We start from the raw sequence: 56,923 nt of genomic DNA on the forward strand, positions 1-56,923 counted from the left end.
GGGCATGTTCCCATCCTCTCGATAAAGGAACGGAACGAAACCCAGGGCGGTTCAGTGGGCGCACCAGTCTTCGATGAGACCACGGGGGTGCATCCAGTACTCACCGGCGACGCGGTTGAGGAACGCGAAGGTGGATTCCTCGTTCCGCGAGGGCGTCGGGTCGGTGCGCTCGTGGGCGTCGAAGACGGGCAGGCGCGTCGCGGTCATCTGTCCACTGTGTCATGGAGCGTCTCCGGTTACACACCCTCCACCGCTACTCGTTGCTCATCTGCCCGAGCCGAATGAGGTTCAGAGCTGCTTTCCGCCGCAAGTCCCGCGTTGCCGGCAGGTCGTAGAACGGTGTCATGCTCCCGATGACCGGGAGTTCCTCGTCAACGTGCGCTTGGAGGAAGGTCATGTCGAAAGCATCGGTGATGTAGCTCAGGTCGCCGAAGTTGCTGAGCCGATCCTCGCCGGTCGTCGTGGTCGTCACGGGCAGCAACCACCCAACCAAGTCGAGGGTGTCCACACCGTTGGTCATCATCTCCTGCAGAGTGCCGCGTACCGCGGCCGGGGAGTGCAGTCGCCAGTAGAGGACGACTGATCTGAGATTGTCGTCGATGTCATACGGCGACTTGGCGGTTGCGGCAGCGCTCAGAAGCAGCTGCCGGAACACCGAGTCGAGCGTCCGTAGGAGGGCCGCCTTCGTGGCTTCTCGACGTTGCGGATCATCGCGAGGGTTGTACTGCCATCCGTCGACGGCATGGACGAGTGCGGCCATGAAACGCGCGTTCGCAGCGGTGGACGCGAGCTGTCGTGCGAGAGCCTGAATGCGCAGCTCCGGCATTCGCAGCACGAGGGACGCGGCGAGTCCTTCGATTCGGGAGGAGACCATGGTCTCGCGTTCCACGGTGTGCCAGTGTTCCTGGATCCACGCGACGAGCTGTTCGCTGGCCACCTCGGCGGCATCCGTGTATTGCCAGATCTTGCGTACGGCGAGTTCGGGCTGGGAGGCCATGACCATCGCGAGTGCGGTCGCCGCTTCGGTGTCGTTGTGTGACCCGGCGATGTCCACGACGCCGTCGCGCACAGCCTGGTCGGCGATGTCGTCCGCGGGCACACCGAACGCAAAGTACCGGTCGAAGTAGTCCCGGTGGTGGATACGCCCCGGTTCCGGTTCCGGCGAGCGATATGGCTCGTGCCGGGACAGGTCTGCTCGTCGGTAGACGGGTTCAAGCGCCGGGAACAGGAGTTGCAACAGATAGAAAACATCTTCCACGTCGGTGTCTGCGACGTGGGCACGCTGCAGGCGCTGTACCCACTCGGTCCTGATCTGTTCGCTCGTCGGTTTGGGTTCGTGAACATCTCGCAGCGAGAAGATGCTCGTCCCGAGAAGCTCTTTCTGGTGTCGTTGGATCAGGGCGTAGACGCCTGGCTCCATGGTCCGGAGCCAGGTGAGGAGGAAGAAGTCATCGAACGCGACTTCCTCGCCGAGGGCGCCGAGGAATGCGTCGACCTGCCCGAACACGCGTTTGAGCGCTCGGGGACTGCGTAGTCGCTCGGTGAGGACCTCGTCGAATGCGTTGGTGAGGCGTTGGCGCTGCTGCGGGGTGATGGTGACGTGGTGCTGCGCGGCGACATGACTGATGGCGCGGTCGACAACCTGGTCGATGTCTGGATGGCGCAATAGGGGCATGTCCAGTCGCACCTGCACGATCTTCTCGAGGTAGTCCAGTGCGCGTCTGTCATTGTCCGCCGCGACAAGGTCGGTCTTCGCGAGGAGATCGACGATGGTGTGCTCGTCGTAACTGAGTAGGTAGTAGACGTGAGGGAGACGTCCTACGAGCCGGACGAGCTTGAATACGTGAAGCAGCTCGTCGGCGGTCAATCTGTCGAGGTCGTCGATGAGGACGAGCACCGGTTGCTTCGCCTCTCGCAGGGCGCTCTCGATTTTGTCTCGCTGCTGGATGAGACTGTCGGATGCCGCATCGAGAAGCTGGCGGAAGACGCGTTCACCGTCCACGCCCACGAGGCCAGCGAGCCCCGCGAGTGGGGCGGCGCCATGTCCGAACTTCAAGAGCCGGTCCTTGCGGTCGTTCCACTGGGCATCGCGGGGGAGCGCGTCGCGGAGAGCTTGAAAGAACCCGACGTGCAGGTCGAGTGCCCCGGAGTACATCCAGGGGTTGAACTCTGCAACGCACCATTGCTCACCATCGAGAGCGCGTCGTGTGCTGTCCTCGGGCTCGCTCAACCGACGGCTGAGCCCGTTCAGCACGGTCGTTTTTCCGGAGCCCCAGGCGCCGACAAGCGCCACAGTGCTGGACGTGCTCTGTCCGCGCACGCGGCCGAGCACCTCGATGATCCGCTCGATGAGGTGCGCGCGTCCGAACAGTTCTTCGTCGTCGAGCTCATCGAGGGGGTCGTCGCTGAGCCAGGCCTCTTCGAACGTGCGCGTCATGGTGTCGATCCTGGCATGGGTCCGTGCGCGCAGATCACCGCGGTCGTGGGCGACGCGCATCTGAGTAGTCGGGGCCATGCGAGACAGCGTTGTCCGGTTACAGCCGTCACCCGACGGGGCTGTGGAGTCGGTGTCAGAGCAGTCTTTCCCAACGGCGACGAACGGTCCGGCGCACGTAGAGCAGGGTGATCTGCGCCCGGGTTTCACGGCAGAGGATGCGGTATCCGCCCGCGTAAATGCGGAGGATCCTCCGCCCCGTGAGGCGTTCTGCGCAGGCGTCGTATTCGAATCGGGCCGAGGCGTGCTCAACGGCGAGGCGCCAAGTCGCGGCGACCGTGTACTCCGGTACGGGCATGCAGTCACCGTAGCGCCGCGCGCCATTCAAGGCGATATGTCAGTACTGTCCATGCCTTGACGCCAGAATGAGTACATGGCCGCCGACGTCAACTGGCTCCTCAGCTCTATCGCCCAAGGTTCCGCCGCCATGATTGCCGTCGTCGGCGGTCTGCTCGTTTCCCGGTATGTGGGGCTACACGCGGAGCAGGAGGCCGCTCGCCGACGTGTCAGCGACGTTGACGCGCGTCACACCGGGGCGACACAACGCGCGAAGGCCGCGCAGACGGATCTCCGCGATATCGAGATCAGCTCGCTCATCAACTCGGGCGATGTCTACGACGCGCTTCTCGCCGACGGCCTCACACGCGAACACCTCTTCGTCATCACAGGAGGGGGCCGGTCTGGGTTCGACGACGACGAAGTCACGCGCCACCTTCGCGAGCTGAAAGCCGAACTCCTGAACGCGTACGCCCACTTGGACCGAACTGTGCCGGGCGCCGCCAAGCACCCCATCTGGATTGAGTTCCGGAGCGCCCATCTGGACCTCCCCGTCACGAACAACGAGGCTTGGCGATGGTCGTACGACCAGACGGTTCGCAAACGGCGAACCGCGGCGTTGGCGAGCACGGACGTCTGGCAGAGCTGACCGCCCCGAGGCTCGTGTCTGACGTCCCGTCGGCGCGGAAGAGGCTGATGGACCGAATCGAGCGGGCAGAGGCCGAAGCTCTCGCCGCCGCCCATGAGGCGCAACTCGCGCGCGAAGCGCTCGAAGCAAGCCGGCAACCTGCAGGGTTCTCACTCGCCATCCAGGTTCTCACCGCCCTCACGCTCCCGGGGATCGTCGTCCCCGTTGTCGTGATGGGCTTTGCCGTCGCGGGACTCCCCGTGGAGTGGAGGGTCACAGTCATCGGAATCTTCTTCGTCGGGTTGACAGTTCTGGTCCGCTACCTCTTCGTGTACGCCAGTTTCCTCAGGGACGGTGGGCGTCAGACGTTGCCGAAGACGGTGTTCGGCCTGTTCTGGAGGGAGCGCCGTGCGAAGGCGTCACGTCGCGTTGCCTAATGCACGGGTGACGGAGCGACTGTGCGCGATGACGATATGTTGTCGGCATGAGCGATGACCCGACCGGCGATGTGACTGAACCGGACGAGGGTGTGGGGGAGGCGGGCGTGGCTGACGACACGGGCGCGCCCGCGGACGACGAGACCGTCGTGCCCGAAGAGCCCGATTCCGCGCGTAGGTATGACCTCGGCAACAGCGTCTCCCAAGATCTCGCCCGCTCCTATGCTCGGTTCGGCGCGAACGAAGCCATCGTCAACAACGCCAACCTGTCTCGCATCATCGCCTCACTGAGCGAGAACATCCAGGCGAACTTCATGAAGCAGGCCAACATCGGCGCACTCATCGAGTCGGTGGTCAAGGCGAACAACATCCAGCTGGAGCAGATCGCGCGCACGGCTGCACTGTTCACCAGTCAGGCGATGGGCGATTCCCTGTCCGTCGCCTCTCTATACCCGGCGCTGCAACTTCATCGCGGTTCCCGATCCGCCACGGCCCCACGCGCATCACGATCCGCGTTCGCGTTCTTCGACACCCACGCGGTGGTCATCGACAGTGTCAGCACACTGCTCAAGGCCCTCTACAAGGTGCAGCAGAAGCAGCACGAGCACCGGCTGGTATGGCGGGGGCAGCAGGACGCGACGTGGGAGGTGCACTCCTCCTTGTACCGTCAGCTCGCGGAGAACGGGGCCGTCGACGAGGACCGCATCGTGGCAGCCGAGATCGAAGAACTCCGGCAGGCCGAACGGTGGGGCAGAGACCTCACCCGCCCACTGAACTTCTTCGCCGAACTGCAACATCATGGCGCTCCCACCCGTCTCATCGACGTGTCGACGGATCCAGAGATGGCGTGCTGGTTCGCGGTGGAGGAGCACCCGGGCCACGAAAGCGCGGACGGACTTGTTCTCGCGTGGGGACGCTCGCCTCGGGTCGGGAAGCGCGTTGCCGCCCCGAACGAGAACCTCCCTGCCCTCTTGGGCGACACACCGTTCTGGCATGCCTGGGAGGACGATGAGCATCGTCGTCCTGCGGACTGGGGGACGGGCACGCGGACGTGGACGTGGTTCCCGCCGGCGCTGAGCGACCGGATGCGCGCTCAGAGAGCAGGCTTCCTCCTGGAAGCCGGTCCCATCCTCACCAGCGATGTGGTGAGCGTGTTCACTGACGCGTTGGAGAAGGATTGGCGGGCGTCGGAGATTGCACGGGCGACCTCCATCGTCGGCCTCCCGTCCCGTCATGATGTGCTGACCAAACCGAACGCCGCGAACCTCGTCCCGGTGTTCGCGTTCCGGATCCTTGCGGAGGCGAAGGAGCCGATCCGCGCCTACCTGGAAGGCAAGGGCCTTCATTACTCGAGCGTCTACCCTGACCTCGGTGGGCTCGTCCAACATCTGCGGGGTCCTTTCGGTCCGCACTGAGTCCCGCTACCGGATGGTGATCCCGATGTCCTGCAGGTAGGGAAGGGCCACGAACGCGTAAAGGTCGCGCACAATGTCCGCAGCAGCGGAGCCCCACACGCGTATTTGTGCACTGATGTATCAGTGACGAGACTCCGTAACCACTTGAATTGAACGACCGGCACGCCCGCCTGGGGTGCCGCAAGGGGAGAGAAATGCCCGACGAACGTCATATCGCAGTCCTGGTCGGCAACGGCCTCTCCATCGCCTTCAACCCTGCCCTGAACCTGCGAGCCATCACGACTGAGATGGTGGAACGCATGAGGGCCGCCTCTGACGATGGCAGCGACGTCGTCACCGCGATGAAAGAGATCGCCGAGCGCGCCCTCCCCGCCGGGGTGACAAGCGAGGATGACTTCGAGATCCTCGTTGGCGCGTTCGGGGCGGAAAGCCGCACGATGGGCTACCTGGAACGGTTGGCAGCACTGACCCAACCTCAGGATCAGGAACTACAGGCTGCGATTCAACGTGTTGCCACGTTCGCGGCGCGTGTCCGGGACACCGGCCTGTCACACGTGCTCCAGGTCATCTTTGAGAACTCCCACGCCTACTCCGATGACGCCGAGCACCTTCACGCCTTCGTCTCTGCCATCGAGGGCGCTTTCGACGGGCGAGTGACGTTCGCGAACCTCAACTACGACACACTCTTGCTGTCTGCGGTGCTCGCCGGCTGTGACCTCTCGCAGGTTGTCGATCTGGCCCACGGGGCTCGCCGGGTGACTGTCGTCGACACCGACGGGAACACCGTCGCGCACGTTCCTGCGCTGCGCACGTCGGCGTCGGAGTTCCCGTCCTCTCGACGGATTCGATTGCTGCATCTGCACGGCTCAATCACTTACTGGGCGCGCAAAGACGGGGCCATGTACGCGAAGCTCAGCCGCGAACACCTCGAGGACCTGGAACAGTGGCAGGCCGTCCGTGATGACACGACAAGCCTTCGACCTGTTGTCGTGCTCGCGAACCAGCGCGACAAGTCCGCTCACGTGCAGGAGTACCCGTTCAACCTCGCATACGAGATGTTCGTGGACGCCCTCAGCGGTGCAGATCACTGGCTGATTGTCGGGTACTCATTCCGAGACGATCCCGTGAACGCGAAACTGCGGGCGGAGTTCAACGACCGTGTCCGCGAGGAGAAGCCCCGCGTGCTTGTCGTCACGCACGGCGATGACCTAGCCGCTCACGACGTCGAACGTGCTTTCGGCTGGGGACAAGAGGACGGGTCTTCCGTCGACTGGCTGACCATCGTGCGCACCGGCGCGGACGGTGTAGAGCGCACCGCGGAGTGGGACGACTTCATCGCCTGACTTTTACCCGTCCGCATCATGGTCCAGTTCGATGGCGTTGCCCCACACCCAGCATCGGAATGTCTGTCTATCGGCGGTGAAAGTGATGCCCGCGGCTTTTGGCTTTGACCGAAGGAGCACCGCATCTACGCGGATGGGCTCTGGACCGAACCGTACCCACGCTTAACTGCCCGCGCTGATACGCGTGACGTTCTTGATCGAGATGGCGAGAGAGCCAGTTCCATGCCACCCAGTGGGTGCACCGTTCCATGCGCACGCATCATCCGTCGCGCACCCCGGGCCCGTCTGTCCGATAGGCGCCCGACTGTACGGCGCGAGCTAACCCTCCGTAGGCAGCCGAGCGTCGTGAATTACCGCTGAGATGTCCAGCGCGGGATACAGGGCTTCGGCCTGGGCGTCGAGATATGCCTGCAGGCCGTTTGCCTTCGAGCCCACTGCCGCAGCCTTCGAACGGTCCGTGATCTGACTCTTGGGGAAGGTGACGACCAAATAGATGCCGTGTGTGAGCCCAGCTCCGGTGAGGTAGTCGCGCGCGAGCTGCTCGGGGAGACTTGTCTTGACCTCGCGATTCCAGATGCCCTTCACCTCCACCACGACGACGTAGAGCTCTCCGCTCTGGGGGTCCCGAACCTCGACTCGGATGTCGTTGCGTCGCCCCACACCCTGGCCCGTCGGACTCACAACCTCGACTTCACGATTGATGACCAGTCCACTTTGGGCAAGAAGCAGGCGCAACCCATGTGAGTACCAGTCGGATATCCGGTTCTCGTCCTTGGGGCTGGCATGCGGGGCGTGGTTGTTCCAGAGTGCGAACGCTTGAGGTGTCTCGCCGCGCAGCCACTCCGCCATCTTGCCTAGTGCGTCTAGTGTCGCGATCTTCACGTCCCGTGCGCTTCGGATCAAACGCGCGTTTTCCCGCTCCAGCACAGCATGGAGCTCTGAAACGGTGAGGGGGGACCAGCCGGTGATGCGGTACGCCTCGCGAGCACGCGTGACAGCGTGAGCGGTCACTTCCCCGGAGACTTGCTCTGCGACTGCAACGACGGCGGTAAAGCTCTCCCGTGTTCCTTCATTCACAACGCTTGCGAGTAGTTGGTCCCGCCATTCGGCGAGCTCCTCCTGCGGCGACACCGAGTGCACCCCGCTCGGGAACGACTCGCCAGGCGGGAACAGTGAAGCGACAGCCTCATACACACGGACACGGATGCTGATACCCACATCAGCGAGCGACACAGGTTCGAAACGCTCCCGACCTGCGAAGCGTGGAAGAACGCTCGGAGCTAGCGATGGGCGGTTGATCAGTAGCAGCTCCAGGAGCTCCAGGCCGGCTGATGGGCTGTGGCGCAGCGCCCTCTCGAGAATTGCCGCCAGCTCGTCCTCAGAATTGGACCTCTCGATGCGCCGGCGCATCCATCGCAACGCTCTCTGCGCATCGACGTTCAGATAGAGCGTCGCCAAGTCCGCCCTGCTGGATGCCTGGGCGCGGATCCCGTTCTGGAGTTCGACTGACATCGAAGGCTCCATGAAGTCTTCAAGTCCGGTGAGATGGTTGCTCGCGCTGGCTCCGCGGCTTACACGGCCAAGATGCGCACGGATCGCCTGGGTGAGTGCTACGGCGTTGACCGAGAAAGAAAGACGCAGCAGTTCCTCGCGGACCGGCGCCACATTGTTGACAGCAGGGAACTCGAGGATCGCGGCGTTCACATGAGACCAATCCTCAGCGGTGAGGCGGTCCAGCGTGGACCGCGCGTGGATGAACACCGTGTGCAGCGCTTGATAGGCCGCCACCGACCCGTATCCGACTCGCCGCGGGATCGGCTTGAAGAACTCGCGCGCACCGGCGTCAGTGAGGTAGTTGATTGCCAACTCGCAGACCTCCGCGCGCACCCGGTGGTCGAGTTCGCGTGAAGCGTCGGATGAAAGGAGGTCGGATACGATGTCATACCCGAACTGTCGATGCTCAAGGTTCACATTCAGCCATCGCGCGAGATCCCAGAACCGTCCCGCATCGTCACGAGAGTCCTGGACCCGGCGCCGAACGCCGCTGGTGTACTCGTCCGAGCTCATCGGCCCGGCCTCGAGTGGATCGGTAGCGTCCATCTCTTCGCGGTCGGCACGAAGCTGTGCGCTAGCACGACGGGCGAGCTCCGAGTCCAAATCGATGGCGTCGAACCGGTAGCGGAAGAACTCCCACAGGGGAGTGTCGCGAGCGTCCCACATGAGCTCCGTGTCGTCTGCGCGTGCCGAATCAAGGTAGCGGTCTATCAATTCTCCCCAGAGGGCGAGTTCGGCTGTCGGAGCCAGCTGCGCGGTCTCGGTCATCCAAGAAAGGTCTTCTCGGCCGAGCAGCGGCTTTCCGCCGACATCGCGGAGGCCGTGGAGTCGGAACCAGCCGATCTTGTCCGGCGCCATTGCTGTTGCTAGCGAACGAATGAGGTTGCGGCGGAGGTCCTCGCTCATTGACACACGGGATACGGGGATGCGACGGTCGGCGGCTGATATCTGAGCATGTAGTGCGGCGACTACGTCGGCGGGGATCGGGTCGTTCTCGGGGATCGCACCGATCCGGATTGACATCGCCTGCTCCACCAGAGCCCTGAGGGCACCCCGGCCGTTCCACGTCCGCCTATCCAGAACGTCGCTCGATGCGGCCCACAACAAGATGTGGGTGGCGTGCTCGACGGTGAGAATCTCGGTCAAGTGGCGGAGGAACATCGAGTAGCTCCCCACGTAGTGCTCCGGTGGTGGAACCAGCAGCTGAATCAAGAGTTCGGGGCTCAGGGCTTCGGGCCAAAGCGCTCTCAGGACGAGGCCGCGCAGTTCAGCGGTGCCATCCTCTGCGAAATAGTCCGGTTCGAGAACGCCTGTGGCGAGTATCTGGTCGGATAGCCGTTGCCGCATCAGTATTCTGGCGGACCGCTCTCGGATGGCAGGGCTCGCAGTGCGGTCGGCAAGTAGTGCAGTGACGTCATCCTCAGCGCCCTGAACGTAGGAGTCGCTCAGGATTCGAAGCGCCACACGACGCTCGACATCCGTGCCCTCACGCAGAGCTCGCCCAAGTCGCGAGCCCAGCACGCCGTGTTCAAGTCCAGACAGCTCATCTCTCCAGGAGATGGCGCGCTCGACTGCGGGTGCTCTCTGCAAAAGAAGGTCGACGAGCTCCTCCGCGAGCTCAGGAACGTCCAGAGCGATCTTGTTCCGCGCGAGACTGATGGGATCGAGCTCGACCAACCAGTGGAACGCTTCGCGGTCGAGCGCAACCAACCAGGTCGCGACGTCGGCCATCTGTGGCGGGATCACATCGCCATCGGGCACTACCAAGATCGACTCAAGCTGTGAGCGCGGGATCTGGTGCCGGATCAAGAACTTCGCGGCCAGGAAGTCTTGTAGACGCCGGTGTGCGAATCGTCGTTCGTGTGGCCCACTCGACGCAAATAGTGGAGTCTTCAACACGGCCTGGAAATCACCATAGTCGATGGCGGCGGGCCGGTCAGCTACTGGGCTCACACCAATGAGCTGCTCGGTCTGTGTCGCCTGCGCAGTATGGCCTTCTGCGTACTGCGCGTAGTCGGTTGTTGCGGAGAAGGTAGCGAAGGCGGCGAGGCGCTCCGCCGTGGCAAGCTGACGCATCGGGGTAGCCGACTCGGCGGTGGTCGGACTGTAGTCATCGACGGAGGTCCGGCCGAGTGATAGGTCGATTGCACGGTCGAACAGATCCGGCCTGGACGCGGGGAACGAGCCGTCTACAGCGTAGATATCGCACAAAAGTTTCAGTGTGTACGGGATCGCGGCCAGGGAGTCGAGCCTGCGGCGTGAGAGCTCACTCTGGAAGACCGCAGCATTGATGGTCCGACTGGCCGCGTACTCGGCGACATCGCTTCTCCTCAGCGGGAGCAGTACGTGGGCGGCCCCTGCATCGAGGTCTTCGAACAAGCGTTCGAGCGCGAATACAGACTCGGCGGTGCGGCAGGCGGCGATGACCGTCCATCCTTTGTTTGTCAGGCGGGTAAGTTCGCCACGCAAGAACCGGACGAAGTTCCCGATGAGTGCCGGTGCCTCGTCGACACTGTCGAGCAACAGGATGGGGTTCGAACCGTTAGAGGCGAGTCGTTCGAAGGTGAGCTCCATGCTGCGAGAGGACGAGCACTCGCGTAGGTCTACGAGCTCAACCGATTCACCAGCTGTGAGCCACTTCTCCTTGAGGTGACGGAGCGCGGTCGACTTACCGATCCCGGGCTCGCCCAACACCAAACTCGCGACCCGGTGCCGCAGCTCCACAAGATCCATGAGGGACCCGTCATCGCGTTCTGCGAGCTCTGGTGTGTACTCGCCGGTGAAGCCGACGGACTGGGGGGATACGAGGCGATCTACAACGGTCACTTGACCACGCTAGCGGCGTGACCCTTCAGCGCGGGCAAACGACCGGCGCCGGAGGGCGAGTGGGGTCGTAGCTGCAGCCTCACTCGTCGGGGCTGTCGTGAGCGCGGGTGAGAGCGGACTCGGCTTCGCGTTGTCTGAGTCCGAGTCTTTGGTGCGAAATCCCGAGGTCGGCGGATCAAGTAGGGAGCGGGCTACCGGCCAAGAGGAATAGCGCTCGCGCAGCGGAGGATTTGGCCGCGTACATGGTGTTCATGACCCCTGAAGGCTCAAGGCATCTGAGAGAACCGAGAACACCCCACCACACCAAGAAGGCCTCCGCGCAGCGGGGGCCTTCAGTCGTAGGCCGGACAGAGCGGGATTCAGGGAGGCGCGAGCGCCGGCATCCCGCATCCGTCACCGGGTGAACTCGCACGCAACCTGCGCACTCTACGATGTCGAGCACATCGAGGGTGGAGGAGGCGGATCGTGGAACTCGAAGCACCGGTCGGACATGTCGTGCATCTCGTCCGCTCGTTCGACGACGCCGGAGTGCCGGAGAGGATCGGCTTCGGCAGGCCCATGCCCACCGCCGGCAAGTGGACGGTCTGGGCTCTCCTCGCACTCGCCTCGATCGGCGCGGCGATCCTGCTGTTCAACCTCTGGACGAGCAACCCGCAGTGGTGGTTCAACGTGATCTTCACGATCATGCCGGTTCTCTTCCTCGGCGGCTGCGCGATGGCCGTCGTGGGCTCCGGTCGGCAGGCACGTGCGGAAGCGCTGCTGGCCGAGCGCTGGGCGCAGATCAGGCACCGTGCCACCCCGACAGAAGGGCGCGTCACGGATCGTGCCGTCGCTCTCCTCGACAAAGGCGGCGCGTCATCGTTCGCGCTCATGGTCACCGACCCGTCGGGAGCACAGGTCCACGCGCGCTGGCACCGCAGCAATCCGGACAATCAGAGCGACACCCTTCTGCAGACGCAGATTCCGGCCATCGGCTCCACGGCGCGCATCTGGTCTGTCGGGATGCCGGATGCTGACGCCCTCGTCATCGTGGAAGCGCTCGACCCGAGCGTGGTGCAGTAGGACATCCGCCGATATCGGTGACACCGGAGGCCTCCAGCCGCCATACTGAGTCCCATGGGATCAGCGTTGACCACCATCGGGCTCCCGGTCGCCCTCGGCATCATCATGCTGGGTCTGGGCCTGAGCCTCACCATCGCCGACTTCGCTCGCGTTCTGAAGCAGCCGAAGGCGGTTCTCACAGCGCTGGCGTGCCAGTTGCTCATCCTGCCCGCGATCTGCTTCGGGCTCGTGCTGCTGTTCCAGCTGCCGCCGGTGCTCGCGGTCGGCATGATGATGCTCGCGGCGTCGCCGGGCGGCACCACGGCGAATCTCTACAGCCACCTGTTCCGAGGCGACATCGCGCTGAACATCTCGCTGACCGCGGTGAACTCGGTGATCGCCGTGATCACGCTCCCGCTGATCACGAACTTCGCGATCATGTACTTCCAGCCGTTCGACGATCAGCTGGGACTGCAGTGGGCGAAGGCGCTCGAGGTGTTCGCGATCGTGCTGCTCCCTGTCGCCCTCGGGATGCTCGTTCGCAGGTACTGGCCGAAGTTCGCCGACGGGATGGATCGCCCGGTGCGGATCGCGAGCGTCATCATCCTGATCGTCGTGATCGCGGGAGCCGTCGCGTCCAATTGGGAGCTGCTGGTGAACAACTTCACCGGTCTCGCCCTGATCACGATCCTGTTCTGCCTGATCAGTCTCGCGGTCGGGTACGTGGTTCCGCGTCTGTTGAAGATCGGGCGACGCCAGGCGATCGCGGTATCGTTCGAGATCGGCATCCACAACGCGACGCTGGCGATCGTGATCGCTCAGACCGTCCTCGGATCGGTCGAGCTGAGCCTGCCGGCCGCGGTCTACGGCGTGCTGATGTTCTTCGTCGCTTTCGGCTTCGGATTCCTCATCCGGGAGCGCGAACCGCAGACTGCGATGGCCTCTTAGGTCCGAGGCCTTCCTAGACTGGAGCGATGCGAGCGCTCACCGAATCCGACGTCCGCGCGTCGTTCGTCAACGCCACCGAGGAGGAGCTGCGGCTGATCGAGATGCCGCACGATTTCCTTCTCGTCGACTGGGACTTCCACGATTTCCTCGCCTGGCGCGATCCGGCATCGAGCAAGCGTGGATGCGTGGTGGTCGAGATCGACGGACGGCTCACCGGTGTCGTGCTGCGCTCGACCGACCCCGGCCGTGCGCGCACGGGGATGTGCAACATCTGCCACACGATGCAGCCGGGCGGGCAGGTCGCCCTGTTCTCCGCGCGTCGAGCGGGGGATGCCGGACGCCGAGGCGACTCCGTCGGAACCTACATCTGCGCCGACCTCTCGTGCCATGACAACGTGCGGCTCGCGCATCCGCTGGCTCCGAACGAGATCCGCGTTCCCGGTCAGATCGACATGCGCCTCGACGGCACACGGCGCCGTATGGAGGGTTTCGCCAAACGAGTTCTGGAGCCGCTGGACTGACGAATACGCTGGGCGCGACGAACTCACCCTGCGCTTCGAAGGAGATGCCATGAGCGAACCCATCCTGTTCTCGGTCGACGGAGGGCTGGCGCGGCTGACGCTGAACCGCCCGACGCGCCTCAACGCCTTCAACGCCGATCTCGCCCGTGCCTGGCGCGATGTGACGACCGAGGCGACATCCAGGGACGACGTCAAAGCGATCCTGCTGGATGCCGCTGGGCCCGCGTTCTGCGCGGGCGGCGACGTGCTCGACATGGCGACGACGATGGGTGCGGGAACCGACATCGCGGATCTCGCCGGTGTGATCAACGCCGGCATCCGCGCACTCACGGAATCGAGCGTCCCCGTCGTGGCTGCGGCCCATGGCACCACCGCGGGCGGCGGTCTCGGCATCCTGCTCTGCTCGGATTACGCGGTCGTCGGCGGGCGCTCGAAGATCGGCAGCCTCTACGCGAACATCGGGCTCACGCCCGACCTGTCGGTCTCGGCGCAGCTCGCCGCAGCGGTGGGCCAGCGCCGTGCCCTGCAGCTCGTGCTGCAGGACCGACTGCTCACCGCCGACGAAGCCATGGAATGGGGGCTGGTCGCCGAGGTCGTGAGCGGTGCGGATGCCGCGGACGAGGCCGACCGCGTGCGTGGACGAGCGGAGGAGGTCGCGCGTTTCTGGCTCGCCGGGGCGGCCGATGCGTACGGCCAGGCGAAGCGATTGGTGCGCTCACGCCCAGAACGGTCGTTCACCGAGCAGCTCGATGAGGAGGCGCGCTCCATCGGAGCGGCCTTCGACACCGCGGATGCGAAGGCGCGCGTCGCCGCGTTCGCCGCAGCATCCGCGAAGAAGGCACGCTGACTCGTCGCGAAACTTGCCCACAGGCAGCGACGAGCTCTGCACGCGCAGGTCGCGGCGTGGCAGGATGAGAGCAATCGGCTGAAGAGGGGAACTCCATGTCAGAGGTCAGCACGCAATCCAAGGGGAAGACGAACGCCTCTCTGATGATCAGGGGCGCGATCTGGATCGCCATCGGCGCATTGATCGCGGCTGCGCTCGTGTGCGTCGTGTGGGTGCTGATCGGCGATCAGGACGGCATCATCGGTCGCGCGTTCCTCACGATCCTGCTGCTCGCGGCGTTCGCCGGCATCGCGATCCTCGAAGCCGGGCTCGCACCCAAGAGGCCGGACTGGCTGGCGTTGGCGAGCATGATCACCTGGATCGTCGCGCTGCTGGTCGGTGCCGTCAAGATCTGGCTGCCCGAGGAGCCGGGGGAGTACGCCGGCGGTATCACGCGCTTCTTCCAGCTGGTGCTCGTCGTCGGCATCCTGCAGCTCGCGCTGCTGCACGTGCGGCTGTTCACACCCGCGGCGAAGCGCTACGTCACGACCTTCACCACGATCATCTACTACGCGACGATCGGCGTGCTCGTGCTGCTGGTCGCGATGCTCGTCATCTACCTCACGCTTCCCGACACCTTCCACTACGCCGATCTGTACTGGCGCATCGTGGTCGCTCTGGCGATCTTGGCCGCGGTGGGGACGACGCTCATCCCGCTGCTCAATGCGCTCTTCGCGCCGAAGCGGCCGAATGCGGCGCCCGCCGCCTACGCGCCGCCCTCGTACGCCGCCGCTCCCGCGCTCGCGGCAGGGGGTCAGCAGCAGCCCGTGCAGCAGCAGTGGCCGACGTACGCCGACGGCGTGACGCCGTTGCCTGTGCTGCAGGACGGCTCGCCCGACTGGAACGCCTATTACACCGGGTACCCGACGCAGCAGCAGTACTCGTACTCGGGTCAGCAGTTCCCGGAAGTCAACCAGTACCCGGCGCAGACTGACTACCAGGCGCAGACGGAGTACCCGCCGGCGGCGCCGGAAGCGCCTGCCGCTGCTCCCGAGGCGCCGGAGCAGATCTACCCGCCGCAGCAGGGCTTCGTGTCGTCTCCTGATGCCCCGATCGGGCCGGACGGGCTGCCGGTTCCTCCGGCCGGGGCGCCGCCCGCACCCGACGGCATCGCCGGTGACACTTCAGCCCTGAATCTGCCGCCTGCGCCCGACGTGCCGCCTGCGCCCGATGTGCCGCCTGTTCCGGACCTTCCTCCGCAGCAGCAGACGCAGCAGCAACCCCCGGCGCCGAGTCAGCCCCCGGCAGCGCCTGGTGCGTTCCCGCCGCCTCCCCCCGCGCCGCCGCAGTGACCGCGGCGCTGGGTCTGGGAGAACTCGCGGCCGACATCGCGCGCGAGGCAGGTGAGCTCGCACGGCTCCGACGTGCAGACGGGTTCCTGCTCGCGGCCACGAAGTCGACTCTCGCCGACATCGTCACGGAAGCCGACCGCGAGGTCGAGGCGCTGATCCGCGCGCGCCTGAGCGCCGAGCGACCGGGCGACGGGTTCCTCGGTGAGGAGTCCGGTGGTGGTGAGAGCACGACAGGAGTGACGTGGGTCGTCGACCCGATCGACGGGACCGTCAACTACGCATACGGCATGCCCGCGTACAGCGTGAGTGTGGCAGCCGTCGAGGGCGGTGCCGATCCGAACAGCTGGAGTCCGCTCGCTGCGGCCGTCTACGCGCCGGTGATGGGGGAGCTCTTCACCGCCGAGCGCGGCGAGGGTGCGTGGCTCGGCAGCATCCGTCTCGCGGTGACCGATGAGACACCGGCGGGCGCGTTGCTCGCGACGGGGTTCGGTTACGATCCTTCAACGCACGACGGCGACCTGCTCACGGTGCGGCAGATCATGCCGATCGCGCGCGATGTGCGGCGGATCGGTTCTGCCGCGCTGGACCTCAGCTACGTCGCCGCAGGCAGGCTCGACGGCTACTTCGAACGAGGCCTGAATCCGTGGGACTTCGCCGCCGGAGCACTTCTGGTCACCGAAGCGGGTGGCGTCGTGACGCGTCGGGACACGGCATCCGCTCGTCCGATGCTGGTCGCCGCCGGTGCGCGCGTGCATGCGCAGATCTCCGGCGTCCTTGACAAAGAGAATTGAGGATCCGTACATGGCATTCTCAGCGCCAGCACGGTAACGTTTACCCGTTCGTTACCTTCGATGCCCGAACGTCGAAGGTCAATAGCCCCCCAGCGTGACGAATCCCCGAGAGAACCGTTTTGCCCCTTGACACCCCTATGGCTGAGCCTGCGCCCTCGCGCCGTTCCAGCCGTCGCCGGACCGCGGCTTCCGTGACCCCGGCAGGTGTTCATGAGACCTCTTCTGTCGAGGTCGTCATCCCGACTCTCTCCCGTCGCGAGGCTCGCGAACGTCTTCGTGCCGCGACCGCAGAGCCGCAGGTCGCCGCATCCCAGAACGCCGAAGAGATCGCCGACTACGTCGAGGGCGTCGTGTCCGAAGGGCCCGTCGTCATCGAGCTGGTGCCGGCCGCGGAGGTCGGTCGCGAACCGGTCGCCGAGGCTGCCGCTGAGCCGCAGGACGCAGAGGATGCATTCACCGCCGCTTCTCTCGCCTTCCGCGCGCTGACCGGGGAGCAGAAGGCGTTCACCGAGCCGGAGACGCCGACCGCCAGTTCCCTCCCGACCGAGGCGACCACCGCCCACGTCGCACCGCGCAAGAGCCGTTCACGTCGCAAGCTGGTCGCAGCCTGCGCCACCATGAGCATCATGGGGATCGCCGGTCTCCTCGCGGTCTCGATGACGTTGCCCGCCGAGGCCGTCGCCGCAGCCCAGGGCATTCCGGCGCAGGCGACGACCTCGCTCGTCGCGGCGTCGTCCGGCGCAGCATCCGATGCCTCCGACGACGAGATCCAGGCGTACGTCGCCTCGTCGGATGTGCACAACGAGGTGCTTCAGCGCACCGATGACTACTCCACGCTGTCGCTCGGTGACCTTGCTGCGGAGCAGGGCATCGCGTTCTCCGACTCGCTGTACACGAATGATCGGACTGCGGCCATCCAGTGGCCGTTCGCCGTCGGTGTGGGCATGAGCTACGGGTACGGGATGCGTGACGGACGTCTGCACGAAGGGCTCGATCTCGTGCCCGGCGACGGCGCGCCCGTGCAGGCCATCGCCGACGGAACCGTGCGCATCGCGACCGAGTCCGGCGGCAACTACGGCGTCACCGTCTACATCGATCACATCATCGACGGGGCGCTCATCACGAGCCACTATTCGCACATGCAGTACGGCTCGCTGCGGGTCGCCGCGGGCGAGACCGTGAAGGTCGGCGACATCATCGGGCTGGTCGGGAACACCGGACGTTCCTACGGCGCTCACATGCACTTCGAGCTGATCGTGAACGACTCGACCATCGATCCGCTTCCGTGGCTGCAGACGAACGCCGGACGCAAGTCCTACTGACCGTCTCAGTTTTTGAGAACGCCGAAGAAATGGTATTCTCGTGTGGTTGCCTTCACGGGTGACAACGCCCCGATAGCTCAGTGGTAGAGCACTTCCATGGTAAGGAAGGGGTCGTCAGTTCAATCCTGACTCGGGGCTCGCAGCATTCGCTTTCATGTTCTTCATGGGCGGGGATGCCGTGCGGCAGGGTAGCTCAGTTGGTGAGAGCGCACGACTCATAATCGTGAGGTCGCGGGTTCAAGCCCCGCTCCTGCTACAGATGAAAACCCCCGGGAGATCGGGGGTTTTGTCGTATCCGGGAATCTGCCTGGATCGGCGGGTGTGTCTTGAGGTGAGTCCCTGTGCCGGATTTGTGCCGGTTGGGGCGTCGAGAACAGCCACACTGGCCCGTCATCGCCCTGCCGAGGTACGTCTAGTAGGACGGCGGGCAGTAGCCCTCGGAGCCTGGCAGTCTTCCGGACGGTATGACGAGCCAGGCTCACGTGTTCCTACAGCCGGGTGACCCGGGGCTCGACGATCGCATTGGCGCGACGGATCCAGTCGCCGCCGTTCGAGTAGCACCAGGCAACGGCATCACTCACCCAGAGCAGCGGATGCTGGCGCGACATGCCGGTACTGCATCTCCGAAGATCCAACGCGGCGGATCGCGTCTGCGATCAGTCGACGGTCGGCGCGCTCAAGAGACTCGTCTCTTTCGATGATCAGCTGCGCCGCACCAGCGCGGACGGCCTCGTCAGCGAGTGCGCCGAGGACAGTGGTCGCGCTTCCTTGTCTGACCGCTGCTTGACGACCCACACGGACACGCGTACCTCGAGAGCGCACATGCGCGAGAGGATCTGGGGGCGTCGACTGTCGCTCTCACTCTTGAAATGGATGCGTCGCTGACCCGGCTTGAGGAGATCGCGCAGCGCCCGGTCAGACGGCTGAACGTCGCCGATTGCGGTAGCAGTCGCAACGACGTAGTACCCACGCGCCTTCGACTCGTCGACGTAGACGCGGTCATTCGGGCGGAAGGTCGCACGACAACCGTTGACTGCAGGTCAGACGTGCCATCAGCGGCGGTTCCTTTCCCAATGGACGTCCTCGGAATGGATCTGTGAGAACTTTCTTTACTCGTTCAAGGCCGGCCTAGCGGCCGGCGAAAGCGGGATGGCATCGTCTGCGGTCCGTCCGGTCCTCGCTTCGCTGCGGTCCGGGCGGTCCTCGACAACGCCATCCCGTCGTCGCGCCTGGTAGCCGTGCTTGGGGGCGTGCGACACTATGGGAACAAGCGAAAGGGCCACTGTGACGGATCAGTCAACTAGCTCACGGAATCAAGACTTCCGAATCCAGGATCTCGTAGCCTTGGTGCAGTCAGGGCAGATCAGGATCCCCGAGTTCCAGCGCTCCTTCCGTTGGGCCGCAACGGACGTGCTTGCTCTCTTCGACAGCATTCTGCGCGGCTACCCATTCGGCGGGATGCTGCTTTGGCGGCGGGATGCGCCAGCGGGGCGCCTGACAATCGGCGCCCTCGAGGTCGACGCGGATGCGCGTAGGGACGCACTCTGGGTGATCGACGGTCAGCAGCGCATCACTAGTCTCGTCAACGCAGTCGACCCAGACGCCGCACGGGACGAGCGATTCGCGATCTCCTACGTACTTTCGAAGCACAGATTTGCGCTCGCCAAGGATGTGAAGAGCGAGCTTTCGGTCCCGCTCCCAGATCTGTTCGATTTGGGAAGGGCTTTCGCTTGGCTGCAGCGAAACCCCGACGCGGCGGAGTATGCCACGGAGATTCAGCGTGTAACGGGGCTGCTGCGCGACGTCCAGGTGCCTGCCTCGGTGATCGAGGAGGGCGACGAGACACTCCTGCGGGAGATCTTCGATCGAATCAACTCAGCGGGCAAGCGGCTTCGTGGCTCCGAGATTTTCGATGCCATTCATGGCGCTGGTGGGGACGATGTCGGCACGCTATCGATGTCGGCCATCGCGGACCGCCTTGACACTCTCACCGAGTTCGGCAGGCTCCCCGATCAAACGATCTACCAGGCGATCCTCGTTATTCGCCACCCAGACCTCACTCGCAATATCCGGTCGGAGTTTTCGGGAGACCGAGAGGCGGCGGTCGCATTCATTGCGGATACCCAAGCCGACGCATATCGTCGAGGCGAGGAATCACTCCTTCACGTTGTCCGATTCCTCCAGTCCGACGCCGGTGTCCCGCACAGCGCCTTCGTCCCCTTCCGTTTTCATCTTCTAGTGCTGGCCAGGTTCTTCGCACACTTTCCGGAGCCTGCACCACGCAACCTGGAGTTGCTGTCGCGCTGGGTGTGGCGTTCGACTGCGCTCTCGGCACAACTTGGCTACACGGGATCGACGGCGAATATTCGATCGCTCGCGAACCTTGTTCAGTCCGGCGACGAGAGCGGAAGTGTTCAGCGGTTGCTCGACGCAACGCGCACGGAAAGAGCCATCCCGTCGCCAGACCTTCGGGCCTTCAGAACCAACAACTCATCAGGGAAAGTGATTCTCGGTGCGCTTTGGGCTCTGGGCCCAATCAACCCTGCGACGCGTGCCCCCCTAACTTATGGAGATCTAGCCGCAGCACTAGAGTCGGAGACCTCGCCTCGAGATGTAGCCCTTCAACTTCTCCCGCAGGAGCCCGCTTCTAACGCTGCGAATCGCGTACTCGCCGTCGTAGACCGGGCGAGATTCTTCGAGGATCTTGACCCGAATGCCTGGACCTCACACCTCCTCGACGAGGAACTTATGCGGCTTTTGACAAGCACGAGGACAGATGATTTCCTCTCGCGTCGCCAACTGCTCCTGAATGAACACGTGGCACGCTTCTTGACGGAGAAGACCGGTCTCGGGCTCGAGCTGACGCCTCCGCTTGAGGAGTTCAACTTCGACCACCTCGACGATGAAAATGGGGACGAAGAACTCGTCGTCATCGACGTGCCGACGGCGAACCCATGACTGTCGCTGCGCATGCGGTGCAACTTGGCGGTCGTAGAGTTGGCACGATTTTGCAGCGGGGTGACGTCGCTCGTTATGTTTTCGAGGATGGCTACTGGGAGGAGCCCGACCGGGACGTTCTAAGCCTTTGGTTCGAAAATAACCCGCGGCAGTCACCGCAAGCGGCTCTTCGCCTTCCTCCCTGGTTCTCCAATCTGTTGCCGGAGGGCCCGCTCCGGAATTGGATCGCCCATGACCGAGGCGTGAGCGTCGATCGGGAGCTCCAACTACTTCTCCAAATCGGGCAGGACCTCCCCGGCGCCGTTGAGGTGGTGCCATTCGACGGTGAGTTAGACGAGGCAGAGCTGAGTGTCCCCACTCATGCATTGCCGACGTCGGATGGGGGTCCGTCACCGTGGAAGTTCTCGCTCGCGGGAGTCGGCCTGAAGTTCTCCATGCTTCGCCACGGCGATCGGCTGAGCATTCCGGCGGCGAACCAGCTCGGCGACTGGATCGTCAAGTTCCCCGATGCCATCTACCCTGATGTTCCGTCGAACGAGTTCGCGACGATGAGCCTCGCAAAGGAAGTCGGCATCCGGTGTCCTGAGTTCAGGCTTGTTCATCGTGATGAGCTGCCTCCCGTGCCAGAGGTGATGTGGCCCGGTCGGGAGGATCTTGCTTATGCGATTGCGCGTTTCGATCGCACGCCGGACGGTGGACGCATACACATCGAAGACTTGGCCCAGGTTCGTGGCCTGTATCCGCATCAAAAGTACTCGGGGTCGTTTGAGACCGTTGCAGGTCTGCTATATCGCGGAATCGACCACGGTTCCCTTCAAGAGTTCGTGCGTCGACTGACCTTCAATCTCCTCGTCGGGAACGGCGACGCGCATCTCAAGAATTGGTCACTGATTTTCGAGGATGGCCGTCACGCCGCGTTGTCTCCCGCGTACGACTTGGTATCAACAGCCGGATATTACGCCGGCGGGACACCGGACGATCTAGGCCTAAGATTCGGCGGTAGTAGGTTGCCTCACCGAGTGACACGGTCGGACTTTGTCCGCCTGCAGAACGTGCTGCATGTCGCTCCGGCCGATGTGTTGGATGTCGTCGACGGTACGCTGGAGCGCTTCTTCGAGGCGTGGGGCGCCGCGTCGAGGGAGTGCTTCCCTGCGCATGCTCGAAGTTGGATCGCTGAGAACTTTGAACAGATGGCTAAGCAGATCAGCGGTGCGGATAGGTGAACGTCTGCCGGGTCCGTGCCGGTAACTCCGCTGAAAGCACTCTCGACCAGCCGCGACCAACCATGACAGCGTCCGCGGATCACGCGGCGAACGATGGCGAACGAGCACCCACCGGCCCACGGCATACGACTCATAATCGTGAGGTCGCGAGTTCAAGCCCCGCTCCTTCTACAGGTCAAGACCCCCGGAAGTCCGGGGGTTTTGTCGTATCAGGACTCAGCCCGAAGAAGCAGCGTCGGCGATCGTCGGATCGGCCGCCGCCTCCGACGGATCGAATGCGGCGCCTCCGATCATGAAGATCCCTCGCTGCGGCATCCAGAAGTCCCCGAGCCTGGTCTGCCGAGGCAACCGTTCGACGGTGCCGAGATCCTCACCGCCGATCGATGCCTGCGACGACTCGACGACCCACATGCGCTGCAGCCTGGCCTTGAACAACTGCGCGTTCGGAGTCTTCCCTGTCATCCCGATCCGGCCGGCGCGAAGTGACGGGCCGGCGACGGCGCCGAGCGCGGAGAGGAATGCTTCGCTCTGCCACAGCCGTGCAGGCAACGTACCGGCGACGCGCGACATCATGCGCGTCATCGGTGTGGTGGCGAGCGTGACCGACCAGCGCAGATCGATCTCGTCACCTATGGTCACGACGAAGGTGCGCTCGCCCGTCCAGTCGACATCGATCCTGTGCACGGAGGTGGACTCCAGTGCACGCCCGAAATAGCGGGGACAGGAGTATTCCGCGTCGACGGTCGTGTAGATCGTCCAATCCTCCGCAGGAGTGCGCGCCCAGACCGACGTGTACCGCGGGCCGATCGACGTGACGGGAAACCGTCGAAGACCCAGCACGTGGCCGGAGCTGAAAGGCAGGCTCATGAGCGCGTAGCCGGCGAACCGTTCGGCGGTGCCGGGTGCGAGCTCGGAGCTGACCTCCGCCTGAGCGACCAGAGTTCGAACACTGTCCATAGTGTCCTCCAGGCCACACGATACTCGCGTCTGCGACCCAACGGCAGGTCGATTCGTGGGCGGCAGGGAGCGGATCGCACCGCCGCGGGATAGTAGCTGTTGGCCGCGCCCGCGGGCGCGTTCCGGAATCGTCACCTTCGGGGTCGTCGGATACGTCGCGAAGGGCATCGCAGTCGCGGTGGCCGGTGTCCTTCGTGGTTGCCGCGCTTACGCACGACCCCGAGGTCGCCGGGGGACTGGACTCCGCCCTGCGCACGCTGGCCGGACTTCCGTTCTGCGCTCGGGTGTTCGCGTCCAGTGGGAATCTAGCCGGTGACGGCGTGCGTGGCTACCTGTTCGTCCCTCTCGGAGGGCCTCACATTCTTCCGCGCTGCGTCGTCGGATCATCAGAGACATGCATGACGCATGCGTGGAACACTGAGCTGCGCGCAACAGGGAGAAGGCAAGGACATGACGACAGTGAACCTCAGCAAGACCGACCAGGTCGCATATCGGCAGGTGCTCGATCTGGACGGGCAGGTGTCGCAGGCGCTCGCGGATGCGGGCGTCGACGAGAAGCTCGTCGAGTTGGTGAAGGTCCGGGTCTCCCAATTGAACGGATGCGCGTACTGCCTGCGCCTGCACACGCGCGGTGCGCTGGAGAAGGGCGAGTCGACCGATCGGCTCGCCGTCGTCGCCGCATGGTGGGAGTCGCAGTACTTCTCCGCCACGGACCGGGCGGCACTCGGCCTCGCGGAAGAAGTGACGAAGATGTCCGTCCCTGAGCGTTCGGACTGGGATGACGGCTCGCTCACCCCCGAGCAGATCTCGGCGATCAGCTGGCTCGCGATCATGACGGGCGTGTGGAACCGCATCGCCGTGCGCAGCCACTACCCCGTGGCGCCCTGAACCTCGGCGCCGCATCGCGTCGGCGTCAGGGCCGACGCGGACCCGGGCCGGGCTGTGGTTGCAACAGCGTCGCGATAGACCTCAGCGTGCCTTCGAGCTCGACGGACGGCTCGAGCAGCCACTGGATCTGAAGACCATCGGATGCCGCGACGACGAGCGCCGCGAGATGCTCGGCCGGGACGTCGTCGCGGATGCTGCCATCCTCCTGCTGCACCCGGAAGCTCGTCGTCAGCTCGCTGCGCACGCGCTCGAAACGCGCCGAGAAGAATTCCCGGCTGACCTCGCTGCTGCTCTCGAGTGCCGCAGCGACCAGCGTGGAGTACAGCTGCACGAGCCCTGGCACCTCGACGTTCTTGACCGCGGCATCAGCCATCGAATCGACGCCGCGGAGGGGCAGGGGAGCGCCCTCTGCGCGCCGCGCCGCATCGGCCGCGGCACGCTGCGCCTCGGCGTGCGCGTAGACCGCGACGAGCAGCTGCTCCCGCGAGTCGAAGTAGTGCAGAAGCGCGGCGTGCGAGACGCCGATCGCCTCGGCGATGCGCCGCAGGGACGTGCCGTCGGCGCCTCGTTCGCGGAACACCTCGATCGCGCGATCCAGGATCTCCTGCCGTCGGGCGACGCCCTTGGCATGCGCTCCGCGGCGTCCGATCACCGGCTCTGACTCCATACGAGACAACATATCCGAGAGACGCCGACAATTAACCTCCATGTGGAGGTTTCGTGATAATCTCGTCGCATCCGCGCCTCGCGCACCCCTCCACAACGACGTACGAAGGAAGAATCATGGCTCTGCCCCTCGCCTCAGTGCAGCTGTACTCGCTCGCGAGCGAGTTCTCGGCCGACATGCACGGCTCACTCGAACGGCTCGCCGCGATCGGGTTCACGACGGTGGAGGCGTTCGACTTCGTCGGCCGTCCGGCCGAGATCCGCTCGGCCTTCGACGCGACGGGTATCGCGGCCTCGACCGGCCACGCGCCGCTGCTGTCGGATGAGCTCTGGACGCCGGATGGCGCGATCCCCACGCCCAAGCCCGAGATCGTCTTCGAGGCGGCGGCCGCCATCGGCATGACGACCGTCTTCGACCCGTTCGTCGCGCCGGAGCGCTGGCTCACGGAAGACGGCGTCGCCGACATCGCGGAGCGCCTCAACCGTGCCGCAGACGTCGCCGCGACCTTCGGGCTGTCGGTCGGTTACCACAACCATGCTCAGGAGTTCGTGGCGTCGTTCGGCGACCAGAGCGCTTACGAGCGCTTCATCGAGCTCACCGACGAGCGCGTGCAGATCGAGCTCGACCTGTTCTGGGCGCAGACCGGCGGGCAGGATGTCACGTCCCTGGCGGCACGCCTCGCAGGCCGCCTGACCGCCGTGCACGTGAAGGACGGCATCATCCCCGCCGTGAACCCCTGGGGCCCGGACGGCTCGAAGTTCTCCTCGGACAGCCTCGACCAGCGGCATCCGGGAACGGGCGATGTTCCGCTCGCGGAGGCGCTGCGCGCCAACGACAACATCGCGTACGCCGTGATCGAGTACGACCACGCGCCGGGTGACGTCTTCGACGACATCGCGGCCGGGTTCACCTTCCTGAAGGACGGCGGGTTCGTCGCATGAGTGCGCCCCTGGGCGTCGGCATCATCGGCACGGGTGTCATCAGCCAGACCTACCTCGAGAACCTCACCTCGTTCCCCGACGTGCGCGTCGTCGCCGTCGGCGACCTGATCCCCGACCGCGCCCGTGCGAAGGCGGAAGAGCACGGTGTGCCGGTGTGGGGCGACGCGGATGCTGTGCTGTCGCACCCCGACGTCGACCTCGTCGTGAACCTCACCATCCCCGCCACTCACATCGAGATCTCCGCGCGCGCCGTCGCCGCGGGCAAGCACGTGTGGACCGAGAAGCCGATCGGAATGGACCGCGAGAGCACGCTGGCTCTGCTTCGCGAAGCGGATGCCGCGGGCGTGCGCATCGGGTCGGCACCGGACACGATCCTCGGACCGGGCTTCCAGACCGCCAAGCGCGCGATCGCCGAGGGCATCATCGGTACCCCGCAGTTCGTGCACACGGCGTTCCAGACGCAGGGCCCCGACCTGTGGCATCCGGAGCCCGCCTTCCTGTTCGCCGCCGGCGCCGGCCCGTTGCTCGACATGGGGCCGTACTACTTCTCGGCACTGGTCAGCCTGCTCGGTCCGATCGCCGGTGTCGCGGCGCGCGGATCGCGCTGGCGCACGGAGCGGCAGATCCACACCGGGCCGCGTGCGGGGGAGAGCTTCTCCGTCGAGGTGCCCTCGACCGTGCAGGTGCTCTCGACTTTCGAAGGCGGCCAGCAGGGCACGCATCTGCTGAGCTTCGACTCGGCGCTCGAGCGTCACGGCGTCATCGAGATCCACGGCAGCGAGGGCACGCTGGTGATGCCCGACCCGAACACGTTCTCGGGCCGCACCGCCTACGTCAAGCCGCTCGGCGTGCTGCGCGACGGCATGTCGACGACGCAGGAGTGGATCGACATCGAAGAGCAGGGTACGGTCGTCGGCCGTGGTCTCGGCGTGCTCGACATGGCGCGCGCCATCGCGGCGGATCGCCCGCACATCGCCACCGGCGAGCTCGGCTACCACGTGCTCGACGTGCTGCTGTCGGCGCAGGATTCGGCGGCGTCTGGCCAGTACCTCGAGATCGAGAGTACGGTCGGCGAGGTTCCCGTGATGCCGGCCGACTTCGATCCGTTCGCGGCGACGCTCGGCTAGGCGCTCGGCGCCCCTCTGCGGGCGTTGAAAGGAGGAGAGTGTCGGTCAGGCACTTTCCTTCTTTCATACGGCGTCGGGCGTGTGTGGAGACGATCGAGCCCGCGTGTCAACGGGGATGGCGAAATCGACGGGCAGCGCGAGTCTGATGGCAACTGATCCCGACCAGAACGGAGGACACCATGTCCGATTCGCTGCCCGACGAAGAAGGCGCCATGCCCGACGAGGACGGCGTGCTGCCCGGTCAGGACGTCGACCCCGACCTCGGTCCGAGCACAGGGGCGTCCGATGACTCGGAGGATGACCCTGAGAAAGACTCTGACGAAGACGACGAGGACGTGGACCTGGCTGATCTGCCGTGATCGGCGAGTCCGGCTGAACCCGACCCCACCGTTCGAAGTTCGGTACATTGGTCACGTCATGCATTGTCGGAGCCGACAACAAATCGGTTCATCGGCGACCTGCATGGCTTCCACATGAACCTCACGACGTCGCTCGTCGTCGCGGGCACGACCGCCGCGAGATGAAGGACGGCGGTCGTGCGCCGAACTGAAGGAACATCCATGACCACTCCGATGAGGATCGGCGTCATCGGCGTCGGCAAGATCGCCGAGCAGTACTTCGCTCAGATCCCGAAGCTGTCGAACCTCGAGCTCGTGGCGGTCGCGGATGTCAACGCGGAGCGCGCGGACGCCGTCGCGATCGAGCAGAACGTCGAGGCGCTCAGCGTCGACGACGTTCTTGCGGACGATCGCATCGACGCGGTGCTGAACCTGACGATCCCCGCGGCTCACGTCGAGGTCGGTCTGCGCGCGATCGCCGCCGGAAAGCACGTGTTCGCCGAGAAGCCGCTCGGCCTGAACGTCGCCGAGGCCGCCGAACTGCTGCGAGCGGCGGATGCCGCCGGCCTCCGTGTCGGTTCGGCACCGGACACCGTGCTCGGCACCGGCGTGCAGACGGCGCGGAACCTGCTCGATGCCGGCACGATCGGCGCGCCCGTGGGCGCCTCCGCGCACTGGTCGTCGCCGGGGCACGAGTCGTGGCATCCGTCGCCCCAGTTCTACTACCAGCCCGGCGGGGGGCCGCTCTTCGACATGGGCCCGTACTACGTGACGACGCTGGTCACGATGTTCGGACCGGTCGTCTCGGTCGCCGGATCTGTGAGCACGTCGGATCGCCGTCGGTCGATCGGCAGCGGTCCGTTGCAGGGCACTCCGCTCGAGGTGTCGATCGACACGCACATCTCCGCCATCCTGTTCCACGAGAGCGGCGTCAGTTCGACCGTCACGATGAGTTTCGACATCTGGCAGACGCGGGCGCCGATGATCGAGATCTACGGAACGGCGGGAACGATCTCGGTGGGCGACCCGAACGGCTTCGACGACGCGACCGAGGTCTGGACCCAGGACGCCCCCGAGTGGAGGGTCGCTCCCGTCTCCGGCGGCTATGCCGACACAGGGCGCGGTGCAGGTCTTGCCGACATGGCCCGTGCGATCGAGACCGGGCGGCCGCACAGGGCATCCGGCGCGCTGGCCTTCCACGTGCTCGAGATCATGGAGGCGGTGCTGTCGGCGGGACGCGAGCGTCGCGTGGTGGAGCTCACGAGCACCGCCGAGCGACCCGAATCCGTCCCGGCCGGTTCGTCCCCGGATCGGTGGTAGATCTTGACGTTCTCAACGGCGGCAGTGAAAGGAAGGACTTCATGACCGATCGACGTGCACTCGTCGTCCGCGGAGGCTGGGAGGGGCACCACCCCGTCGAGACGACGGAACTGTTCCTCCCGTTCCTCGAGAAGTCGGGATTCGACGTGCGCGTCGAGGAGAGCAACGAGATCTACGCGGATGCCGAGGTGATGGCCGCGACCGACCTCATCGTGCAGTCCGTGACGATGTCGGAGATCTCGAAGGAGGCGTTCGCCGGGCTCCGCTCCGCCGTCGAGGCGGGGACAGGGCTGGCCGGTTGGCACGGCGGTATCGCCGATTCGTATCGCGCGAACTCCGACTACCTGCACCTCATCGGCGGGCAGTTCGCCACTCACCCAGGGCGTCCGCCGGCAGAGCGCCCCGGCGATGAGACCGACAACTACCTGTCGTACACGGTCGACATGACCGAGCTCGGACGCGAACACGAGATCACCGCGGGCATCTCGAACTTCCCGCTGACGACCGAGCAGTACTGGGTGCTGCACGATGACCTCATCGATGTGCTCGCGACCACGACCCACCCGGTTCAGTCGTATCACCAGTGGCACCGTCCCGTGACGTCACCCGCAGTGTGGACGCGGCAGTGGGGCGCCGGCCGCATCTTCGTGGCGACTCCGGGTCACAGCGTCGACGTGCTCGAGGATCCGAACGTGCGCACGATCGTCGAGCGCGGGATGCTGTGGGCCAGCAGGGCGGCGCGCACGAGCTAGGCGAGTGCGACCAGGAGGGCATCCCGCGGCACGGCCGCTCGGAATCACGTCACTTGCCCTTCTCGTCGTCCTTGTCATCCTTCCGGTCGCCGGAGTTGTTGCCCGGGCCCTTGTTGGGGTTCGACTTCTGCTCGTCATCGCCCACATCTTCGACGGAGTCATCAGCGGGGTCGGACTCGGACTCGGTGCCCGTCTGCTCCGGCTCCGTGGGCTCGCCGGTCTCGAGGGTCGGTGGCGTGAACACTTCGTCGGCGGACATCCGTGAGGCGACGCGCCCTGCGGAGTCGGGGGCGAGCGCGAAGGTCGACAACCCGGCAATGGCGATCATCGCCGCCGCGGCGACAGCCATGGTCGCCAGTGCCGCCCTGCGTAGTCTCCGCGCGCGGTGGGGCGGGGCTGGCGACGACGGCTCAGCGGGAACGGTGATCTCCTTGGTCGGTCCGGTGGGCTGATCATCCGAAACGATCGGAGTGAGGGCGGGCGGAAGGGGCTGGCGCGCTGACTGCTCGAGCAGTGGTCCGCCGCCCAGAATCACGGCCGCCTGCGAGACCTCCCGTGCTGAGGGGCGCTCCTCGGGTGCGACGCGCGTCATGCGCGTGAGGAGCGCTCGCCAGCGCGGCCCGATCGAAGCGGGTATCTCCGGAGCCTCAGAGAGTCGGCGGAGGGCCGTCGGCACCTTGCCCATCACAGGGAACGCGGGCTCGCCTGTCAGCGCTTCGATGAGCACGAGCCCCAGAGAGTAGATGTCCACGGCGGGCGTGAGTTCGGCCCCGCTGACCTGTTCGGGCGCCATGTACGCGGCGGTGCCGATGGCGACGCCCGGTGATGTCATCCGTGCATCGGCGACGTTGTACGCGATGCCGAAGTCCATGAGCTTCGCGGTCCAGCCCGATCCACGCCGGGACGCGCGCGCCAGCATCACGTTCGAGGGCTTGATGTCCCGATGGATGATGCCCGCGTCGTGCACGACCTGCAGCGCCTCCGAGAGATCGCGGGCGAGAGCGGCCGCCTCCGAACCGGAGAGCGGTCCCTGCGAGAGCCGCGACGCGAGCGTGGGGCCGTCGACGTACTCGATCGCGAGGTAGCGGGCATGTCCGGGGTCGAGCCTCGCGTCGTAGAGCGTGACGAGCGAGGGGTGGTTCAGAGACGCGAGAACCGTGGTCTCGCCGTGCACCCGATCATCGGTCGACGCCTCGTCCGCGGTGCCGAGCAGCTTGATGGCCACGGTGCGCCCGAGGATCGTGTCCTCAGCGCGGTACACCGCGGCCATACCGCCCCGACCGAGGCAGGGCCCCAGCCGGTAGCGTCCGTCCAGCAGAAGCTCGGTCGTATGCTCGTCGATCGCACCCATGGCCACTCCATGTCGTGCGGCTCGGGTACCGCACTTCCGCCGACTCTACGAACTCCGCGCCGCGTCGTCTTCCGCCTTGACACGCATCACCCGACGTGCTTGGAGGCGGATCATCGGAACGCCCGCAGCCGCAGACTGTTGCCGACGACGAACACGCTCGACAGTGCCATGGCAGCCCCCGCGAGCATCGGGTTCAGCATCCCGAGTGCGGCGACCGGGATCGCGGCGACGTTGTAGGCGAAGGCCCAGAACAGGTTCGACTTGATGGTGCCGAGCGTCTTGCGCGACAGGCGGATCGCGTCGGCGGCGCTGCGCAGATCGCCGCGGACGAGGGCGATGTCGGATGCTTCGATCGCGACGTCTGTGCCCGTGCCCATCGCGAGGCCGAGGTCGGCCTGCACCAGCGCGGGTGCGTCGTTGACGCCGTCGCCGACCATCGCGACGACCTTGCCTTCGCGCTGAAGCCGTGCCACGACGTCGACCTTGTCCTTCGGGAGCACCTCGGCGATGACCTCGTCTATACCGACCTCGGCGGCGATCCGCCGGGCGACAGCCTCGTTGTCGCCGGTGAGCAGAATGGGGTGCAGGCCGAGCTTCTTCAGCTGCGCGATCGCCTCGGCGCTGGTCGGCTTGACCGTGTCGGCGACGATGAGGATGCCGCGGGCGGCGCCGTCCCACGCGACGGCCACGACGGTCTGCCCGTCGTTCTCGGCCGCGGCCTTCGCCTCGGCGACGGCCGGTGAGAGCGCGAGGCCCCAGTCGGCGAGCAGCGATTCCCGTCCCACGATCACGCTGTGCCCGTCGACGACACCCTGCACGCCCCTGCCCTCGACGTTCGCGAAACTCTCGACACTCGGGAGCGCGCCGACCTGTGCAGCGCCGACACGCGCGGTCGCGGCCTTCGCGATGGCCTGGGCGATCGGATGCTCTGACGCATCCTCCAGCGCTCCGGCAAGGCGCAGCAGCTCATCAGCATCCGTCCCCGGCTCCGGGACGACGTCGACGAGAGCCATCCGCCCCGTGGTGACGGTGCCGGTCTTGTCGAGCACGACCGTGTCGACCTTGCGGGTCGACTCGAGCACCTCAGGGCCCTTGATGAGGATGCCCATCTGCGCGCCGCGGCCCGTGCCCACCAGCAACGCGGTGGGTGTGGCGAGGCCGAGTGCGCACGGGCAGGCGATCACCAGCACGGCGACGGCGGCGGTGAACGCCGCCGCGGCCGGGAACCCGGCGATGAGCCATCCGGCCAGCGTGACCACGGCGATGCCGATGACGATCGGTACGAAGACGCCGGAGATGCGATCGGCGAGACGCTGCACCTCTGCCTTACCGGTCTGCGCGTCCTCGACCAGCTGCGCCATCTGCGCGAGCTGGGTGTCGGTGCCGACGCGCGTGGCGCGCACCACCAGTCGTCCTCCGGCATTGACGGTCGCCCCGGTGACGGCATCCGCCGGCCCGACTTCGACGGGCACCGATTCACCGGTGAGCATGGAGGCGTCGACCGCAGACGTTCCGGAGACGACGACGCCGTCGGTGGCGATCTTCTCGCCCGGACGCACGATGAACTCGTCGCCGACCTGCAGATCGTCCACCGGGATGAGCGTCTCGACGCCGTCGCGCAGCACCGAGACGTCTTTCGCCCCGAGCTCGAGGAGCGCCCGCATGGCCGCGCCAGCCTGACGCTTCGAGCGCTTCTCGAAGTAGCGACCGGCGAGGATGAACATCGTCACACCGGCGCCGACCTCGAGGTAGATGTTCGCCGTGCCGTCCGAACGCGAGAGCGTGAACTCGAACGGGTGCGTCATGCCTGGCATGCCCGCCGAGCCGAGGAACAGCGCGTACAGCGACCACAGGAACGCGGCCAGAGTGCCCATCGAGATGAGCGTGTCCATGGTCGCCGCGCCGTGGCGCAGATTGGTCCAGGCGGCCTTGTGGAATGGCCATGCGCCCCACACGATCACGGGTGCAGCGAGCGCCAGCGACGCCCACTGCCAGTACGTGAACTGCAGCGCGGGGATCATCGCCATCGCGATGACCGGCACCGTGAGGATGATCGAGATGATCAGACGCTGGCGCAGCGAAGTGAGCTCGGGATCGGCATCCGTCGCCTCGGTGGTCTTCGCGTTCTTGGGCGCCGGCACCGCGGCGGTGTATCCGGCCTTCTCGACCTCGGCGATGAGCTGTGCGGCCTCGTATCCGGCAGGCACGGTCACCTTCGCCTTCTCGGTGGCGTAGTTGACCGTCGCGGCGACGCCGTCGAGCTTGTTGAGCTTCTTCTCGATGCGCATCGCGCACGAGGCGCACGTCATGCCACCGATCTCCAACTCGACACTCGATCCGGACACACTCATCGCAGACTCCTCTCGTGACAGACGTTCAGGCGTTCAGGCGTTCAGGCGCGGACGGCTGAGTAGCCCGCTTCGCCGACGGCGGCGAGCACGTCGGCGTCGTCGAGCGTCTCGGTGGCGGTGGTGACGACGAGCGTGCCGCTCTGCGCGCTGACCTGGACGTCCTCGACTCCCGCGATCTGGCTGACCTCTTCGCGCACGGACATCTCGCAGTGACCGCACGTCATTCCGGTGACCTTGTACTCGGTGGTGTTCATCTCTGTTCCCTTCGATCGGATGCCGTTCGCCGGCGTTCCACAACCATAACAGAGTACCCCCAGGGGGTATTCCAAAGGGGCAGAGATCGGGATTCAGCGCGCGAGATCCTCGACGGATACGAGCGCGCCCTGCTCGCGCAATACGCGTTGCAGCGTTCCCACATCGAACGCACGCGGTTGCGTACCGCTCCGCGCGCTGAGCGCGGCAGCAGTTCCGGCAGCGTGACCGGTCGCGCAGCAGGTCGCCCCGACGCGCGCTGATCCGAGCGCTTCGCGATCGACGGAGATGCACCGGCCGGCTGCGAGAAGCCCATCCGTCGTTGCCGGCACGAGCGTGCGATACGGGATGCCGTACGGTGCAGGCACGAACATGGTGTGGGCTCCGACCTCGCCATCCGTCGGGTGCACGTCGATGGGCCAGGCACCGAGCGCGATGGAATCCTCCGCCTGTTCGCCGGCTCTGATATCGTCGCCGGTCAGCGTCGCGACGCCGACCAGCCTCCGCGTCTCACGGATGCCGATGGTCGGACTCGTCCGTGCGAGCCTGCTGGCTTCGAACCCGTCGACATGATCGCGCAGATACTCGAACAGCGTGTGCGCGTCGCGGCGCCCCTGAACCTCGGCGCGCGTGAGGTCATGATTGTCTGTCGCGTCGCCGAGTACGCGCACCGTGTTGACCCAGACCTCATCCTTCTCTATTCCGCCGAACCACGGCCCGCCGAACACCGGCAGCTCGTCGCGGACACGAGCCTCCCGCATCGCGTCGAGGTCGAGCGGCACATCGCGTCTCGCGGCCTGCGAGTCCGCGAGTCCTCGCCCGTCCAAATACCCCGCCTCAGGCCCGACGCGCACATGCGCGGGCGTCAGATGATCCACACCGGCGAGGGGAGCGACATCAGCGATGTACATCGGCATCGTCATCGGCTGCAGCGTGTCGCCCTTCAGCCAGTCCGAACCAGCGCGTGCGACCACGTCGCCGTTGCCCGTGGCATCCACCGTCACCTTCGCCGTGACGGCCATTCGTCCTTCCCGCGTCTCGACGAGGCACCCGACGACCGCCCCATCCTCGACGATCGGATACGTCGCCAGCACGTGCAGCAGGAAATCGACTCCGGCCTCGGCCAGCAGCTCATCGGCGACCAGCTTCATCTTCTCGGGGTCCGAGTTCAGCACCCACCCATCGTGATCGCTCGCGCCGCCCAGGTCCGCCGCACGCCTGAGCCACTCGCCGCCGACACCGTCGACGACGCGCTCGCGCGAAGGGGCGAGCCATGAGTTGTATCCGGCGAGCGTGATGACGAGGCCCTGCGTCCACATGCCGCCGAAGCCGCCGCTCTCCTCGACGAGGAACGTGTGCGCGCCGGTTCTCGCGGCAGCGACGGCGGCCGATACCCCGGCCGGTCCACCGCCGACGACCAGTACGTCGACGTCGGCGAGTATCGGGACTTCCCGGCTCGGCTCGAGATAGTGCGTACGCGTCATGAGCGCCTCCATCGGCGTCAGTGCAAGGCGGAGCCTCAGTGGTTGGTGGATGCGCGGAGCATGATCTCCGGCTGGATGTACTCGGCCACGGGGCCGGACGTCGCAGTGCCGTCGAGCAGCGACAGCATGCGGGTCGTCGCGCGGCGCGCGACCTCGACGACCGGCAGGCGCACCGTCGACAGCGGTGGGTCGAGGTAGCGCGAGAACGGGTAGTCGCCCCACCCCATGATCATGGTGTCCTTGCCTATCACGATGCCGCGCTCCCGCAGTGCCGCGTACACCCCGAGGGCGAAGAAGTCGTTGCCCACGAGGATGCCGTCCGGAACGCGCCCGCTTTCGAGCAGGTCGCTGGCGACGAGGTAGGCGTCTTCGCCGCGCCACAGCGACGCGCCACGCGCCGTGCGCCTCGAAGGAACGACAGCCGTCCGCCGCGAGTCGTACTCGATGCCGTGGGCTTCGAGAGCGGCACGGAATCCGTCGAGGCGATGGCTGACAGTGGAGATGCGGAGGTCTTCCTCGAGCAGGACGATGTCTTGAGCGCCGAGCGCGATCATCGTCTCGGTGGTCTGTCGCCGAGCGGTCTGGTTGTCGCTCGAGAAGAAGTCGACACCGAGCCCCGGCATCTCGCGCGCGACGAGCACGAGCGGAACGCCGGCACGGGTGACCGCCTTCCACGGGTTCGAACGCCCCTGCACCGGAACGGCGATTATGCCGTCGACACCTGAGCGCAGCGCCGTGTCGACGGCGACCTGCTCGCGCTCGGGGTCTTCATCGGACAGCAGCAGCACGAGCGTGTACCCCGCTTGGATCGCCTGCTCTTCGATCTCGGTGACGAGGTCGTTGAAGAACGGGTTCGCCAGATCGGTGATGATCACGCCGATCGTCTTGCGCGATCCGAGAACCAGCGACCGCGCGTGCGCGTTGGGGACGTAGCCGATCCTCTCGGCCTCGGCCTTGATCTGCGCACGCGTGGCATCGCCGACGCCAGGGAGGTCCCGCAGCGCGCGCGAGACGGTGTTGACCGAAAGGCCGACCGCCTCGGCGACGTCCTGAAGCGTGCGTCGCCGAGACTCTCCTGTTTCTCTTGGCATGATCTGCCTCGCTACTCCTTCAGCTCCAAGTAGATGCGAAGCATCGGCGATGCTTCTCCCGTCGTTCGAGTGCTCCGAAGCCGCAGCCAATGGCCGAAGTTCGTGACCGGGATCGAGACGAACCCGGTCGCTTTCGATGTGACGGGTTCGACACCTTCATGATCGATCCAGTTCAGCCCGTCCGGGGAGATCTGCACTCGGAACTCGACCGTGGTCTCTTCGGCGGGCTGCAGGAAGTGAATCCACCAGCGGGCTTCTCCCGCCCAGGCCACCTCGAACGGCTCGGTGTCGTAGGAGTCGCCGAGGTCGACACCACGCTCGAGGACTGCGCTCTGCGACTGTCGCATGCTCACGGTCGGATCACCAATCTGCCGAGATGACGGCGGAGTCGAGGAACAGGAAGTTACGGTGCGGGCCGAGGGTGCGCACAGAGAAGTAGAAGTTGAGCAGTGTCTCCAGCGACTCGTATTTCTCAGCGTAAGGGGGCACAGGAACGTCGCGCAGGTCGTAGACCGTGTTGTTGAACTGGAGTTCGACGTTCGACCGTGTGGTCGTGTCGATGAGGAAACGCACGTAGTGCCAGTTCACCTTGGTCGGCACCTCGTTGAAGCACGCCTCCTGGCGCTCTTCGCTGAGATAGCGCCAGTCCTCCGGGTTCGGGGCGGTGAAGTCCGAGTACCGGCCGTAGTCGTGCTTGCCCTCGAAGCGCTCATGAGGAGTGGGTTCGGCGACAGTGGGGTACATCCACTTCTGGATGATGCGGCCATCTTCGTCAGCGTTCTGGAAACGCATGACGTTGTGATAGCGCACGCCCTCGTGGCTGAGGTCGGTCGCGACCGTGAACGATCCGAACTGCGCCTCCGTGGGATGCGAGTTCGCATCCCACGTGATGTCGCCGTAGCTGTTGGCCTCTTCGCCGCCGCCGAGGTTCGCCTCGACCTTCCAGGCGATGTGCGCCTCGATCTGCAGGAGTCCGCGACCCGCCATCGTCAGACGCCGGATGGCGGTGGCTGCATGACCGGGGATGTTCCGAGTGGCGAGCTTCAACGAGTAGGTGCCCGTCATGCCCCCGTGCGTGCCGACGTCGAAGAAGTTCTGATTCGACAGCTGCGGCGGACGGAAGTCCCGGAAGTGCTCGTCCATCGAGTCGAGGTCGCCGCGCCCGTTGTAGTTGCCTCCGAGCTCCACCCAGCCATGCGCGCCGTGATTGAAGTCGTCGAACGTGAGGATTCGAGACAGGGGATTGTATTTCGACAGCCGTGGGTCGCTGCTGCGGATCGCGTCTCGCAGCGCCGCTGCGGTGTCCGCGATTTGTGGTGTTGTCACCGTTGACTCCTAGACGTGAGGTTCGGCGCCGCCATCCGTTGACGGCACCGCGTGCGGGCAACATTAGCGTTATCGTAATCATGTGTCAACGGATCTCGCTGTTGAATGCCTCACGCGTCGTCAGGACGCAAATCGCGCGGAAATACCGGGCTAAAAGTTGCCGGTTGACAAAGCGGGCCCGATGCGGGAATCTACATGAACGATAATGTTCAGGATCGATGAGGACCCTGATCGACGAAGGTCGGTCGACGGTCCTGTGGAGGTGCACAGTGCTCGGATACACGGTTCGGCGACTCCTGCTCGCCGTCTTCGTGCTCTGGGGCGTCGCGACGGTCGTCTTCGTGATCGTCCGCCTCGTACCTGCAGATCCTGCAGTTCTCATCGCGGGTGATTCGGCGACGGCCGAGCAGTTGGCCGCGCTGCGCAAGGAACTGGGCCTGGATCAGCCGCTGATCATCCAGTACGGGCAGTTCCTCGGCCAGGCGGCGATGGGGCAGTTCGGCGATTCGTACCGCCAGGGGGTTCCGGCGATGACGTTGATCGGCCAAGTCCTGCCCAATACCGCCCTCCTGGCGTTCCTCGCCTGCCTGCTCGCGCTCGCAGTGAGCCTGCCGCTGGGGCTGCTCGCTGCTCTGCGTGCAGGAAAGTTCGCCGACAGGGTCGTGAGCGTCGGATCGATCCTCGTCCAGGCGCTTCCCGGGTTCTGGGTCGGAGTCGTACTGATCCTCGTGTTCTCTCGCACGCTGCAGTGGTTGCCGAGCTCGGGGCTGAGCAGCCCGCAGAGTCTGATCCTTCCCGTGATCGTCCTCGCGCTGCCGTTCATCGCGATCCTGACCCGCCTCACCCGCAGCGGCCTCCTCGAGGTCAACGGTGAGGGGTACGTGAACACCGCGCGGGCGAAGGGGCTCCCGGAGCGGATCGTCATCTTCCCGCACGCGATCCGCAATGCACTCATTCCCATCGTCACCGTCGTCGGCCTCGAAGTCGGCACACTGCTGGGTGGAGCGGTCATCACCGAGACCGTGTTCTCGTTCCCCGGGATCGGGCGCCTGCTCGTCTCCGCGATCCTGGCCCGCGACTACAACGTCGTGCAAGCCTGCGTCGTGATCATCGCCGCCGCTTTCGTCGTGATCAACCTGATCGTCGACCTCGTCTATGCCTACCTCGACCCGAGAGTGAGGCTCGCATCATGAGTGCAGCCCCTGTCACGATCGCGCTGCAGACGATGCAGGTGGCGCGTCGTACGCGCAAAGCGGTCGCCCTGCGAATGGCGTTGCCGCTGATCGTCATCGGCCTCTATGTGGTCGGTGCGATCTTCGTACCGATCCTGTACGACTTCGACCCATTACGGGTGGACGTCACAGCGCGGTTGCTCCCTCCCGGATCGACCCTCCCGAACGGATCGGTGGCGATCTTCGGGACCGACCAGGTCGGCCAGGACCTCTTCGCCCAGATGATGGAGGGCGCCAGGGTGTCCCTGGTCGTCGGTGCAGGCACCCTGCTGTTCGCCGGCTTCGTCGGCGTGCTGCTCGGAATGCTCGCCGGCCACTTCGGTGGAAAGCTCGACATGGTCCTGATGCGCATCGCCGACATCCAGCTCGCCTTCCCCGCGATCCTCCTGGCGATCCTGATCGCCTCGGTCCTCGGCCAGGGCATCTGGAACATCATCATCGTGCTCTCGATCGCGAACTGGGTCATCATCGCCCGCGTCACACGCGGCCAGGTGCTCTCCCTCAAGACGCGCGAGTTCGTCGAAGCCTCACGCACCCTCGGTGCAGGCAACACGCACCTGATCGCACGCACACTTCTCCCTGGTGCGATGGCACCGATCCTGGTGATCCTGACCGTCGAATTCGGCCAGGTCATCCTCGCGGAAGCCGCGCTGTCATTCCTCGGCGTCGGTGTGCCGCTGGGTGTGCCGAGCCTCGGCAGCACGATCGCGAACGGCACCGCGCACATGACCACCGCGTGGTGGATCTCGACGCTGCCCGGTGTGGCCCTGCTGATCCTCGTACTTGCGACCGGCATCCTCGGCGACGCGATCCGCGACCACTACGACCCTCGATTGAGGAGCGCATGATGACGATGACGCAACCTGAGCGCGACGCCACGTCGTCGGGCACGCCGCTGCTGTCGGTGCAGGATCTGGCCGTCGAGTTCTCCACGTCGGCCGGTGTCGTACGCGCACTGGACGGCGTGAGCTTCGAGGTCTCCGAGGGCGAGACACTGGCGATCCTCGGCGAGTCCGGGTCGGGCAAGTCGGTCACCGCGCAGGCGATCATGGCACTGCTGCCGCGGCCCGCGGGCTCGATCGCAGGCGGGAGGATCGTGTACGGCGGCACCGACCTCGCCGCGCAGCCGATCAAGAAGGTGCGCGAGCTGTGCGCGACCGAGATCGCGATGATCTTCCAGGATCCGCTGAGCTCGCTCAATCCGGTGTTCCGCATCGGCTATCAGATCGCCGAGCCGTTCCGACGTCGCCGGGGCATGGGCAAGCGTGAAGCATGGGCGAAAGCGCTCGAGCTACTCAAACGCGTGGGAATCCCGGATGCCGAGACACGCATCCGCGACTATCCTCATCAGTTCTCCGGTGGACAGCGCCAACGCATCATGATCGCGATGGCGATCGCTCTCGAGCCTCGAGTGCTCATCGCCGACGAGCCGACCACCGCGCTCGACGTCACGGTCCAGGCGCAGATCATGACGCTGCTCGCCGATCTGCAGGCCGAGACGGGGATGGCACTGATCCTCATCAGCCACGATCTGGGCGTCGTCGCCGACGTGGCAGAGCGCGCCGCGATCATGTACGCCGGGCGAATCGTCGAGACCGGCCGCATCAGGGAGATGTACGACCACCCGGCGCATCCCTATACCCAGGGGCTGCTCGATTCGATCCCGAGCGCGAGCACGATCGGGGAACGACTCAAGCCGATCGTCGGCGCACCGCCGAATCTGCTGTCGCTGCCGACCGGCTGCTCCTTCCACCCTCGTTGCCCGTTCGCGACAGAGGCATGCAAGGCGGCGGTTCCGCCCCTGCGGCAGCCGGACGGATGGCTGCCGCCGCATCTGGCCGCCTGCATCCGCTCCGAGGAGGTGCTGGCGAAATGACCGGGACAGGACCTCTGCTGCAGGTGGAGAACCTCAAGGTGGCCTATCCGATCCGCTCATCCATCCTGCTGCGCAAGACCGGGGAGAACGTCGCCGTCAGCGACGTGAATTTCGAGCTGTCGGCCGGACAGACGGTCGGACTCGTGGGCGAATCCGGATCAGGTAAATCGACCGTCGCGCGCACCGTGATCGGGCTCGTGAAGCCGAGCGCGGGGCGGATCCGTTTCGACGGGCAGGACATCACCGACTACTCGCCGCGGCAGTTGAAGTCGGTGCGCCGACAGATGCAGATGATCTTCCAGGATCCGCAGGCATCGCTGAATCCGCGACTCACGGTGCGCGACATCATCGCGGAGGGCTGGCGTGTACACCGCGACCTCGTCCCGCGGTCGCGGTGGACCGCCGAAGTCAAAGGGCTGCTCGAGCGCGTCGGCCTGAACCCCGACTATTCCGACCGGTATCCGCACCAGTTCTCCGGCGGTCAACGTCAGCGCATCGGCATCGCCCGCGCACTGGCGCTTCGACCCAAGCTCATCATCTGCGACGAGGCCGTATCGGCTCTGGACGTGTCCGTGCAGGCGCAGGTGCTGAATCTGCTCGATGACCTGCAGCGCGAGTTGAACCTCGCTTACCTCTTCATCTCGCACGATCTGTCGGTCGTCGAGCACATCTGCGACCGCGTGATGGTGCTCAACCGCGGCGTCGTCGTTGAGGAGGGAACGGCGGTCGAGCTTTTCGAGAACCCGCAGGACGCGTACACCAAGCGGCTGTTCGCCGCCGTGCCTGTCGTTCGACCCTGGCTCGAACAGACCCCATAGACGCTTCACGGTTTCCCGACCGAGAGGCTGCATCACATGTCACGCAGATCAAAGGAGACAGTAATGACATCTCTACGCAAGAGGCTGGCGAAGGCCGCAGCGGTGGCCGCTGTCGTCGGCCTCGCTCTCACTGGCTGTGCAGGCGGCGGAGGCGGCGGCGGAGGAGCCGCAGGAGATCCGCTTCCCGACGACCAACAGGTTCTCACCTTCGTGCCGAACTACGGCATCCAGGCTCTGGACATCTCGAAGGCACCGCTGGAGATCGGCATGAACCAGGTGCTCTCCAACGTCATGCAACCGCTCGTGCGGTTCGACGGTGAGAGCATCAACCCGGTTCTCGCCACCGAATGGGAGTGGACCACGCCGACGAGTCTCGAGTTCACACTCCGCGAGGACGTCACCTTCAGCGACGGCACGCCGTTCACGGCAGCCGACGTCGTGGGCTCGCTCGATCGCTACATAGCTCAGCAGCAGGCGCTCGCCGCATCCCTCTCAGTCATCAAGGACTATCAGGCGACCGACGATCACACCGTCGTGATCAACACCAACGCCCCGACCGGCACACTCGTCGGCATCCTGTCGATGGTCTACATCGGGCAGGCTGCGCACTCGACGGATGACGCGTGGTGGGCGGAGCCCGTCGGCACCGGCGCGTTCGTGATCGACGACTACGTCGCCGACGACCACGTGACGCTGGTGCGCAACGAGGACTACTGGGGCGAGAAGGCGAAGCTGAACACGCTGACGTTCAAGATCATCCCCGACATCAACGCCAAGATGACCGGGCTGTCGAACAACGAGGTGCAGGTCGTCAACGACGTGCCCTTCGACCAGATCGCCTCGATCGAGTCGATGCCGGACGTCGAGCTCACCCAGATCGACAGCCTCAACTACTGGTTCGTGTGGTTCGAGAACGAGCACACCCCGCTCGATGACGTGCGTGTGCGCACCGCGCTGTGGGAGGCGCTCGACATTCCGACGATCCTGAAGAGCCTGTACGGCGACACGGTCTCTCCGATGGAATCGTTCTGCCCGTCGTCCGCCTTCGGCTGTCTCCCGGCCGACCTGCCCGAGTACGACCCGGAGCACGCCAAGGAGCTGCTGGCCGAAGCGGGTTACGCCGACGGGTTCGAGACCGACATCATCTTCAACACGGGTGTCGCCGGCACGAACAACCTCGTGCAGGCGATGATCTCGGCGTGGGATGAGATCGGCGTCACGGTCGAGCCCAGGGGAATGGATGCCGCGACCTGGCTCGCGGAGTTCACAGCCCTCAACTGGGATATGGACGTGCAGCCGAACCAGACGATCACCGGTGACGCCGATTACACACTGAACCGTCTCTACAGCTGCGCGGCTGCGCGGCTCGGGTACTGCAACCCCGAACTCGACGCCCTGATGACGCAGGCGCAGCAGTCCACTGACGAGGCTGAGCGCACCGAGCTGTATCAGCAGGTCGTCGACATCATGGCAGCCGACGTGCCTGCCATCCCGCTGTTCCAGGTCAAGGCGAACGTCGCGGCCCGATCGAACGTGGAGGGGCTGGAGATCCCGCCGACCGAGTTCATCGACTTCAGCACGGTGTATCTCACGCAGCAGTGATCCACGTGCGACGGGAGCGGCGCGCAGCGCTCCCGTCGCACGCGGCCCGCCCCTCTGTGCACTGGAGAGAAACCCATAATGGAACGCTTCCTCAGCTACGACCGCGGCCTTGAGCGCTTCAACCCGCTCGCGCGCGTGATCACCTACGACGATTTCGACACCGGCTACAACGGCTGGCTCGATCTCACTCCGAACTACGTCTATCAGGACTACGAGTCCTTCGACTCGGCGGTCGATCTCGGTAGCTGGCCGGCGACGCAGCTGAGTTCCGCCTCGATGCGATTCGCGTCCTCCAGCGGATCGATGGAGGGCACGTACTCGCTCAAGCTCACCACCGCACCGACTGGCGGTCCGCACACGGAGCCGCCCCGTCCTGGGAGCATGGGCCACGCCATCAAACGCCTGTCGCGTTTCGGAGACCCGCGCTACATCCAGATCGAGGCCTGGTACTCCTACACGCCGACGCAGGATCGCGAAGGGCTCGGCGAAGAAGACATCCGTGCGATCGGCTTCTTCTTCGACGTACAGGACGACCAGCACCGGTACATGCCAGGTGTGCGCTACGTCAACGCGCTCGGTGGCAGACCCGTGAAGAGGTGGCAGTATTACCGGGTCGCCGACGGAGTGACGCACGAGGATTGGAACTTCGGCGTCGAGAACGGCTGGTGCGTGCCCGGCGTCGACAACCAGTGGTACGGCCGCCGCTTCGAAGACGGATCAGGCGATGGGTTCCAGTGGATTCCGGATGGTGAGCAGGATCTGCTCTACAACGAGAGCCCGGACAAGATCAACTGGCTCTACTTCCGCCTCACTGTCGACGTGAAGGCGCGCCAGTACGTCGAACTGCAGTCGATGGATCAGGTGTTCGACATGCGCACTCTCAGCCCGACGCTCGTGCCCGGCTACAAATCGATCAAAGACCTCATCAACCCGATCTTCTTCGTCGAGACCGACACCGACCGTTCGGTGAGCCTTTTCCTCGACTCGGTCGTCTACTCGTGCGAGTGAGAGCGGAGCAGCCGACAGTGTTCATCAGTGAACCGGCGAGGGAGACCCCCGTCGTCGGCGAGTACGACGTGGTGGTCTCAGGCGGAGGACCCGCCGGCGTCATCGCGGCGGTGGCAGCAGCACGAAACGGCGCCAGGACGCTGCTGATCGAACGGTACGGATTCGTCGGCGGGATGTCGACGAGCGCCCTGGTCACACCGATCAGCGAGTTCCGCGTCTCGGGTCGGCAGCACGTAGGCGGAATCCCGCTCGAGCTGGTGCGCATCGCCGCTGAGCTCGGGGGAGCGGAACTCGACCGCGACAGCGGGAACTGGCCCGTGAACGACGAGATCTTCAAGCTCGCCGCGCAGCGGCTGCTGCTGCAGAGCGGCGTCACGCTGCTCCTGCACACATGGTTCGCCGACGTCGTAGGCGAGGGCGGGCGCGTGAGCCATGTGGTCGTGCAGAACAAGGCCGGGAGGGTCGCGTACAGGTGCGAGGCCGTCATCGACTGCACCGGAGACGCGGATGTCGTGCGTGCGGCGGGCCTGCCGACGACCAAGGGAGACGTGCTGCAGCCCGCCTCACTGTGGTTCCAACTCGGCGGCGTCGACACCGCTGCGCTGGAGTACGTCTTCGGCGACGCTGTCGATGGAATCCTTCCTGTGTCGGAGTCGATCCGCGCCCGCCTCTCAGAGCTGCACGGCGCCGGAGAGTTCCCGTTGTTCGGCGGTCCGTGGATCAACCAGTTCTTCCACGAGGGCATGGTGAGCATCAACGTGCTGCGCGAACCGACCGACGCGAGCGATCCGGAATGGTTCTCGCGCACCGAGACGAGCCTGCGCGAGAAGATGCACGTCGTCATCGATGTACTGCGGCGCGAGTTCCCGGAGTTCCGCGACGCATGGCTGGCGAAGTCCGGTATCCAGACCGGGGTGCGCGAGACGCATCACATCGTCGGGCTGTACGAGCTGACCGAGGATGACATCGTCGACCCGAAGCCGTTCCCCGACACGATCGCGAAGGGGGCGCACACCATCGACATCCATCACACCGATTCGATCGACCAGAACGATCTCGTGATCCTGCGTCGCCCATACAACGTGCCATTGCGCTCCCTCGTGCCGCAGCGCAGTGAGAACGTCATGACGGCGGGGCGGACAATATGCGCCGACGGCCCCGGCTTCGGCTCGGTGCGGGTCATGGCGACCTGCATGGCGATGGGGCAGGGGGCGGGTACTGCCACCGCTCTCGCGGTGCGCGACCACTTGTCGATGTCTGAACTCGACTTCGACGTGCTGCGAGCAACCCTCATCCAACAGGACGCGATCATCGACTTCGACAACGTCACGGCGTTCGCCGCCGAGAGCTGAACAGGAGAGACCCATGCAGCAGACGAACACATCCGTCATCGCCCGACGCATAGTGCTCGACGGCGACTACGCCACGCAGCCCTATGAGGCCGGTTGGGCCAGCGAGGCGGTGATCTTCGTACAGACCGAGGGCGACCATCCCGACTTGCATCTCGCGACCGAGATCTCGCCCGACGGCATCCACTGGATCCAGCGCGGCGAGACGGTGGTGCTGGACGCCGAATCCATGATCGCCGAGTTGTCGCTCAAAACGTTCGGGAACTGGCTGCGTGTCACGCTGAGAGGAGCGACGAAAGAGGCGACGGCACGCGTCCTCGTGCACGTCAACGGCAAGGGATGAGTGCGCTCATGCCACAATGACGCCATGACCCAAGCCACCGCAGACCTGTACGATGAGTACGGAGAAGGGCTCCAGTCGCTCCCGCTGCAGCTGCGCAGCTTCGGTCGCAGAGCCGCATTCGACGGTCCGATCCGCACGATCCGCTGCCACGAGGACAACGCGCTCGTGAAGACCATGCTCGCGACCCCCGGCGACGGGGCGGTGCTCGTGGTCAACGGGCTCGGCTCGTTGAACACCGCACTGATGGGCGACCTGATCGCAGCATCGGCGGTGGAGAACGGCTGGGCCGGCGTCGTCATCAACGGCGCGATCCGCGACAGCGTCGCGATCAACGGGTTGGATCTCGGCGTGAAGGCTCTCGGCACCAATCCGCGCAAGAGCGCGAAGCTCGGCGCCGGCGAGGTCGACGTCGACGTGTCGTTCGGGGGAGTGCGGTTCCGGGTGGGAGCTCACCTGTACAGCGACGAGGACGGCATCCTCGTCGAGCGTTGAGTTACTGACCAACGCGTTCAGGTCGCACTTTTCGTCGGAACAGCGCGCGCATGACGACAGAAAGTGCGACCTGAACGGTGAGCCGGAGGTCCGGCGCGCGCCTTAGACGGCTGCGCGCAGACCCTCGACGAGAGGAGTCGTCGGTCGGCCGATGAGGCGCGCGAGCGTGCCGTCGGTGTCGCCGAGCGCGCCGCCGCGAATGCCGGCATCCAGGCCCGTCACGAAGCCGATCGTGCCCTCGTCGAGGCCGGCTGCAGCCAGCTGCGCTGTGTGCTCGTCGGTGGACAGCGCCCGATACTCGACCGGGCGTCCGGCGACCTCGCCGATCGCTGCGGCCAGCTCAGAGAAGTCCCAGGCGGCGTCGCCGGCGAGTTCGTACACCTCGCCGATGTGGCCGTCTTCGAGCAGAACGACGGCCGCGGCATCCGCGAAGTCGCGCCGGCTCGCAGACGCGACCTTGCCCTCGCCGACGCTCGCGGCGAGCACACCGGTCTCGGCGGCCTGCGCCGCGCTTCCGGCGTAGTTCTCCGTGTACCAGTTGTTGCGCAGGATCACGGAGGGGACGCCGGATGCGGCGATCAGTTCCTCGGTCGCCTTGTGCTCCGGGGCGAGGATCAGGTCGCTCGTCGTGGCCTTCGGGGCGCTCGTGTAGACGAGCTTGCTGACGCCGGCCGCCTTGGCCGCGTCGATGACGGCCTTGTGCTGCGGTACGCGGTGGCCGACCTCGGAGCCCGAGATGAGCAGCACCGAGTCGACGCCGTCGAGCGCCGCGCTGACGGATGCCGTGTCGTCGTAGTCCAACGCCACGACGCGGATGCCGCGATCGGCGAGATCCGCGGCCTTCGAGACGTCACGGGCGCCGGCGATGATCGTCTGCGGGTCGGCGCCGCGCGCGAGCAGGCTGTCGATCGTGAGGCGGCCGAGCTGTCCGGTCGCACCGGTGATGAGAATGGTCATGGGATTCCTTTCGAGGAGCGGTCTCCGATGACAACCCGTCACGGCTCATGACATTCCGATCCGAGGGTACCCACTTTGAAGTAAGGTACCCACATGAACGTCAGTTTTGCGCAGATAAAGGAATCCATTCCGAACGTCTTCGAAGACGGCTGCAGCACGAGAGTCGTTCTCGATCACATCATGAGCAAGTGGGGAGTGCTCGTGCTCTCCAGCCTGTCCGACGGCACGCGCCGCTGGGGAGAGCTGCGCCGCGAGGTCGACGGCATCAGCGAGAAGATGCTCGCCTCGACGCTGCGCACCCTCGCGAGCGACGGGCTCGTGCATCGCGAGTCTTTCCCGGCCGTCCCCCCGCACGTCGAGTACAGCCTGACGCCGCTCGGCGTCGACCTCATGGAACGCATGCTGCCGCTGGTCGCCTGGGTCGCCGACAACTCCGACCGGATGCTGGGACGCGAAGGCGCCTGAGTCGCCCCGGGCCTCGTGACCGCCGCGCCCGTGCTACTTCAGCTGCGGATCAGATCCACACCCGCGGCCGTGAGCTGACGCAGGGTCGCATCGGGCAGGAACGCCCTGGTCAGACCGCTGCCGATGCGCGCGAGGTCGCCTTCGTCGCGGTACAGCAGGTAGATCGGCTCGTAGCGGGGATTGAACTTCTTCTTGAACTGGTGCAGCGAGCGGAATCCGTAGACCGGCTCCAGCATCCCGCCCATCCTCGACAGCAACGATGCGATGGCGCCCTCGTCCACCGGTGACTCGTGCGCGAGCGGTGCGCCGGACAGCGAGAGGATCTCGGCGCCCTCCTCCGAGAACGCCTTCGCTGACGAGCCGATCAGGAACTCCATCACCGCACCGAAGCCGCCGTCGCGACGACGCATGAGGTCGAGCGTCCATCCGACGATCCGCCCGCCGGCGCCATAGACCGGGAGCCAGCTGAGCAGCCCGTCGACGTCGCCCTCCGGCGAGATCGCGAGGGCGAGCCGCACTTCGGGGTCCTCTGCCTCGTGCAGGGTTCCGAGCGTGAAACGCATCTCTGGCAGACCCTTGTCGCCCACCCACGACTCCGATATCGCCCTGAGCTGCTGCCGCGTGCCCCAGCTGACCTCGGCGAGCGTGGTCAGGCGGAAGGTCATCCCCTCGCGCTCGGCGCGGCTGAACGACTGACGCACCCGCGCCCAGGCCTTGCCCTGGAAGGTGAGGCCGGCGAGGTCGATGATCGTGTCGTCAGCGACGGTGAGCGCCTGCCACCCATCGGGAAGAAGTTCGCGTGTGCGCGCGGATGCGCTGAAGAAGCATGGCGTGACGGCGTGCGCCTCGGCCGCGCCGATGAACTCGCGCACCGCATCCGCGTGAGCTTCGGGCGGGCCGAGCGGGTCGGCGAGCGCGATCGCCGCACCGGAGCGCAACTGGAACGGCACGATCCCGCCCGACGACGTGCGCAGGTACTCCATGTTGTCCCACGTGGTCATCCACGACAGCGTGCCGCCGCCGTTGTCCCGGATGGTCTGCTTCACATCGTCGACGCTCACCTGATCGCCGCCGAGGCTACGGGGGCGCCGCCACACGCGGAACGCCGCACGCGTGACGATGAGGAAGACGAGATAGGCGAACCAGAGGATCCCGGCGGAGACCGTGACGTCGAGGTCGCCCTGGACGTCGTCGATCGAACCGTCGTCCACCACGAGGAGCAGCGCGTGCAGCACGATGGCGAGACCGCCGACGACGATGTTGATCGCCGCGAGGATGATCGCGATGATCCAGGCCCAGCGGCGACCGCGCCACAGCCCCGCCGCGATCACGAGGATCACGGCGGTGTCGAACAGCACGTCGGGCAGGGCGGTCTCGAGCCAGAGATCGGTCGTGCCGAACGGACCGTTCGTCGGGAGGAGCATCACGATGAGCTGCACGATGCCGAGCGCGACGACGATGTTCACGGCGAGCATCCGCTGCTCGTGGACTGTCGTGCGCTGCACCCGCAGGGATCGATCGACCGACAGTACGAGCAGGATGGCCAAGGCGTGCTCGACGTCGGCGAGGGTGCCGAGGTAGAGCAGGCTGATCGCTGCGAATCCGAGTACGACGAACCATGCCCGCTGCCGCCACGGCGCGGCGAAGAGCCCGACCGCCGCGGCGATGCACGCCATCGTGCCGCCCGAGGCGCCGACGTCGAGCGTCTGCGCCAGCTGCTGCGCCCACGGCCACGGCAGCGCACGCCCGCCGGTCAGCAGCAGTGCGGATCCGAGGATCGCGAACAGCTGGCCGATCCAGTAGTAGAGCAATGCGACCCGCCAGCCGCGGCGATGCTCGAGGTAGGCCATGCCCCAGAATCCGAGGATCGTGGGGATGTACACCCACGGCTGGATCACGAAGAACGTGCCGGTGATCGGCGTCCACCACCGGCCCTGCTCAAGGGCCGGCAGCCCGTAGGCCACCGCGTCGAACAGGTCGGTGCCGGCGAGCGGCCGCCAGAGTCCCTGACCGGCGACACCGACGATGAGGATCACCGCCACGAATGCGAGCGTCGCCGGGATCCGTCGGGCGGCGCCGAGGATCGCGGAGGATGTCGAGCGGGATTCCGTTGCCTCGGCTGTGCTCATGCCTTCAACGTATCGACGCATCGAGGTGCGGGGCAACGGTTCGCGCTACGCCGCCCGGAGAATCGCCGCCGTGACGCGGGCGCTGAAGTACAGACTCTCCACCGGCACGCACTCGTCAGCCGAGTGGAACTGCCCGTAGACGTCGAAGTCCTCCGGCACCCGCAGCGGCACGAATCCGTACCCGTGCACGCCGAGACGGGCGAAATGCTTGTTGTCTGTGGACGCCGGCAGCAGGTAGGGCACGACGACACCGTCCGGGTCCTCGGCCGTGAGGGCGGCGGATACCGTGTCGACGAACGGGCCGTCGATGGGCGAAGCGATCGGATGCATCGACCGCAGGCGCTCGACGTCGACGGTGTCACCGGCGAGACGGGAGACCTCGGCGAGCAGCTCGTCATCGCCGCCGGGCAGCGCCCGGTAGTCGACGACGGCCTCGGCGCTGCCGGGGATGATGTTGCTCTTGTCGCCAGCACGCAGCACGGTCGGCGCCGCCGTGTTCCGTGCGGCGGCGGCGATGACCCGGCCGACGAATCCGAGCTGTTCCAGCTCGGCATCCAGGTTCTCGTCGCTGAAGACCGTGCCCCGCGCCTCGCCGACAACGGAGAGGAATCGGGCCAGCGCCGGAGTACGCACGACGGGGAATCGATGCGCGCCGATCCGCGCGACCGCGCCCGCGAGCTGCGGCACCGGGTCGCTCGGCAGCGGCCGCGATGCGTGCCCCGCCTCCCCGCGCGCCGTGAGCCTGAGTCCGCCGACGCCCTTCTCGGCCGTCGCGAGCAGATACGCCCTGCGTCCTTCCACGAGCGGCACCGAGAATCCGCCGACCTCGCTGATCGCCTCGGTCGCTCCGGCGAACAGCTCCGCGCGGTTGTCGACCAGCCACGAGGCGCCCCACACTCCGCCGCTCTCCTCGTCGGCGAGGAAGGCGAAGATCAGATCGCGTCGCGGGCGGATGCCGGAGCGCGCGAAGTGCCGCGCCACCGCCAGGGTCACTCCCGCGTAGTTCTTCATGTCGACGGCGCCGCGGCCGTAGAGCAGGCCGTCTGCGATCTCGGCGCCGAACGGCGGGTGGGTCCAGCCCGCAGCATCCACCGGCACCACATCGAGGTGCGCGTGCACGATCAGGGCACCGGCATACGGATCCGACCCGCGAAGGCGGGCGATCACACTCCCTCGACCGGGAACGGGCTCGACGAACGTCGTCTCGATCCCCACCTCTTCCAGCCTCGCCTGGACGAAGCGCGCCGCCCTGGTCTCGCCGTCGCCGATCGTCGCGAGGTCGCCGGTGTTCACGCTGTCGATGCGGATGAGATCGCGCACGAAGTCGAGCGTCTCCTGCTCGAGCTGACTGAGGGTCACGACCTCAGCGTATGCGGCGGAGCCCGCGCGTTACGCGCCGTTACCGTCAGAATCGGTGATGCGCGGGGTGCGTGATTCACTCATTCTCGTGAACAACTCCCGTGCGAAGAACAAGATCCTTTCCGCCCTCGGCGTGCTGGCAGCCGGCGCGCTGACCATGTCGATGGCGGCGTGCGCGGGTGGCGGCGGTACCGGAGGCGACTCCGCCGACGGCGCGGCCGACGAGACCAAGATCGTGCTGGGTGCGGATGACGGCACCGAGCAGCACTGGACGATCCTCAAGGACAAGCTCGCCGAAGAGGGCATCGAGCTTGAGGTGCGCACCATCACCGACGCCGTGCAGCTCAACCAGGGCGTGCAGGACGGCGAGCTCGACGTCAATCTGTTCCAGCACCTGATCTTCCTCTCCGACTTCAACGTCAACAGCGGTGGCACGCTCGTGCCGGTCGGCGCGACCGCCGTGTACCCGCTCGCGCTGTACTCCGAGCAGTACAAGAGCGTCGAGGAGATCCCCGAGGGCGCGACCGTCGCGCTCCCGAACAACCCCACCAACCTCGCCCGCGCCCTGCTGAACCTGCAGCGCGCAGACCTGCTCGAGCTGAAGGACGGCGGCGACGCCTTCTCGACCGAGGCCGACATCACGTCCCAGAAGATCGAGATCCTGCCGGTCGACTCGAATCAGACGGTCACCGCGCTCAAGGACGGCAGCGCCCAGGCCGCGATCGTGAACAACACCCAGGCGCAGAAGGGCGGGCTCGGCGACGACCTGATCATCTTCAAGGAAGACCTCGACAACCCCGAGCTCGCGCCGTACATCAACGCGTTCGTCGTCAAGGACGAGAACAAGGACGACCCGCGCTGGGAGAAGCTCATCGAGGCGTACCACTCGCCCGAGGTCGAAGAGGCCGTCACCGAGCTGAACCAGGGCAACCTGCAGTTCAAGGGCGACTGGACCGCCGCCGACCTCCAGAAGGAGCTCACCGGCCTCGAAGACACGTTGCGCGCGCAGCAGTGACCGGAATCATCTCGTTCGATCGGGTCTCCAAAGCGTTCCCCGGAACGCGGCGGGGGCCCGTCGTCGATGCCCTGGAAGAGGTCGATCTCGACGTCGAGCGGGGGTCCATCGTCGGCGTCATCGGATACTCCGGAGCGGGCAAATCGACGCTGGTCCGGCTGATCAACGGGCTGGAGAAGCCGACCGACGGCAGCGTGAACGTGCTCGGCGTCGATGTCGGCAGCGCGTCCGAGACCGAGTTGCGCGGTCTGCGCGCACGCATCGGCATGATCTTCCAGCAGTTCAACCTCTTCGGCTCCCGCACGGTGCGCGGCAACGTCGCGTATCCGCTCAAGGTCGCGGGCTGGAAACGGGAGGACATCGCGCCCCGCGTCGCCGAACTTCTCGATTTCGTCGGCATCGGCGACAAGGCCGGCCGGTATCCGCGGGCGCTCTCGGGCGGGCAGAAGCAGCGGGTCGGCATCGCCCGCGCGATCGCGGCCAACCCTGAACTGCTGCTCGCGGATGAGGCGACCAGCGCGCTCGATCCGCAGACCACCGGCGAGGTGCTGGCGCTGCTCAAGGAGATCAATCGTCGACTAGGGATCACGATCGTCGTCATCACCCACCAGATCTCGGTCGTGCACGAGCTGTGCGATCAGGTCGTCGTGATGGACGGCGGACGCGTGGTCGACAGCGGCGACACGTATCGCGTGTTCGCGCATCCGCGTGCCGAGCTTACCGAGCGCTTCGTCGCCGCCGTCACGCAGGGCGTGCCGGCGGGCGACACCCTGGAATCCCTGCTCGTGGGCGGTGGCACTCTCGTGAGCGTCGACGTCAACGAGTTCACCAGCGAGGACATCGACGAGGTGTTCGAGAAGCACGGAGTGCGGCGCGCGGTCGTCTTCGGCGGCGTCACGGACATCCGCGGGCGGCAGCTCGGAACGCTCACGTACCGGCTGCAGGCGGGGGCGGATGCTGTCGCAGAAGCCGTGGGGGAGCTCTCGGCGCGCACGAAGGTCTCGGTGCTGCGCGGCACGGGGTCGCAGGTCGCCGCATCCGGATCGGAGGGCGTCTCATGACGGGCATCCAGCCGCTCGCGAACTGGGATTCGCTGACGCCGGTGCTGCTGCAGTCGATCCAGGAGACCGTGTACATGGTCGCGGTCACCCTGGTGATCGGCGGCGTCGCCGGGCTTCTGATCGGTGCCGTGCTCTACGCCACTCGGCCGGGCAACCTGTTCGGCAACCGGATCGTCTTCAATGTGATGAATCTCGTGATCAACGTCATCCGGCCGATCCCGTTCATCATCTTCCTCACCGCCGTCGGGCCGGTCACGAAGCTCGTCGCCGGGACGACGCTGGGCACCGAGGCGGCGATCGTGCCGATGACGATCATGGCCGCGGTCGTGATCGGGCGCGTGGTCGAGCAGAACCTCGTGGCCGTCGATCCCGGCGTCGTCGAGGCCGCGCTCGCGATCGGTGCGAAGCGACTGTCGATCCTGTTCGGCGTCGTGATCCCCGAGGCGCTGGCGCCGCTGATCCTCGGCTACACGTTCATGTTCATTGCAGTGGTCGACATGTCGGCCATGGCGGGATACATCGGCGGCGGTGGACTCGGCAACTTCGCGATCATCTACGGCTACAACCAGTTCGATCAGCAGGCGACCTGGGTGACGGTCGCGATCATCATCGTGATCGTGCAGGTCGGGCAGATCTTCGGCAACTGGCTCGCCCAGCGCGTGCTGCGGCGTTAGATCGCCGCGCTAGTCGACGGCGGCCGTGATCAGGATCGGCCGGTGGTCGCTGGAGCGCTGCGGCAGCGTCTGGATCCGGTCGATGGTGAAGCCGTCGGACGTCGCGAAGTCGTAGTGGCCCTTGAACACGCGGTAGCGCGTGTAGGTGCGCTCGTCGCTGAGGGTCAGCGTGTAGCCGTGGTCGCGGATCGTCTGGCCGAGGTTCTCCTTGAACACCGGGTAGTTGTAGTCGCCCACCATGAGCACGGGCGCCCCGTGCGCCATGGACTCGAGCTCCGTGAGCGCGGCGCGGATCTGGTTGCGGCGCAGCGAGTTGAGTGCGGTGAGCGGCGCCGCGTGGAACGACGCCACGATCAGCTCGCGGCCGTTGTCGATGTCCTGCAGGTGGACGCCGAGCACCCGCTCGTGCGCCGGCTTCAGCACGCGATCGTGCAACGACTTCTTCAGCCCGAAGGTGCGCATCGCCAGGAGCCGGAACGTGTTCATGCGGTAGTAGAGCGCCAGTCCGAGTCGGTTCCCCTGAGTGGCATCCGCGAGCGCGAGTCCCGCGATCTCGTCCGGGAGCGCCTCGACGTCGCACTCCTGCAGGCACAGGATGTCCGGCTCGTGGTCGGCGATGAGCTCCGCGAGCTCGGTCGCCGCACGATGCTTCCGCAGGTTGTACGAGATCACCTTCATCGATCACAACGCTACTGCGTTCGTCTGAACCGGAGGTGTCGAAATCAGGCCGAGTCGCCGCTGTCGCGTCGCGCGCGGGTCTGCTCGGCGCGGGTGGCGAGCAGGTCGTCGGCGGGGTAGCCGACTTCGGTGAGTGTCAGGCCGCGGGCAGCGAGCACCTTGAACTCGCTCGTGCGCTCGAGCGCGTCGCGCAGCACCACGAGATCGTCGACGTCGAGGCGCTGCTCGCCGACGGCCACGCACGCGCCCACGAGAGCGCGCACCATGCTGTGACAGAACGCGTCGGCCTTCACCTCGGCGATGAGCACGCCGTCGGCGTCGCGGTGCCACCGGTAATCGAGGAGGGTGCGGATCGTCGTGGCACCCTCGCGGGGTTTGCAGTAGGCGGCGAAGTCATGCAGTCCGATGAGGGTCTGCGCCGCGGCATCCATCGCCAGAGCGTCAAGCTCGCCGCGAACGCTGGTGGTGTCAAGCCGCCTGGCCGGATCGTAGCCGGCGATCTCGTCGGCGAGCCGGTAGCGGTACCGGCGCCAGACGGCGGAGAAACGCGCGTCGAAGCCGTCGGGCGCGAACGACGAGCGGTGCACCGTCACGTCGGAATACGCTCCGAGCACTCCGCGGATGCGCCCGGCGATCGAGCCTGCCGGGTCGTGCGAGCTGCGTCCGTGCCTCGTGAGGATCCGCGACCACTGCTCGTCGTCGAGGTCGACATGCGCGACCTGACCGGCGGCGTGCACCCCCGCGTCGGTGCGCCCGGCGACGACGAGCCGCACGTCAGAGCCGACGATGCGGGCCAGCGCTGCCTCGAGCGTGCCCTGCACGGTGCGCAGCCCCGGCTGCGTCGCCCACCCGCGGAACTGCGTGCCGTCATAGGCGATGTCAAGCCGAATTCGCACGAAGGCCAGCCTAGACTGGAATCTTCGGTCACGAGCCGTCCCCCCTCCTCACCATGACGCCCATTCACTCCACTCCTCGACGTTTCGCGGGACTCGACGGACTGCGCGCGGTGGCCGTCATCCTCGTGGTGGCGTTCCACCTCTTCCCGTCCTCACCGGTGCGGTCGGGCTTCGTCGGCGTCGACGTGTTCTTCGTGATCAGCGGGTTCCTGATCACATCGCTGCTGCTGCGTCCTTCGCGTCTCGGACCGCTCGGATCGCCCCGTCGACTGATCGACTTCTGGCGCCGACGCGCCCGGCGGCTGCTGCCGGCACTCGCGCTCGTGATCACGGTGTGCGCGACGGCGGCATGGATGCTGGGCGGCGATGTGCTCGTCGGCATCGGCCGGCAGGTGCTGGGCGCTGCCACCTTCAGCTACAACTGGCTCGCGGTCGCGGGCGGCAGCGACTACTTCGCGGCGACGGCGCCCGAGCTGTTCCGCAACGTCTGGTCGCTGGCCGTCGAAGAGCAGTTCTATGTGCTGTGGCCTCTGCTGCTTCCGCTGGTGCTGCTGATCCCGGGGCGGTGGACGCGCGCGGCGCTCATGCTCGTCGCCGCCGGCGGATCGGCATGGTGGATGGCGGCGCTGGTCGCCGGCGGCGACGTCACGCGCGCGTACTTCGGCACCGACTCGCACGCGTTCGGTCTGCTGCTGGGCATCGCCCTCGCGCTCGCCGCAGCGGACATGCCGGAGAGGGAATGGATGCTGCGGCGCAGCGCGCAGGCCGGTTCGATGCTCCTCGGGGTGGTCGGGCTGGCAGCCGTCGTCGTCGCCGCGCTGGCGCCGGAGGACGCTGCCATCACGGGCGTGCTCGTGCTCGCCTCCGTCGGAACGGCGCTCACGATCTTCGCGGGCACGTGGCCCGGATCCTGGTGGGGGCGCGGCCTCGACGTGGCACCGCTGCGGTGGATCGGGGAGAGGTCGTACGGCATCTATCTGTGGCACTGGCCCGTCCTCGTGCTGGCTCTGGTCGCCACGCAGGGGACCGGCCCCGAGGTCGGAGTGCCGGTGGTGACAGGGGCGGCCGTGCTCGTGGCGTCGGTCGGGGCGGCAGCGCTGTCGTACCGCTTCGTCGAACAGCCGCTGCGCCGGTACGGATTCCGGCACGCCTGGCGTGCACTGCAACGGAGGATCACCGGCCGTCCGATGGTGCGCCTCGCCGGAGTCTCCGCGCTGGGACTCGGTGTCGTCGCCGTGGGCGGAACAGCGGCGGCGATCGTGACCGCGCCGCCGACGACGTCCGCGGCCGCGGCGATCGCGGCGGGGGAGCAGGCCATGAGGGATGCCGCGAAGGCGGCGCCCGACGAGTCGGACGGTGAGCCGGAGCAGATCGAGATCCCCGACGGTACGGAGATCACGGCGGTCGGCGACTCGGTCATGCTCGCATCCGCGCCGTCGCTGTACGAGCAGTTCCCCGGCATCGAGGTCGACGCCGAAGTGTCCCGCTCGATCTGGGCGGGCCCCGACATCCTCGACGACCTCGCGTCACGGGGAGAGCTGCGCGAGAACGTGGTGGTGGCGCTCGGCACGAACGGTCCCGTCGACTGGGGCGTGCTCGAGCAGATGTCGCAGGTGGCGGGGAAGGACCGCAACCTGATCCTCGTCAATGCGCACGCGCCGCGCGACTGGATACCCGGTGTGAACGCCGACCTCGCGGCCTTCGCCGACAGCCACCGATCGGTCTGGGTCGCGGACTGGTCCGGCGCGATCGCACCGCACACCGAACTGCTCGCCGGCGACGACATCCATCCGGGCGAGGCCGGCGGCGACGTGTTCGCCGATTCCGTGGAGAGCGCGTTGGAGCGGGCGGAGAAAGACCGCATCCGCGCCGAGAAGGACGTCGAACGGGCGCCGTCCGGGCGCGCACACCACGTTCCGTTCCCGGAATGAGGGTCGCGGTGGGCGCGATTCCCACTTCAGACGAAAATGCCGTAGGCTATCCCTTTGGTACTCGACTGCAGAGTGCCGCGAACGTGAGCCCTCCACTGGCGTGTTCCGAGCAATAGCGAAGAACCACCCCGGAGTGGGATTCACGAACTCCTCCGTTCGAACAAGAAAGCAGCACTATCGTGACGCGCACTTACACCCCGAAGGCCGGGCAGATCCAGCGTGACTGGGTCGTCATCGA

At 66.1% G+C, this 56,923-nt stretch carries 52 protein-coding genes and 2 tRNA genes (1 of these 54 cut by a window edge); 36 read left to right on the forward strand and 18 right to left on the reverse strand.

What is annotated here, in order from left to right; genetic code table 11:
* Positions 1-51: 51 nt before the first annotated feature.
* The 3 genes from ACYVG2_RS00005 to ACYVG2_RS00015 are packed head-to-tail and all read right to left on the reverse strand — an operon-like array spanning position 52 to position 2,792.
* Positions 52-207 carry a hypothetical protein gene (locus tag ACYVG2_RS00005; protein ID WP_460779098.1) on the reverse strand — a complete coding sequence of 52 codons (156 nt, stop codon included), beginning with the start codon at positions 205-207 and terminating at the stop codon, positions 52-54.
* Between the two features lie 46 nt (positions 208-253).
* Positions 254-2,515: a KAP family P-loop NTPase fold protein gene (locus ACYVG2_RS00010; protein ID WP_460779099.1), complete on the reverse strand. Its 2,262-nt coding sequence runs from the start codon at positions 2,513-2,515 to the stop codon at positions 254-256.
* A 55-nt stretch (positions 2,516-2,570) separates the two neighbouring features.
* Entirely contained in the window at positions 2,571-2,792 is a 222-nt protein-coding gene (locus ACYVG2_RS00015) for a hypothetical protein (RefSeq protein ID WP_460779100.1), read from the reverse strand.
* A 75-nt stretch (positions 2,793-2,867) separates the two neighbouring features.
* Between ACYVG2_RS00015 and ACYVG2_RS00020 the strand changes: the two genes are divergently transcribed.
* The 4 genes from ACYVG2_RS00020 to ACYVG2_RS00035 all read left to right on the forward strand — a co-directional run bounded on the left by ACYVG2_RS00020 (position 2,868) and on the right by ACYVG2_RS00035 (position 6,593).
* Positions 2,868-3,419: a hypothetical protein gene (locus tag ACYVG2_RS00020; protein WP_460779101.1), complete on the forward strand. Its 552-nt coding sequence runs from the start codon at positions 2,868-2,870 to the stop codon at positions 3,417-3,419.
* A gap of 47 nt (positions 3,420-3,466) precedes the next feature.
* Positions 3,467-3,835, forward strand: a complete 369-nt coding sequence (locus ACYVG2_RS00025; protein ID WP_460779102.1) for a hypothetical protein — start codon at positions 3,467-3,469, stop codon at positions 3,833-3,835.
* 47 nt (positions 3,836-3,882) lie between these two features.
* Positions 3,883-5,250 carry an FRG domain-containing protein gene (locus ACYVG2_RS00030; RefSeq protein ID WP_460779103.1) on the forward strand — a complete coding sequence of 456 codons (1,368 nt, stop codon included), beginning with the start codon at positions 3,883-3,885 and terminating at the stop codon, positions 5,248-5,250.
* A gap of 194 nt (positions 5,251-5,444) precedes the next feature.
* On the forward strand, positions 5,445-6,593 hold the full coding sequence (locus ACYVG2_RS00035) for an SIR2 family protein (RefSeq protein ID WP_460779104.1): 1,149 nt from the start codon (positions 5,445-5,447) through the stop codon (positions 6,591-6,593).
* A gap of 318 nt (positions 6,594-6,911) precedes the next feature.
* On the opposite strand, the gene ACYVG2_RS00040 is transcribed toward ACYVG2_RS00035, so the two are convergent.
* Positions 6,912-10,973: an NACHT domain-containing protein gene (locus tag ACYVG2_RS00040; RefSeq protein ID WP_460779105.1), complete on the reverse strand. Its 4,062-nt coding sequence runs from the start codon at positions 10,971-10,973 to the stop codon at positions 6,912-6,914.
* Positions 10,974-11,438: 465 nt separating this feature from the next.
* Here ACYVG2_RS00040 and ACYVG2_RS00045 point away from each other — a divergent pair, with 465 nt between their 5' ends.
* The 11 genes from ACYVG2_RS00045 (at position 11,439) to ACYVG2_RS00095 (ending at position 21,955) form a co-directional block, all read left to right on the forward strand.
* The gene (locus tag ACYVG2_RS00045) at positions 11,439-12,035 is read left to right on the forward strand and encodes a hypothetical protein (RefSeq protein WP_460779106.1); all 597 of its coding nucleotides are present in this window, start codon (positions 11,439-11,441) and stop codon (positions 12,033-12,035) included.
* A gap of 54 nt (positions 12,036-12,089) precedes the next feature.
* Positions 12,090-12,962, forward strand: coding sequence for a bile acid:sodium symporter family protein (locus ACYVG2_RS00050; RefSeq protein WP_460779108.1), 873 nt, complete (start codon positions 12,090-12,092; stop codon positions 12,960-12,962).
* A 26-nt stretch (positions 12,963-12,988) separates the two neighbouring features.
* Entirely contained in the window at positions 12,989-13,483 is a 495-nt protein-coding gene (locus tag ACYVG2_RS00055) for an FBP domain-containing protein (RefSeq protein ID WP_448964047.1), read from the forward strand.
* Positions 13,484-13,532: 49 nt separating this feature from the next.
* Positions 13,533-14,330, forward strand: coding sequence for an enoyl-CoA hydratase/isomerase family protein (locus tag ACYVG2_RS00060; protein WP_460779109.1), 798 nt, complete (start codon positions 13,533-13,535; stop codon positions 14,328-14,330).
* 95 nt (positions 14,331-14,425) lie between these two features.
* On the forward strand, positions 14,426-15,661 hold the full coding sequence (locus tag ACYVG2_RS00065) for a hypothetical protein (RefSeq protein ID WP_460779110.1): 1,236 nt from the start codon (positions 14,426-14,428) through the stop codon (positions 15,659-15,661).
* Positions 15,658-16,452: an inositol monophosphatase family protein gene (locus tag ACYVG2_RS00070; protein ID WP_460779111.1), complete on the forward strand. Its 795-nt coding sequence runs from the start codon at positions 15,658-15,660 to the stop codon at positions 16,450-16,452. The genes ACYVG2_RS00065 and ACYVG2_RS00070 overlap by 4 nt, the downstream gene beginning before the upstream one ends.
* Positions 16,453-16,643: 191 nt before the next feature.
* Positions 16,644-17,774: a M23 family metallopeptidase gene (locus tag ACYVG2_RS00075; RefSeq protein WP_460779113.1), complete on the forward strand. Its 1,131-nt coding sequence runs from the start codon at positions 16,644-16,646 to the stop codon at positions 17,772-17,774.
* A 66-nt stretch (positions 17,775-17,840) separates the two neighbouring features.
* Positions 17,841-17,912: transfer RNA gene (locus tag ACYVG2_RS00080), tRNA-Thr, on the forward strand.
* Positions 17,913-17,956: 44 nt separating this feature from the next.
* Positions 17,957-18,030: transfer RNA gene (locus ACYVG2_RS00085), tRNA-Met, on the forward strand.
* A gap of 1,088 nt (positions 18,031-19,118) precedes the next feature.
* On the forward strand, positions 19,119-20,732 hold the full coding sequence (locus ACYVG2_RS00090; protein ID WP_460779115.1) for a DUF262 domain-containing protein: 1,614 nt from the start codon (positions 19,119-19,121) through the stop codon (positions 20,730-20,732).
* Positions 20,729-21,955 carry a type II toxin-antitoxin system HipA family toxin gene (locus tag ACYVG2_RS00095; protein ID WP_460779116.1) on the forward strand — a complete coding sequence of 409 codons (1,227 nt, stop codon included), beginning with the start codon at positions 20,729-20,731 and terminating at the stop codon, positions 21,953-21,955. The genes ACYVG2_RS00090 and ACYVG2_RS00095 overlap by 4 nt, the downstream gene beginning before the upstream one ends.
* 216 nt (positions 21,956-22,171) lie before the next feature.
* On the opposite strand, the gene ACYVG2_RS00100 is transcribed toward ACYVG2_RS00095, so the two are convergent.
* Positions 22,172-22,912: a hypothetical protein gene (locus tag ACYVG2_RS00100; protein ID WP_460779117.1), complete on the reverse strand. Its 741-nt coding sequence runs from the start codon at positions 22,910-22,912 to the stop codon at positions 22,172-22,174.
* A gap of 450 nt (positions 22,913-23,362) precedes the next feature.
* Here ACYVG2_RS00100 and ACYVG2_RS00105 point away from each other — a divergent pair, with 450 nt between their 5' ends.
* The gene (locus ACYVG2_RS00105) at positions 23,363-23,800 is read left to right on the forward strand and encodes a carboxymuconolactone decarboxylase family protein (RefSeq protein ID WP_460779118.1); all 438 of its coding nucleotides are present in this window, start codon (positions 23,363-23,365) and stop codon (positions 23,798-23,800) included.
* A gap of 25 nt (positions 23,801-23,825) precedes the next feature.
* Here the strand turns inward: ACYVG2_RS00105 and ACYVG2_RS00110 are convergent, their stop codons facing one another.
* Positions 23,826-24,467: a TetR/AcrR family transcriptional regulator gene (locus ACYVG2_RS00110; RefSeq protein ID WP_460779119.1), complete on the reverse strand. Its 642-nt coding sequence runs from the start codon at positions 24,465-24,467 to the stop codon at positions 23,826-23,828.
* A 116-nt stretch (positions 24,468-24,583) separates the two neighbouring features.
* Between ACYVG2_RS00110 and ACYVG2_RS00115 the strand changes: the two genes are divergently transcribed.
* The 5 genes from ACYVG2_RS00115 (at position 24,584) to ACYVG2_RS00135 (ending at position 28,945) form a co-directional block, all read left to right on the forward strand.
* Positions 24,584-25,408: a sugar phosphate isomerase/epimerase family protein gene (locus ACYVG2_RS00115; protein WP_460779120.1), complete on the forward strand. Its 825-nt coding sequence runs from the start codon at positions 24,584-24,586 to the stop codon at positions 25,406-25,408.
* Positions 25,405-26,535, forward strand: coding sequence for a Gfo/Idh/MocA family protein (locus ACYVG2_RS00120; protein ID WP_460779121.1), 1,131 nt, complete (start codon positions 25,405-25,407; stop codon positions 26,533-26,535). Before ACYVG2_RS00115 ends, ACYVG2_RS00120 begins: the two co-directional genes overlap by 4 nt.
* A 179-nt stretch (positions 26,536-26,714) precedes the next feature.
* Positions 26,715-26,894 (forward strand): hypothetical protein, encoded by a 180-nt coding sequence (locus ACYVG2_RS00125; protein WP_460779122.1) that lies wholly within the window; start codon positions 26,715-26,717, stop codon positions 26,892-26,894.
* Between the two features lie 201 nt (positions 26,895-27,095).
* A complete protein-coding gene (locus ACYVG2_RS00130; protein WP_460779123.1) occupies positions 27,096-28,193 on the forward strand; it encodes a Gfo/Idh/MocA family protein in 1,098 nt (365 codons plus the stop codon).
* Positions 28,194-28,234: 41 nt separating this feature from the next.
* A complete protein-coding gene (locus ACYVG2_RS00135) occupies positions 28,235-28,945 on the forward strand; it encodes a ThuA domain-containing protein (protein ID WP_460779124.1) in 711 nt (236 codons plus the stop codon).
* A 49-nt stretch (positions 28,946-28,994) separates the two neighbouring features.
* Here the strand turns inward: ACYVG2_RS00135 and ACYVG2_RS00140 are convergent, their stop codons facing one another.
* The 7 genes from ACYVG2_RS00140 to ACYVG2_RS00170 form a co-directional block, all read right to left on the reverse strand.
* Positions 28,995-30,296 (reverse strand): serine/threonine-protein kinase, encoded by a 1,302-nt coding sequence (locus ACYVG2_RS00140; RefSeq protein ID WP_460779125.1) that lies wholly within the window; start codon positions 30,294-30,296, stop codon positions 28,995-28,997.
* A gap of 110 nt (positions 30,297-30,406) precedes the next feature.
* Positions 30,407-32,647, reverse strand: coding sequence for a heavy metal translocating P-type ATPase (locus tag ACYVG2_RS00145; protein ID WP_460779126.1), 2,241 nt, complete (start codon positions 32,645-32,647; stop codon positions 30,407-30,409).
* Positions 32,648-32,688: 41 nt separating this feature from the next.
* Positions 32,689-32,901 carry a heavy-metal-associated domain-containing protein gene (locus ACYVG2_RS00150; protein ID WP_460779127.1) on the reverse strand — a complete coding sequence of 71 codons (213 nt, stop codon included), beginning with the start codon at positions 32,899-32,901 and terminating at the stop codon, positions 32,689-32,691.
* Between the two features lie 93 nt (positions 32,902-32,994).
* On the reverse strand, positions 32,995-34,383 hold the full coding sequence (locus ACYVG2_RS00155) for an FAD-dependent oxidoreductase (RefSeq protein WP_460779129.1): 1,389 nt from the start codon (positions 34,381-34,383) through the stop codon (positions 32,995-32,997).
* 35 nt (positions 34,384-34,418) lie between these two features.
* Positions 34,419-35,474, reverse strand: a complete 1,056-nt coding sequence (locus ACYVG2_RS00160) for a LacI family DNA-binding transcriptional regulator (protein ID WP_460779130.1) — start codon at positions 35,472-35,474, stop codon at positions 34,419-34,421.
* 11 nt (positions 35,475-35,485) lie between these two features.
* Positions 35,486-35,827: a DUF6385 domain-containing protein gene (locus ACYVG2_RS00165; RefSeq protein WP_460779131.1), complete on the reverse strand. Its 342-nt coding sequence runs from the start codon at positions 35,825-35,827 to the stop codon at positions 35,486-35,488.
* Positions 35,828-35,834: 7 nt separating this feature from the next.
* A complete protein-coding gene (locus ACYVG2_RS00170; RefSeq protein WP_460779132.1) occupies positions 35,835-36,800 on the reverse strand; it encodes a DUF6772 family protein in 966 nt (321 codons plus the stop codon).
* Between the two features lie 218 nt (positions 36,801-37,018).
* On the opposite strand from ACYVG2_RS00170, the gene ACYVG2_RS00175 reads away from it, so the two are divergent.
* The 9 genes from ACYVG2_RS00175 (at position 37,019) to rraA (ending at position 45,520) form a co-directional block, all read left to right on the forward strand.
* Positions 37,019-37,993, forward strand: a complete 975-nt coding sequence (locus ACYVG2_RS00175) for an ABC transporter permease (RefSeq protein ID WP_460779133.1) — start codon at positions 37,019-37,021, stop codon at positions 37,991-37,993.
* Complete coding sequence (locus tag ACYVG2_RS00180; RefSeq protein ID WP_460779134.1) at positions 37,990-38,880, forward strand: ABC transporter permease; 891 nt, start codon at positions 37,990-37,992, stop codon at positions 38,878-38,880. Before ACYVG2_RS00175 ends, ACYVG2_RS00180 begins: the two co-directional genes overlap by 4 nt.
* Positions 38,880-39,908 (forward strand): ABC transporter ATP-binding protein, encoded by a 1,029-nt coding sequence (locus tag ACYVG2_RS00185; protein ID WP_460779135.1) that lies wholly within the window; start codon positions 38,880-38,882, stop codon positions 39,906-39,908. The genes ACYVG2_RS00180 and ACYVG2_RS00185 overlap by 1 nt, the downstream gene beginning before the upstream one ends.
* The gene (locus tag ACYVG2_RS00190; protein WP_460779136.1) at positions 39,905-40,726 is read left to right on the forward strand and encodes an ABC transporter ATP-binding protein; all 822 of its coding nucleotides are present in this window, start codon (positions 39,905-39,907) and stop codon (positions 40,724-40,726) included. Before ACYVG2_RS00185 ends, ACYVG2_RS00190 begins: the two co-directional genes overlap by 4 nt.
* Before the next feature lie 63 nt (positions 40,727-40,789).
* Positions 40,790-42,328, forward strand: coding sequence for an ABC transporter substrate-binding protein (locus ACYVG2_RS00195; protein ID WP_460779137.1), 1,539 nt, complete (start codon positions 40,790-40,792; stop codon positions 42,326-42,328).
* 78 nt (positions 42,329-42,406) lie between these two features.
* Positions 42,407-43,336, forward strand: a complete 930-nt coding sequence (locus ACYVG2_RS00200; RefSeq protein WP_460779138.1) for a DUF6772 family protein — start codon at positions 42,407-42,409, stop codon at positions 43,334-43,336.
* 17 nt (positions 43,337-43,353) lie between these two features.
* Entirely contained in the window at positions 43,354-44,688 is a 1,335-nt protein-coding gene (locus tag ACYVG2_RS00205) for an FAD-dependent oxidoreductase (RefSeq protein ID WP_460779139.1), read from the forward strand.
* A 13-nt stretch (positions 44,689-44,701) separates the two neighbouring features.
* Positions 44,702-45,028, forward strand: a complete 327-nt coding sequence (locus ACYVG2_RS00210; RefSeq protein ID WP_460779140.1) for a DUF6385 domain-containing protein — start codon at positions 44,702-44,704, stop codon at positions 45,026-45,028.
* A 24-nt stretch (positions 45,029-45,052) separates the two neighbouring features.
* The gene (rraA, locus tag ACYVG2_RS00215; RefSeq protein WP_460779141.1) at positions 45,053-45,520 is read left to right on the forward strand and encodes a ribonuclease E activity regulator RraA; all 468 of its coding nucleotides are present in this window, start codon (positions 45,053-45,055) and stop codon (positions 45,518-45,520) included.
* Positions 45,521-45,622: 102 nt separating this feature from the next.
* Here the strand turns inward: rraA and ACYVG2_RS00220 are convergent, their stop codons facing one another.
* Positions 45,623-46,477, reverse strand: coding sequence for an SDR family oxidoreductase (locus ACYVG2_RS00220; protein ID WP_460779142.1), 855 nt, complete (start codon positions 46,475-46,477; stop codon positions 45,623-45,625).
* A gap of 93 nt (positions 46,478-46,570) precedes the next feature.
* Here ACYVG2_RS00220 and ACYVG2_RS00225 point away from each other — a divergent pair, with 93 nt between their 5' ends.
* Positions 46,571-46,942: a winged helix-turn-helix transcriptional regulator gene (locus ACYVG2_RS00225; protein WP_366232689.1), complete on the forward strand. Its 372-nt coding sequence runs from the start codon at positions 46,571-46,573 to the stop codon at positions 46,940-46,942.
* A 38-nt stretch (positions 46,943-46,980) separates the two neighbouring features.
* On the opposite strand, the gene ACYVG2_RS00230 is transcribed toward ACYVG2_RS00225, so the two are convergent.
* Positions 46,981-49,071: a bifunctional lysylphosphatidylglycerol flippase/synthetase MprF gene (locus tag ACYVG2_RS00230; RefSeq protein WP_460779143.1), complete on the reverse strand. Its 2,091-nt coding sequence runs from the start codon at positions 49,069-49,071 to the stop codon at positions 46,981-46,983.
* Positions 49,072-49,116: 45 nt separating this feature from the next.
* Entirely contained in the window at positions 49,117-50,430 is a 1,314-nt protein-coding gene (locus ACYVG2_RS00235; protein WP_460779144.1) for a M20/M25/M40 family metallo-hydrolase, read from the reverse strand.
* 88 nt (positions 50,431-50,518) lie between these two features.
* On the opposite strand from ACYVG2_RS00235, the gene ACYVG2_RS00240 reads away from it, so the two are divergent.
* Genes ACYVG2_RS00240 through ACYVG2_RS00250 form a run of 3 tightly spaced genes read left to right on the forward strand, consistent with a single transcriptional unit; the run spans position 50,519 to position 53,180 of the window.
* Positions 50,519-51,445: a MetQ/NlpA family ABC transporter substrate-binding protein gene (locus tag ACYVG2_RS00240; RefSeq protein ID WP_460779145.1), complete on the forward strand. Its 927-nt coding sequence runs from the start codon at positions 50,519-50,521 to the stop codon at positions 51,443-51,445.
* Positions 51,442-52,506, forward strand: coding sequence for a methionine ABC transporter ATP-binding protein (locus ACYVG2_RS00245; RefSeq protein WP_460779146.1), 1,065 nt, complete (start codon positions 51,442-51,444; stop codon positions 52,504-52,506). Before ACYVG2_RS00240 ends, ACYVG2_RS00245 begins: the two co-directional genes overlap by 4 nt.
* Positions 52,503-53,180: a methionine ABC transporter permease gene (locus ACYVG2_RS00250; protein ID WP_448964103.1), complete on the forward strand. Its 678-nt coding sequence runs from the start codon at positions 52,503-52,505 to the stop codon at positions 53,178-53,180. The genes ACYVG2_RS00245 and ACYVG2_RS00250 overlap by 4 nt, the downstream gene beginning before the upstream one ends.
* Before the next feature lie 9 nt (positions 53,181-53,189).
* Here ACYVG2_RS00250 and ACYVG2_RS00255 read toward each other — a convergent pair whose 3' ends face one another.
* Positions 53,190-53,858 carry an endonuclease/exonuclease/phosphatase family protein gene (locus tag ACYVG2_RS00255; protein WP_460779147.1) on the reverse strand — a complete coding sequence of 223 codons (669 nt, stop codon included), beginning with the start codon at positions 53,856-53,858 and terminating at the stop codon, positions 53,190-53,192.
* A gap of 44 nt (positions 53,859-53,902) precedes the next feature.
* Positions 53,903-54,754: a tRNA pseudouridine(38-40) synthase TruA gene (gene truA, locus ACYVG2_RS00260; protein ID WP_460779148.1), complete on the reverse strand. Its 852-nt coding sequence runs from the start codon at positions 54,752-54,754 to the stop codon at positions 53,903-53,905.
* Positions 54,755-54,807: 53 nt separating this feature from the next.
* Between truA and ACYVG2_RS00265 the strand changes: the two genes are divergently transcribed.
* Positions 54,808-56,685 (forward strand): acyltransferase family protein, encoded by a 1,878-nt coding sequence (locus ACYVG2_RS00265; protein WP_460779149.1) that lies wholly within the window; start codon positions 54,808-54,810, stop codon positions 56,683-56,685.
* 179 nt (positions 56,686-56,864) lie between these two features.
* Positions 56,865-56,923: the start of a 50S ribosomal protein L13 gene (gene rplM / locus ACYVG2_RS00270; protein WP_448710886.1), read on the forward strand. Its footprint extends 388 nt past the window's final position; the window shows 59 of its 447 coding nt (coding positions 1-59); its start codon is at positions 56,865-56,867; its stop codon lies beyond the right edge, outside the window.

The organism is Microbacterium shaanxiense (assembly GCF_054779995.1).

What these genes read in the sequence shown, in the direction of transcription:
- ACYVG2_RS00005 (WP_460779098.1), bottom strand. Translation starts at nt 207, where the DNA reads ATGACCGCGACGCGCCTGCCCGTCTTCGACGCCCACGAGCGCACCGAC.
- ACYVG2_RS00010 (WP_460779099.1), bottom strand. Translation starts at nt 2,515, where the DNA reads ATGGCCCCGACTACTCAGATGCGCGTCGCCCACGACCGCGGTGATCTG.
- ACYVG2_RS00015 (WP_460779100.1), bottom strand. Translation starts at nt 2,792, where the DNA reads ATGCCCGTACCGGAGTACACGGTCGCCGCGACTTGGCGCCTCGCCGTT.
- ACYVG2_RS00020 (WP_460779101.1), top strand. Translation starts at nt 2,868, where the DNA reads ATGGCCGCCGACGTCAACTGGCTCCTCAGCTCTATCGCCCAAGGTTCC.
- ACYVG2_RS00025 (WP_460779102.1), top strand. Translation starts at nt 3,467, where the DNA reads ATGGACCGAATCGAGCGGGCAGAGGCCGAAGCTCTCGCCGCCGCCCAT.
- ACYVG2_RS00030 (WP_460779103.1), top strand. Translation starts at nt 3,883, where the DNA reads ATGAGCGATGACCCGACCGGCGATGTGACTGAACCGGACGAGGGTGTG.
- ACYVG2_RS00035 (WP_460779104.1), top strand. Translation starts at nt 5,445, where the DNA reads ATGCCCGACGAACGTCATATCGCAGTCCTGGTCGGCAACGGCCTCTCC.
- ACYVG2_RS00050 (WP_460779108.1), top strand. Translation starts at nt 12,090, where the DNA reads ATGGGATCAGCGTTGACCACCATCGGGCTCCCGGTCGCCCTCGGCATC.
- ACYVG2_RS00055 (WP_448964047.1), top strand. Translation starts at nt 12,989, where the DNA reads ATGCGAGCGCTCACCGAATCCGACGTCCGCGCGTCGTTCGTCAACGCC.
- ACYVG2_RS00060 (WP_460779109.1), top strand. Translation starts at nt 13,533, where the DNA reads ATGAGCGAACCCATCCTGTTCTCGGTCGACGGAGGGCTGGCGCGGCTG.
- ACYVG2_RS00065 (WP_460779110.1), top strand. Translation starts at nt 14,426, where the DNA reads ATGTCAGAGGTCAGCACGCAATCCAAGGGGAAGACGAACGCCTCTCTG.
- ACYVG2_RS00095 (WP_460779116.1), top strand. Translation starts at nt 20,729, where the DNA reads ATGACTGTCGCTGCGCATGCGGTGCAACTTGGCGGTCGTAGAGTTGGC.
- ACYVG2_RS00100 (WP_460779117.1), bottom strand. Translation starts at nt 22,912, where the DNA reads ATGGACAGTGTTCGAACTCTGGTCGCTCAGGCGGAGGTCAGCTCCGAG.
- ACYVG2_RS00105 (WP_460779118.1), top strand. Translation starts at nt 23,363, where the DNA reads ATGACGACAGTGAACCTCAGCAAGACCGACCAGGTCGCATATCGGCAG.
- ACYVG2_RS00110 (WP_460779119.1), bottom strand. Translation starts at nt 24,467, where the DNA reads ATGGAGTCAGAGCCGGTGATCGGACGCCGCGGAGCGCATGCCAAGGGC.
- ACYVG2_RS00115 (WP_460779120.1), top strand. Translation starts at nt 24,584, where the DNA reads ATGGCTCTGCCCCTCGCCTCAGTGCAGCTGTACTCGCTCGCGAGCGAG.
- ACYVG2_RS00120 (WP_460779121.1), top strand. Translation starts at nt 25,405, where the DNA reads ATGAGTGCGCCCCTGGGCGTCGGCATCATCGGCACGGGTGTCATCAGC.
- ACYVG2_RS00125 (WP_460779122.1), top strand. Translation starts at nt 26,715, where the DNA reads ATGTCCGATTCGCTGCCCGACGAAGAAGGCGCCATGCCCGACGAGGAC.
- ACYVG2_RS00130 (WP_460779123.1), top strand. Translation starts at nt 27,096, where the DNA reads ATGACCACTCCGATGAGGATCGGCGTCATCGGCGTCGGCAAGATCGCC.
- ACYVG2_RS00135 (WP_460779124.1), top strand. Translation starts at nt 28,235, where the DNA reads ATGACCGATCGACGTGCACTCGTCGTCCGCGGAGGCTGGGAGGGGCAC.
- ACYVG2_RS00140 (WP_460779125.1), bottom strand. Translation starts at nt 30,296, where the DNA reads ATGGGTGCGATCGACGAGCATACGACCGAGCTTCTGCTGGACGGACGC.
- ACYVG2_RS00145 (WP_460779126.1), bottom strand. Translation starts at nt 32,647, where the DNA reads ATGAGTGTGTCCGGATCGAGTGTCGAGTTGGAGATCGGTGGCATGACG.
- ACYVG2_RS00150 (WP_460779127.1), bottom strand. Translation starts at nt 32,901, where the DNA reads ATGAACACCACCGAGTACAAGGTCACCGGAATGACGTGCGGTCACTGC.
- ACYVG2_RS00155 (WP_460779129.1), bottom strand. Translation starts at nt 34,383, where the DNA reads ATGACGCGTACGCACTATCTCGAGCCGAGCCGGGAAGTCCCGATACTC.
- ACYVG2_RS00160 (WP_460779130.1), bottom strand. Translation starts at nt 35,474, where the DNA reads ATGCCAAGAGAAACAGGAGAGTCTCGGCGACGCACGCTTCAGGACGTC.
- ACYVG2_RS00175 (WP_460779133.1), top strand. Translation starts at nt 37,019, where the DNA reads ATGAGGACCCTGATCGACGAAGGTCGGTCGACGGTCCTGTGGAGGTGC.
- ACYVG2_RS00180 (WP_460779134.1), top strand. Translation starts at nt 37,990, where the DNA reads ATGAGTGCAGCCCCTGTCACGATCGCGCTGCAGACGATGCAGGTGGCG.
- ACYVG2_RS00185 (WP_460779135.1), top strand. Translation starts at nt 38,880, where the DNA reads ATGACGATGACGCAACCTGAGCGCGACGCCACGTCGTCGGGCACGCCG.
- ACYVG2_RS00190 (WP_460779136.1), top strand. Translation starts at nt 39,905, where the DNA reads ATGACCGGGACAGGACCTCTGCTGCAGGTGGAGAACCTCAAGGTGGCC.
- ACYVG2_RS00195 (WP_460779137.1), top strand. Translation starts at nt 40,790, where the DNA reads ATGACATCTCTACGCAAGAGGCTGGCGAAGGCCGCAGCGGTGGCCGCT.
- ACYVG2_RS00200 (WP_460779138.1), top strand. Translation starts at nt 42,407, where the DNA reads ATGGAACGCTTCCTCAGCTACGACCGCGGCCTTGAGCGCTTCAACCCG.
- ACYVG2_RS00210 (WP_460779140.1), top strand. Translation starts at nt 44,702, where the DNA reads ATGCAGCAGACGAACACATCCGTCATCGCCCGACGCATAGTGCTCGAC.
- rraA (WP_460779141.1), top strand. Translation starts at nt 45,053, where the DNA reads ATGACCCAAGCCACCGCAGACCTGTACGATGAGTACGGAGAAGGGCTC.
- ACYVG2_RS00220 (WP_460779142.1), bottom strand. Translation starts at nt 46,477, where the DNA reads ATGACCATTCTCATCACCGGTGCGACCGGACAGCTCGGCCGCCTCACG.
- ACYVG2_RS00225 (WP_366232689.1), top strand. Translation starts at nt 46,571, where the DNA reads ATGAACGTCAGTTTTGCGCAGATAAAGGAATCCATTCCGAACGTCTTC.
- ACYVG2_RS00230 (WP_460779143.1), bottom strand. Translation starts at nt 49,071, where the DNA reads ATGAGCACAGCCGAGGCAACGGAATCCCGCTCGACATCCTCCGCGATC.
- ACYVG2_RS00250 (WP_448964103.1), top strand. Translation starts at nt 52,503, where the DNA reads ATGACGGGCATCCAGCCGCTCGCGAACTGGGATTCGCTGACGCCGGTG.
- ACYVG2_RS00255 (WP_460779147.1), bottom strand. Translation starts at nt 53,858, where the DNA reads ATGAAGGTGATCTCGTACAACCTGCGGAAGCATCGTGCGGCGACCGAG.
- ACYVG2_RS00265 (WP_460779149.1), top strand. Translation starts at nt 54,808, where the DNA reads ATGACGCCCATTCACTCCACTCCTCGACGTTTCGCGGGACTCGACGGA.